Source organism: Enterobacter sp. UCD-UG_FMILLET, assembly GCF_000762975.1.
In the GTDB taxonomy this organism is placed as follows: Bacteria; Pseudomonadota; Gammaproteobacteria; order Enterobacterales; family Enterobacteriaceae; genus Enterobacter; species Enterobacter dykesii.
The window spans coordinates 110,784-157,404 of record NZ_JRJC01000027.1; the positions used below are offsets into that span (position 1 = coordinate 110,784).

46 protein-coding genes, 1 other RNA gene and 1 other annotated feature (1 of these 48 running past the window's edge) are annotated in these 46,621 nt (G+C 57.1%); of the genes, 24 read left to right on the forward strand and 23 right to left on the reverse strand.

The features are described 5' to 3' along the window. The 3 genes from chbR to chbG all read left to right on the forward strand — a co-directional run. Positions 1–403: the 3' end of a transcriptional regulator ChbR gene (chbR, locus tag LA04_RS13275; RefSeq protein ID WP_029740446.1), read on the forward strand. It extends 416 nt beyond the left edge of the window; only the last 403 of its 819 coding nucleotides appear in the window; its start codon lies off the left edge, out of view; it ends in the stop codon at positions 401–403. Between the two features lie 109 nt (positions 404–512). Then, complete coding sequence (locus LA04_RS13280) at positions 513–1,868, forward strand: 6-phospho-beta-glucosidase (RefSeq protein WP_047651947.1); 1,356 nt, start codon at positions 513–515, stop codon at positions 1,866–1,868. A gap of 11 nt (positions 1,869–1,879) precedes the next feature. Beyond that, complete coding sequence (gene chbG, locus LA04_RS13285; RefSeq protein ID WP_047651949.1) at positions 1,880–2,629, forward strand: chitin disaccharide deacetylase; 750 nt, start codon at positions 1,880–1,882, stop codon at positions 2,627–2,629. Between the two features lie 55 nt (positions 2,630–2,684). Here the strand turns inward: chbG and katE are convergent, their stop codons facing one another. Next, positions 2,685–4,934: a catalase HPII gene (gene katE / locus LA04_RS13290; protein ID WP_047651950.1), complete on the reverse strand. Its 2,250-nt coding sequence runs from the start codon at positions 4,932–4,934 to the stop codon at positions 2,685–2,687. 86 nt (positions 4,935–5,020) lie between these two features. On the opposite strand from katE, the gene cedA reads away from it, so the two are divergent. After that, entirely contained in the window at positions 5,021–5,377 is a 357-nt protein-coding gene (gene cedA / locus LA04_RS13295) for a cell division activator CedA (protein WP_081957704.1), read from the forward strand. 47 nt (positions 5,378–5,424) lie between these two features. Here the strand turns inward: cedA and LA04_RS13300 are convergent, their stop codons facing one another. The 3 genes from LA04_RS13300 to hxpB all read right to left on the reverse strand — a co-directional run bounded on the left by LA04_RS13300 (position 5,425) and on the right by hxpB (position 8,307). Continuing rightward, positions 5,425–6,816, reverse strand: a complete 1,392-nt coding sequence (locus LA04_RS13300) for an L-cystine transporter (protein ID WP_047651952.1) — start codon at positions 6,814–6,816, stop codon at positions 5,425–5,427. Between the two features lie 127 nt (positions 6,817–6,943). Then, positions 6,944–7,534, reverse strand: coding sequence for a metal-dependent hydrolase (locus LA04_RS13305; protein ID WP_014883483.1), 591 nt, complete (start codon positions 7,532–7,534; stop codon positions 6,944–6,946). Between the two features lie 101 nt (positions 7,535–7,635). Beyond that, positions 7,636–8,307 carry a hexitol phosphatase HxpB gene (gene hxpB / locus LA04_RS13310; RefSeq protein WP_047651953.1) on the reverse strand — a complete coding sequence of 224 codons (672 nt, stop codon included), beginning with the start codon at positions 8,305–8,307 and terminating at the stop codon, positions 7,636–7,638. 148 nt (positions 8,308–8,455) lie between these two features. Here hxpB and LA04_RS13315 point away from each other — a divergent pair, with 148 nt between their 5' ends. Beyond that, complete coding sequence (locus LA04_RS13315; protein WP_047651954.1) at positions 8,456–8,992, forward strand: YniB family protein; 537 nt, start codon at positions 8,456–8,458, stop codon at positions 8,990–8,992. A 36-nt stretch (positions 8,993–9,028) separates the two neighbouring features. On the opposite strand, the gene LA04_RS13320 is transcribed toward LA04_RS13315, so the two are convergent. From LA04_RS13320 to pfkB, 3 genes are all read right to left on the reverse strand, one after another. Next, on the reverse strand, positions 9,029–9,889 hold the full coding sequence (locus LA04_RS13320) for a fructosamine kinase family protein (protein WP_047651955.1): 861 nt from the start codon (positions 9,887–9,889) through the stop codon (positions 9,029–9,031). Positions 9,890–9,994: 105 nt separating this feature from the next. Then, on the reverse strand, positions 9,995–10,285 hold the full coding sequence (ghoS, locus tag LA04_RS13325; protein WP_047648044.1) for a type V toxin-antitoxin system endoribonuclease antitoxin GhoS: 291 nt from the start codon (positions 10,283–10,285) through the stop codon (positions 9,995–9,997). A gap of 105 nt (positions 10,286–10,390) precedes the next feature. Then, the gene (gene pfkB, locus LA04_RS13330) at positions 10,391–11,323 is read right to left on the reverse strand and encodes a 6-phosphofructokinase II (protein ID WP_047651956.1); all 933 of its coding nucleotides are present in this window, start codon (positions 11,321–11,323) and stop codon (positions 10,391–10,393) included. Positions 11,324–11,618: 295 nt separating this feature from the next. Here pfkB and LA04_RS13335 point away from each other — a divergent pair, with 295 nt between their 5' ends. Further along, entirely contained in the window at positions 11,619–12,377 is a 759-nt protein-coding gene (locus tag LA04_RS13335; protein WP_029740435.1) for a DUF481 domain-containing protein, read from the forward strand. Between the two features lie 80 nt (positions 12,378–12,457). On the opposite strand, the gene yniD is transcribed toward LA04_RS13335, so the two are convergent. Next, positions 12,458–12,565 carry a small membrane protein YniD gene (gene yniD / locus LA04_RS24445; protein WP_112009453.1) on the reverse strand — a complete coding sequence of 36 codons (108 nt, stop codon included), beginning with the start codon at positions 12,563–12,565 and terminating at the stop codon, positions 12,458–12,460. 99 nt (positions 12,566–12,664) lie between these two features. Beyond that, on the reverse strand, positions 12,665–12,937 hold the full coding sequence (gene yncL, locus LA04_RS25150; protein WP_081957703.1) for a stress response membrane protein YncL: 273 nt from the start codon (positions 12,935–12,937) through the stop codon (positions 12,665–12,667). Between the two features lie 142 nt (positions 12,938–13,079). Here yncL and thrS point away from each other — a divergent pair, with 142 nt between their 5' ends. From thrS to selO, 14 genes are all read left to right on the forward strand, one after another. After that, positions 13,080–15,008 carry a threonine--tRNA ligase gene (thrS, locus tag LA04_RS13345; protein WP_008500657.1) on the forward strand — a complete coding sequence of 643 codons (1,929 nt, stop codon included), beginning with the start codon at positions 13,080–13,082 and terminating at the stop codon, positions 15,006–15,008. Between the two features lie 3 nt (positions 15,009–15,011). Further along, complete coding sequence (infC, locus tag LA04_RS13350; RefSeq protein WP_014069901.1) at positions 15,012–15,554, forward strand: translation initiation factor IF-3; 543 nt, start codon at positions 15,012–15,014, stop codon at positions 15,552–15,554. Positions 15,555–15,651: 97 nt separating this feature from the next. Next, positions 15,652–15,849, forward strand: coding sequence for a 50S ribosomal protein L35 (gene rpmI / locus LA04_RS13355; protein ID WP_003030583.1), 198 nt, complete (start codon positions 15,652–15,654; stop codon positions 15,847–15,849). Positions 15,850–15,899: 50 nt separating this feature from the next. Next, a complete protein-coding gene (gene rplT / locus LA04_RS13360; protein WP_000124850.1) occupies positions 15,900–16,256 on the forward strand; it encodes a 50S ribosomal protein L20 in 357 nt (118 codons plus the stop codon). 117 nt (positions 16,257–16,373) lie between these two features. Continuing rightward, positions 16,374–16,498 (forward strand) — a sequence feature (Phe leader region). Beyond that, a complete protein-coding gene (gene pheM, locus LA04_RS24455; protein WP_001386830.1) occupies positions 16,379–16,423 on the forward strand; it encodes a pheST operon leader peptide PheM in 45 nt (14 codons plus the stop codon). Its footprint overlaps the feature before it by 45 nt. Positions 16,499–16,560: 62 nt before the next feature. Next, positions 16,561–17,544 (forward strand): phenylalanine--tRNA ligase subunit alpha, encoded by a 984-nt coding sequence (gene pheS / locus LA04_RS13365; protein ID WP_047651958.1) that lies wholly within the window; start codon positions 16,561–16,563, stop codon positions 17,542–17,544. A gap of 15 nt (positions 17,545–17,559) precedes the next feature. Beyond that, positions 17,560–19,947: a phenylalanine--tRNA ligase subunit beta gene (gene pheT / locus LA04_RS13370; protein WP_047651959.1), complete on the forward strand. Its 2,388-nt coding sequence runs from the start codon at positions 17,560–17,562 to the stop codon at positions 19,945–19,947. Positions 19,948–19,951: 4 nt separating this feature from the next. Then, entirely contained in the window at positions 19,952–20,251 is a 300-nt protein-coding gene (gene ihfA, locus LA04_RS13375; protein WP_003857805.1) for an integration host factor subunit alpha, read from the forward strand. A gap of 103 nt (positions 20,252–20,354) precedes the next feature. Next, complete coding sequence (gene btuC / locus LA04_RS13380) at positions 20,355–21,335, forward strand: vitamin B12 ABC transporter permease BtuC (protein ID WP_047651961.1); 981 nt, start codon at positions 20,355–20,357, stop codon at positions 21,333–21,335. A 34-nt stretch (positions 21,336–21,369) separates the two neighbouring features. Further along, positions 21,370–21,921 carry a glutathione peroxidase gene (locus LA04_RS13385; protein ID WP_047061627.1) on the forward strand — a complete coding sequence of 184 codons (552 nt, stop codon included), beginning with the start codon at positions 21,370–21,372 and terminating at the stop codon, positions 21,919–21,921. After that, on the forward strand, positions 21,921–22,676 hold the full coding sequence (btuD, locus tag LA04_RS13390; protein WP_047651962.1) for a vitamin B12 ABC transporter ATP-binding protein BtuD: 756 nt from the start codon (positions 21,921–21,923) through the stop codon (positions 22,674–22,676). The genes LA04_RS13385 and btuD overlap by 1 nt, the downstream gene beginning before the upstream one ends. A gap of 74 nt (positions 22,677–22,750) precedes the next feature. Further along, on the forward strand, positions 22,751–23,215 hold the full coding sequence (locus tag LA04_RS13395) for an NlpC/P60 family protein (protein ID WP_008500650.1): 465 nt from the start codon (positions 22,751–22,753) through the stop codon (positions 23,213–23,215). Between the two features lie 294 nt (positions 23,216–23,509). Continuing rightward, positions 23,510–24,226 (forward strand): EAL domain-containing protein, encoded by a 717-nt coding sequence (locus tag LA04_RS13400; protein ID WP_047651963.1) that lies wholly within the window; start codon positions 23,510–23,512, stop codon positions 24,224–24,226. Between the two features lie 61 nt (positions 24,227–24,287). Continuing rightward, positions 24,288–25,730, forward strand: coding sequence for a protein adenylyltransferase SelO (gene selO / locus LA04_RS13405; RefSeq protein ID WP_047651964.1), 1,443 nt, complete (start codon positions 24,288–24,290; stop codon positions 25,728–25,730). Between the two features lie 42 nt (positions 25,731–25,772). Here the strand turns inward: selO and LA04_RS13410 are convergent, their stop codons facing one another. From LA04_RS13410 to LA04_RS13430, 5 genes are read right to left on the reverse strand one after another with little or no spacing between them, the layout of a single operon-like run. Continuing rightward, positions 25,773–26,543, reverse strand: a complete 771-nt coding sequence (locus tag LA04_RS13410; RefSeq protein WP_047651966.1) for a 3-hydroxybutyrate dehydrogenase — start codon at positions 26,541–26,543, stop codon at positions 25,773–25,775. 10 nt (positions 26,544–26,553) lie between these two features. Then, positions 26,554–27,945, reverse strand: a complete 1,392-nt coding sequence (locus LA04_RS13415) for a GntP family permease (protein WP_039262085.1) — start codon at positions 27,943–27,945, stop codon at positions 26,554–26,556. 44 nt (positions 27,946–27,989) lie between these two features. Further along, positions 27,990–29,171 (reverse strand): acetyl-CoA C-acetyltransferase, encoded by a 1,182-nt coding sequence (locus LA04_RS13420; protein ID WP_047651969.1) that lies wholly within the window; start codon positions 29,169–29,171, stop codon positions 27,990–27,992. A 9-nt stretch (positions 29,172–29,180) separates the two neighbouring features. After that, complete coding sequence (locus tag LA04_RS13425) at positions 29,181–29,837, reverse strand: CoA transferase subunit B (RefSeq protein WP_029740425.1); 657 nt, start codon at positions 29,835–29,837, stop codon at positions 29,181–29,183. Between the two features lie 2 nt (positions 29,838–29,839). Next, complete coding sequence (locus LA04_RS13430; protein ID WP_047651970.1) at positions 29,840–30,547, reverse strand: CoA transferase subunit A; 708 nt, start codon at positions 30,545–30,547, stop codon at positions 29,840–29,842. A gap of 140 nt (positions 30,548–30,687) precedes the next feature. On the opposite strand from LA04_RS13430, the gene LA04_RS13435 reads away from it, so the two are divergent. Then, positions 30,688–31,611, forward strand: coding sequence for a LysR family transcriptional regulator (locus LA04_RS13435; protein ID WP_047651972.1), 924 nt, complete (start codon positions 30,688–30,690; stop codon positions 31,609–31,611). Here the strand turns inward: LA04_RS13435 and LA04_RS13440 are convergent. The 8 genes from LA04_RS13440 to ppsR form a co-directional block, all read right to left on the reverse strand. Further along, the gene (locus LA04_RS13440; protein ID WP_047651974.1) at positions 31,578–32,357 is read right to left on the reverse strand and encodes a heme ABC transporter ATP-binding protein; all 780 of its coding nucleotides are present in this window, start codon (positions 32,355–32,357) and stop codon (positions 31,578–31,580) included. The two genes, LA04_RS13435 and LA04_RS13440, sit on opposite strands and share 34 nt — an antisense overlap. Further along, on the reverse strand, positions 32,350–33,342 hold the full coding sequence (locus LA04_RS13445) for a FecCD family ABC transporter permease (RefSeq protein WP_047651976.1): 993 nt from the start codon (positions 33,340–33,342) through the stop codon (positions 32,350–32,352). The genes LA04_RS13440 and LA04_RS13445 overlap by 8 nt, the downstream gene beginning before the upstream one ends. Next, the gene (locus tag LA04_RS13450; RefSeq protein WP_047651977.1) at positions 33,342–34,163 is read right to left on the reverse strand and encodes a heme/hemin ABC transporter substrate-binding protein; all 822 of its coding nucleotides are present in this window, start codon (positions 34,161–34,163) and stop codon (positions 33,342–33,344) included. The genes LA04_RS13445 and LA04_RS13450 overlap by 1 nt, the downstream gene beginning before the upstream one ends. Next, positions 34,160–35,188 (reverse strand): hematinate-forming heme oxygenase ChuS, encoded by a 1,029-nt coding sequence (gene chuS / locus LA04_RS13455; RefSeq protein WP_047651979.1) that lies wholly within the window; start codon positions 35,186–35,188, stop codon positions 34,160–34,162. The genes LA04_RS13450 and chuS overlap by 4 nt, the downstream gene beginning before the upstream one ends. 48 nt (positions 35,189–35,236) lie before the next feature. Beyond that, positions 35,237–37,219 carry a TonB-dependent hemoglobin/transferrin/lactoferrin family receptor gene (locus LA04_RS13460; protein ID WP_047651980.1) on the reverse strand — a complete coding sequence of 661 codons (1,983 nt, stop codon included), beginning with the start codon at positions 37,217–37,219 and terminating at the stop codon, positions 35,237–35,239. A 76-nt stretch (positions 37,220–37,295) separates the two neighbouring features. Next, positions 37,296–37,478, reverse strand: a complete 183-nt coding sequence (gene hemP / locus LA04_RS13465; protein ID WP_047651981.1) for a hemin uptake protein HemP — start codon at positions 37,476–37,478, stop codon at positions 37,296–37,298. Between the two features lie 171 nt (positions 37,479–37,649). Beyond that, positions 37,650–38,696 (reverse strand): 3-deoxy-7-phosphoheptulonate synthase AroH, encoded by a 1,047-nt coding sequence (gene aroH, locus LA04_RS13470; protein ID WP_047651982.1) that lies wholly within the window; start codon positions 38,694–38,696, stop codon positions 37,650–37,652. Between the two features lie 152 nt (positions 38,697–38,848). Beyond that, positions 38,849–39,682, reverse strand: coding sequence for a posphoenolpyruvate synthetase regulatory kinase/phosphorylase PpsR (ppsR, locus tag LA04_RS13475; protein ID WP_023311315.1), 834 nt, complete (start codon positions 39,680–39,682; stop codon positions 38,849–38,851). A gap of 335 nt (positions 39,683–40,017) precedes the next feature. On the opposite strand from ppsR, the gene ppsA reads away from it, so the two are divergent. The 3 genes from ppsA to LA04_RS13490 all read left to right on the forward strand — a co-directional run bounded on the left by ppsA (position 40,018) and on the right by LA04_RS13490 (position 46,409). Then, the gene (ppsA, locus tag LA04_RS13480) at positions 40,018–42,396 is read left to right on the forward strand and encodes a phosphoenolpyruvate synthase (RefSeq protein WP_047651983.1); all 2,379 of its coding nucleotides are present in this window, start codon (positions 40,018–40,020) and stop codon (positions 42,394–42,396) included. A 233-nt stretch (positions 42,397–42,629) separates the two neighbouring features. Continuing rightward, the gene (locus tag LA04_RS13485; RefSeq protein WP_047651984.1) at positions 42,630–44,030 is read left to right on the forward strand and encodes an MFS transporter; all 1,401 of its coding nucleotides are present in this window, start codon (positions 42,630–42,632) and stop codon (positions 44,028–44,030) included. Between the two features lie 3 nt (positions 44,031–44,033). Then, positions 44,034–46,409, forward strand: coding sequence for a glycoside hydrolase family 3 N-terminal domain-containing protein (locus tag LA04_RS13490; RefSeq protein WP_047651985.1), 2,376 nt, complete (start codon positions 44,034–44,036; stop codon positions 46,407–46,409). 5 nt (positions 46,410–46,414) lie between these two features. Here the strand turns inward: LA04_RS13490 and rprA are convergent. After that, positions 46,415–46,522, reverse strand: an RNA gene (gene rprA, locus LA04_RS23640) — antisense sRNA RprA. Positions 46,523–46,621 lie beyond the last annotated feature (99 nt).

Here is a 46,621-nt window from a genome sequence, read left to right on the forward strand (position 1 = left end):
TGAAACGGTGACCTTCTACGTGATGAACCGGCTGCGCCATCATCGTGAGGAGCAGCAGGTGACGGATGATATTCCACAGTGGCTGCGCAGCACCGTTGAGCTGATGCACGATAAAGGCCAGTTCAGCGAAAATGCGCTGGAAAACATGGTGTCACTGTCGGGAAAATCCCAGGAATATCTGACTCGCGCGACGCAGCGCTATTATCGTAAAACACCCGTGCAAATTATTAATGAAATCCGCATTAACTTTGCCAAAAAACAGCTGGAAATTACCAACTACTCTGTCACCGATATTGCGTACGAGTCAGGATACAGCAGTCCCAGCCTGTTTATTAAGACCTTTAAAAAATTGACTTCATTTACACCGAACAGTTACCGGAAGAATTTGACGGTAATTAATTAACTTTCGGCGGATTACCCGCCACAAATATTGCTTTAATGGCTTGCCCAAATAGCGGGAAGAGTACGCTATACCTTGCAGGCGATTAACCTGATACGCTAAGGGAGATATTATGCAGAAGAAATTAAAAGTCGTAACCATTGGTGGCGGCAGCAGCTATACCCCGGAATTACTGGAAGGTTTCCTGAAACGTTATCATGAATTACCGGTCAGCGAATTATGGCTGGTGGACGTGGAGGAAGGTCAGGAAAAGCTGAATATTATTTTCGACCTGTGCAAGCGCATGGTGGAGAAAGCGGGCGTGCCTCTGACCGTGCATAAAACTCTCGATCGCCGTCTGGCGCTGAAAGATGCGGACTTCGTGACCACCCAGCTGCGTGTTGGCCAGCTGAAAGCGCGCGAGCTGGACGAGCGTATTCCGCTGAGCCATGGCTATCTCGGGCAGGAAACTAACGGCGCGGGGGGCCTGTTCAAAGGCCTGCGTACCATCCCGGTTATTTTCGACATCGTCAAAGACGTGCAGGAGATCTGCCCGAACGCGTGGGTGATTAACTTCACCAACCCGGCCGGGATGGTGACCGAGGCGGTCTATCGCCATACCGGCTTCAAACGCTTTATCGGCGTCTGTAATATTCCGATTGGTATGAAGATGTTTATCCGCGACGTGCTGGCGCTGAACGACAGCGACGATCTCTCCATCGACCTGTTCGGCCTGAACCACATGGTGTTCATTAAAGACGTTATCGTGAACGGTAAATCGCGCTTTGCCGAACTGCTGGACGGCGTGGCTTCCGGTCGCCTGACGGCGGCATCGGTGAAAAACATCTTTGACCTGCCGTTCAGCGAAGGGCTGATCCGCTCGCTGAATCTGCTGCCGTGCTCGTACCTGCTTTACTACTTCAAGCAGAAAGAGATGCTGGCCATCGAAATGGGCGAGTACTATAAGGGCGGCGCGCGCGCGCAGATCGTTCAGAAGGTTGAGAAGCAGCTGTTCGATTTGTATAAAGATCCGAACCTGAACGTCAAACCGAAAGAGCTGGAGCAGCGCGGCGGGGCCTACTACTCCGATGCGGCGTGTGAAGTGATTAATGCTATCTACAACGACAAGCAGGCGGAACACTATGTCAACGTGCCGCACCACGGCCATATCGACAATATCCCGGCGGACTGGGCGGTTGAGATGACCTGCATCCTGGGACGCGAAGGCGCTAAACCGCATCCACGCATCACCCACTTTGATGATAAGGTCATGGGCCTGATCCACACCATCAAAGGCTTTGAAGTGGCGGCAAGCAACGCGGCGCTGAGCGGCGAGCTCAATGACGTGCTGCTGGCCCTGAACCTCAGCCCGCTGGTGCATTCCGACCGGGACGCGGAGAAGCTGGCCAGCGAGATGATCCTGGCGCATGAAAAATGGTTGCCGAACTTTGCCGCCACCATCGAGAAGCTGAAGTTCAAACAGCAATAAGAGGAAGCACAATGGAAAACCTGCTGATCGTTAATGCTGATGATTTTGGCCTCTCGAAAGGTCAGAACTACGGCATTATTGAAGCCTGTCGCCGGGGTGTTGTGACCTCGACCACGGCACTGGTGAATGGTGAGGCGGTTGAACACGCGGCGCAGCTGAGCAGCGAGGTGCCGGAGCTGGGCGTCGGCATGCATTTTGTGCTGACGCTCGGGATGCCGCTTTCGCCAATGCCGGGCCTGACGCGCGACGGCCAGCTGGGCAAATGGATTTGGGAACTGGCGGAGCAGGGCGCTCTGCCGCTCGAAGAGATTGCCCGCGAGCTGGAGCGTCAGTTCAACCGCTTTGTTGACGCGTTTGGTAAGGCGCCGACGCACATCGACAGCCATCACCACGTGCATATGATCCCGGCTATTTTCCCCATTGTCGCTGAGTTTGCACAGCGTAAAGGGGTGGCGATGCGCGTGGATCGGGAGGCGCGCGGCGTGCCTGACTGCGCCGCGACCACCACTGAGGGGTTCAGCAGCGCATTTTACGGCGACGAGATCGACGAAGCGCTGTTCCTGAAGGTGCTGGATGATTCCGCCGCGCGGGGGGAACGGTCGCTGGAAGTCATGGCGCATCCTGCTTTTGTCGATAATACCGTGCGTAAGAGCGCCTACTGCTGGCCGCGCCTGGCGGAGCTGGACGTGCTGACGTCGGCATCGCTGAAGTATGCGATTGCCGAGCGTGGGTATCGGTTGGGGACGTTCGGGAATCTTTAAAGACAAAGCAAGTAGAAATGTAGGCCGGGTAAGCGCAAGCGCCACCCGGCTTTTTTTACGCCGGAATCTGATCGATCTTACTGCTGCGCGACCAGACGCGGTGCGCGGCGAGCAAATCAAACAGCTTCGTCATAAAGGCATCGTCAACGTTATCGCCCTCGACAATGCCGTCCTCACCCTGATCGGCCACCTTCAGCTGCGCCTTAAACCGTCGCGCGTCGCCGGACAGCGCGATCGGTTTCAGGTGCTTGTAGGCCTCAAGCAGATAATAGACGGCGTCACCGTTGGTCAGCAGGCTGTCTATATCCCCGCACGGCACAATCACCGCATCGACGGTCAGCGATGGCGCCCCGGCAAAGGTTGCCGCCACCGGCAGCACGGAGCCGTCATCGGCGGTCACTTCCCCCATGCGGGAATAAAGCAGTTTCGCATGCACGCCCTGGGTCTTCAGCGCCTGCATAATCCCCAGCACGTCGCTGGCGCGGGTTTTGTCGTTCAGCAGAATGGCGACCACGCGGCCTTTAATCGAGCCACCCGGCACGGCATACAGGCTCAGCGACGGATCTTTCTTGACGCCGTTAACCTCTTTCGGCGGGGCAAGGTTGCGCTGTTCGTCGGTCAGCGTAATGCCCAGGTTATCCGCAACGCTCTGGGCGAGCTGAATATCAATGCGCGCCAGCTGATCGACCACCCGCTCGCGGATGTAGGTGCGCACCACTTTGCTCAGCTCAAAGCTGAAGCCGCCGATAATGTGCTGTTGCTCAATCGGCGTCTGGCTGTTCCAGAACAGGCGAGGGTGGGCGTAATACTCGCCGAACGACGGGCTGCGCTCGCGAATTTTGTTGCCGTCGATACGCTCCTGGTACGATTCGAATCCACCGCGTTTCGGCGCCGGAGGCGTTTCGCGCGGCCAGTTATCGTTGATGGAGTTCGGCTCATAGTTCGCCGGGTTGGTATCAATATCCTGACGGTGCATCCCGTCGCGCTGGAAATTGTGGTACGGGCAGGTTGGGCGGTTAATCGGGATTTCGTGGAAGTTCGGCCCGCCAAGACGGCTGATCTGCGTATCGGTGTATGAGAACAAGCGACCCTGCAGGAGCGGATCGTTGGTGAAGTCCAGCCCCGGCACGATATGCCCTGGGTGGAACGCGGCCTGCTCGTTTTCGGCAAAGAAGTTATCCGGGTTACGGTTGAGCACCATTTTGCCCACCAGTTGAACCGGCACCAGCTCTTCCGGGATCAGCTTCGTCGGGTCAAGCAGGTCGAAATCGAACCTAAATTCGTCCTCTTCCGGAATGAGCTGCAGACCCAGTTCGTATTCCGGGAAGTCGCCCGCTTCAATGGACTCCCACAGCTCGCGGCGATGGAAGTCCGGATCGCGTCCGGTCAGCTTCTGCGCCTCGTCCCACACCAGCGAGGCTTTGCCCGCTACCGGCTTCCAGTGAAAGCGCACAAACGTGGCTTTCCCCTCGGCGTTGATCATCCGGAAGGTGTGGATGCCAAACCCTTCCATGGTGCGGTAGCTGCGTGGAATGCCGCGGTCTGACATCGCCCACATCACGTTGTGTAAGGTTTCAGGCTGCAGGGAGACATAGTCCCAGAAGGTGTCGTGCGCACTTTGTCCCTGCGGTATGGCCCAGTGGGGCTCCGGTTTTACCGCATGGACAAAGTCAGGAAATTTATGCGCATCCTGAATGAAGAACACCGGGGTGTTATTGCCCACCAGATCGAAAATACCCTCTTCGGTATAAAACTTGGTGGCAAAGCCGCGGATATCTCGAACCGTGTCCGCCGACCCTGCGCCGCCCTGCACGGTGGAGAAGCGCACAAATACCGGAGTGATTTTGTCCGGGTCGGAGAGGAAGTCCGCTTTGGTGATGTCTTTCAGGCTCTTGTAGGGCTGGAAGTAGCCGTGCGCAGCCGAGCCGCGCGCGTGGACGATGCGTTCCGGTATCCGCTCGTGGTCAAAATGGGTGATTTTTTCCCGCAGGATAAAGTCTTCCAGCAGGGTTGGCCCGCGCGCGCCTGCGCGAAGGGAGTTCTGATCGTCAGCAATGCGTACGCCCTGATTGGTGGTGAGCGCAAAACCTTCGCCGCCTTTACGGTGTGGCTCAAGCGATTTCAGCTTCTCGTTTCCCGTGTCCGGCGATTTCATGCTTCCCGGTGCGGTAGGCTGTTCGCCCGGTGCGGAAGGGCCAGGGGAGGGGCGGTGAGAGCCGTCAGCAGGGGCGAGAGAGTCCATACCCGGTTGAGATTCTTCAGTGCCATGAATCGGTGATTGATGTGTTTTATCTTTGTTCGACATTGCACGCTTCTCCTTTATCCATTGCTAAAAACCCTATTAAGGATAGAACAATGTCGCGGGATGGCTCGCGAACTAAGAGTTTTCACATGCCGTCATTGACGAAAGGAGCCTTCTCGTCCACTCGGGGCGCGACGGAAGGCAGCAGGATCGGCTATCATAGAATTTTCCTGCTTCAAGAATTTGCTTTAGTGAACCAGTCGCTTATGAAACCTCTTCGTCAACAAAACCGCCAGGTTATTAGCTATGTGCCCCGCGTTGAGCCCGCGCCGCCTGACCATGCCCTAAAAGTGGAGGGCTTTCGCGATGTCTGGCAGCTGCGGGGGAAATATGTGGCCTTCGTGCTGATCGGCGAACACTTCCGTCGTTCACCCACGTTTACGGTGCCGGAATCGGCGCAGCGGTGGGCGATGCAGATCCGCCAGGATGAAGAGGTTGAAGAATAACAGCCATAAAAAAACCGCCATCAGGCGGTTTTTTTATTTCAAAGTGGTTAACGGTGCGCCAGCTCGGCGTCGTCTTTACTTTCCAGAATCGCTTTGTCGGTCTGCTTAAGCCACTGGCTGGTCAGCGTACCGGCGGTCATGGAGCCGCTCACGTTCAGCGCGGTACGGCCCATGTCGATCAGCGGCTCAACGGAGATCAGCAGGGCGACCAGCGTCACCGGCAGACCCAGCGCAGGCAGAACAATCAGCGCAGCAAAGGTTGCGCCGCCGCCAACGCCCGCAACGCCTGCGGAGCTTATGGTAACAATTCCGACCAGCGTGGCGATCCAGACCGGATCCAGCGGGTTGATCCCAACCGTTGGGGCAACCATCACCGCCAGCATCGCCGGGTAGAGTCCCGCACAGCCGTTCTGACCAATGGTGGCACCAAAGGAGGCAGAGAAGCTGGCGATGGATTCAGGCACGCCCAGACGACGGGTCTGCGCTTCAACGTTCAGCGGAATAGACGCGGCGCTGGAACGGCTGGTGAAGGCAAAGGTCAGTACCGGCCAGACTTTACGGAAGTATTTCAGCGGGCTGACGCCGTTCACGCCCAGCAGGATGCCGTGCACCACGAACATGATGCCCAGGCCCAGATAAGAGGCGACAACGAAGCTGCCCAGCTTAATGATGTCCTGCAGGTTAGAGCCGGCAACCACTTTGGTCATCAGCGCCAGCACGCCGTAAGGGGTGAGCTGCATGACCAGACGAACCAGCTTCATTACCCAGCTTTGCAGGGTGTCAATTGCGGTCAGCACGCGCTCGCCTTTTGGCGCGTCGTCTTTCAGCAGCTTCAGCGCCGCTACGCCCAGGAACGCGGCGAAGATAACCACGCTGATGATCGAGGTTGGGCTCGCACCGGTCAGGTCAGCAAAAGGGTTCTTCGGAATGAAGGAGAGCACCATCTGCGGCACGGTCAGGTCAGCCACTTTACCAACGTAGTTGGTTTGAATCGCGGTAAGACGCGCCGTTTCAGCGGTACCCTGAACCAGACCTTCTGCGGTCAGGCCAAACAGGTTGGTGACCAGCACCCCGACCAGCGCGGCAATCAGCGTGGTGAACAGCAGCGTACCGATGGTCAGGAAACTGATTTTTCCCAGCTGCGTGGCGTTATGCAGGCGGGCCACGGCGCTCAGAATAGAGGCGAACACCAGCGGCATAACGATCATCTGCAGCAGCTGGACATAGCCGTTACCGACGATGTTGAACCACTGAATAGAGTCTTTCAGAACTGGATTATCGGAGCCATAAATTGCCTGTAATGCCAGACCAAATACGACACCCATGGCCAGACCAACCAGCACTTTTTTCGCCAGGCTCCACTGTTTGTGGCGCGCCTGCGCGAGAAGCAATAGCAATACAACGAACACAACGACGTTCGCGATGAGTGGAAAATTCATCCCCGTTCTCCTGATTTATTATTGGGTCGGTTTTTACCGATCCTGTTGGCGGAAGGTTAGCAGAAGTGTGATGTAGCGCTTATATCCAAATGGAATGGGTTATGACAAATGGGATAATTTTGTCGGTTTACTGTTCAATCTGGTGATGAATAAAGCGATTAAACTGAAATTGCAGCGAATTAATCATCTGGGATGACCAGCGAACTGCACTGTTTTCGGGCAATGTTTGCGGCATCCAGACGGCGTAAGCAAACAGCGCCATGCACAATACGCGCTCAAGCTGGTTGCCTTTCTGCGGTGCGAGGATGGGAAAACGGAAACGCCAGCGGCAGGGCCAAAGCAGCGGCACGCCCGCAGGCGTCAGCATATCGGCGAGAATATGGCTTAAATAGCCCAGCACCATCCCCTGGATGGCATCAGCGGGGACTATCCAGCTTTCGGGCACTTTTAAATAGAAAAGCGTCAGCAGGCCAAACACGGCCAGCAGGCTGTGCGTAAACCCCCGGTGGCCGAACGCGCGGGCGATGGGTTTAGACACCCACTTCAGGCGTTGTCCGAGAAAGGATTTAGGATGGTCAATGTCGGGCAGCAGACAGGTCAATACGGCGGAAGGGACAATATGCCACCAGTCCCCCTGTGCCAGCACGGGGGTGAGTTCAGCGTTTTTGGCAAATACCGCGCACGCAATAGAAAAAAGCAGGTGGCCTTCCGCCGTCATGATAAAACCCACAAAACTGTCAATTCATACAGTATAGGGTTTTTATACAGTAGGCGGAAGAGGTGACGGTGTAACTGTTTGTCACAAACCAGAGGAGGGCGTTAACCGCCCTGCAGATGATACGCCGTGAGTTCTGTCAGTGAATTAAGCTTCACGTCGGCAAGAGCAAACCGGGGATCGTGACGGCCTTCTTCAGCGGGCACCACAATGGAGCGCATCCGCGCAGCCTTCGACGCCACCATACCGTTAACGGAATCTTCCAGCGCAACGCAGTTGAGGGGATCCAGGCCAAGCTTTGCGGCACAGTCCAGATAGACCTGCGGGTGCGGCTTGCTGTAAGGCAATTTTTCGGCGGACGCCAGCGCGTCGAAACTGTCGCGCAGTTCAAACATCGTGAGCACTTTTTCAAGCATATGCAGCGGTGAAGCCGAGGCCAGGCCAACCTTCAGCCCCTGGGCTTTACACAGCGCGACTGCCTCGCGTACGCCGGGCAGCAGCGGCCTGTTCTCTTCCACCAGAGAAATGGCGCGGCTGATAATGCGTGCGGTCACCTCCTCGCGATTGGGGCCTACCCACGGCTGTTGGGCAAACCACAGGTCAACCACCATATCGATGCGCAGACCCAGGGTATCGGGAAGTTCATTACGGCGGCTGATATCCACGCCCAGGCTGGCCATTACATCCAGTTCGGCGCGATCCCACAGCGGTTCGGAATCGATCAGCAATCCATCCATGTCAAAAATTGCGGCAAGAATTTTGCGCGGTGTCGACATCACAACGTCTCCTTATCCAGGGTGTTCGACAGACGATACGTGCTAAGCACAATCTGCAATTTAGCATATTGCTTTTAAAGAGCGGGCGAAATTGATGACCAGCAGGTAGACTTAGGCACAAATAACGCGTCTTTATGAAGAGGAACTGATGACGTATCAACAAGCTGGACGCATTGCGGTCTTAAAACGTATTGCTGGCTGGGTGATTTTTATTCCTGCCGTCATTTCTACGCTGATTTCTGTACTCAAATTTATGTACGACCACAGCGAAAAACAGCCGGGTATCAATGCGGTAATGCTTGATTTCGCTCATGTCATGATTGAGATGATGCGTTTTAATACGCCATTTTTGAATGTCTTCTGGTTTAACTCACCGACCCCGAATTTTCATCAACAGCTGAATATCGGTTTTTGGGTGATATATGCCTTGATCTTTGTCGCGCTGGCACTGCAGGCCTCTGGCGCGAGAATGAGTCGCCAGACGCGCTTTTTACGCGAAGGCGTTGAGGATCAGTTGATTCTGGAGCAGGCCAAGGGCCCGGAAGGCATGAGCCGGGAGCAGATTGAATCCCGCATTGTTGTGCCGCGTCACACCATTTTCCTGCAAATTTTCCCGCTCTATATCCTTCCCGTGATTATCATTGTGGCGGGATACTTCTTCTTCTCACTGCTCGGTTTTCTGTAAGCGATAGGGGTGGCGGCAAGGCCACCCTTTCTCTTCTCAGGCGGCAAGCATACGCTCGAGTGCCCGCTGCGCGTTAACAATGTGTTCTCCGCCAAAAAGAATGGCACGGTTCATCAGCGTATAAAGCTGATACACCGGCTGGCGGTCGAGAAAGCCGGGCGGCAGGGGGGAAACAGACTGGTATCCGTCGTATATTTGCGGCGGCTGCTCCGGATGAAGCGGCAGCATGGCAAGATCGCACTCTCTGTCACCCCAGTAGCAGGCCGGGTCAAAGATGTACGGGCCGTTGGGACCCAGCGCGCAGTTATTGGACCACAAATCGCCGTGAAGCAGCGACGCCTGAGGCTGGTGGGATGCCAGACGCTGCTGGACGTGCTCGACGATGGCGTCGATATTGCCAAACTCCAGCCCTTTCTCGGCGGCCAGCTCAAGCTGCCAGCCAATGCGCTGCTCGGCAAAAAACGTCGACCAGCGACGCTGCCAGGCATTGGGCTGTGGCGTGGTGGAGAGATCGTTGTCAAAGTCGAGACCAAACTGCGGCTGGTCGCTCCATTGATGCAGGCGCGCTAGCTGTTGGCCGAGAATGAACGCATTATGGGCATCCAGCGGGCGGGCGGGGAGATATTCCATCACCAGGAAGCTGTAGTCACGATCGCTCCCCACGGCCAGAACCTGCGGGGCAGTGACCGTTTTACTGCGCGACAACAGCTCCAGCTGGTCGGCTTCGGCGGTAAATATTGGAAGCAGCTCTCGCTCATCGCACTTAACGAAAAGATCGCGCCCTGCGTAGCGTAAATGCCACGCGGCGTGGATCTCACCGCCTGGCAGTTCGTTACGCAGTTCAATTTCACCTTCACCCAGCTGCTCACGTAAAAGATGACTGATAGCCTGCCACATGCTGTCTCTCCCATGTTGTCTGCCAGATCATAAAGTTAGCGCATAACTGCGGTTAAAAAATACGAACTAACGCACACCTGAGCGGTTTAAATTCATACAGCGCACTTATTGTTCTTTTTTCCGCCAGCTCTCCCAGGTATCCACGTCAATTTCGGCAGGCTTGTCGGTCACGCTCTCCACCAGACTGGCGGCCAGCGCATGAACCTCTTCCTGGCTCAGGGCGCCAATCAGTCCAAATGCCAGGGTGCCTAAATCATGAATATTGCCCTCGTCATCCGTCAGCGTGAGGAGAAAATTAGCTCGGGTGAAGGCATTGTTGAGCTCATTTAGCTCGGTCAGCGATGCTTCATGAAGGTTGATGGTCACGACGTAGCGTGTGATGTCACCACTGCTCATAATTCACCTCATTGTTATCATGGAAGTTTTCTTAGCATAGTCGATAGTTTGCGTTTGGCGACTCAGAGACGACCTTCCCCTCCGTAAAGACGAAGGGGAAAGGCGTTAATTTCGGGACAGGTAATCGACGATTTTTTGCGTATCGGCAAGCGAACAGAGACGCGTGCCCTGGTTGATGGTAGCGGCACTACCCGCCGCCACGCCGTAGCGGGTCATTTCGAGCAGAGACGCGCCCTGCGCCAGTTTTAGCGTCATCGCACCCACCATGCTATCGCCCGCGCCAACCGTGCTCTGACTCTTCATCGGTGGAGGGACAACCTGAACGGACGACGATTCATCGACTGCCAGCGCCCCCTGAGGGCCGAGGGAGACGACTACGCGCCGCGCTTTGCCGCTGCGCACCAGTTCCTGCGCGGCGGTGCGCACATCATCAGGCTGCGTCAGTTCGCGGTTGACCAGCGCGCTTAACTCTTTCTGGTTGGGTTTGACCAGCTCCAGATTGCCCGGCACCAGAGCCGCCTGCAGGGCCTCGCCGCTGCTGTCGACAATGCAGCGGATACCGCGCTGCTGTACCGCCTGAATCAGCGCCGTCAATTTTTCCGTGCTGACGCCGGGCGGCAGGCTGCCGCTTACCACCAGCAGCGCGCCGCTTTCTATCGTCAACACTTTCTCTTCAAGCTGACGAAACTCGTCATCGCTGAGCTTCGCGCCCGGCATGACAAAACGGTACTGCTCGCCGCTCGATTCCACGTGAACATGCAGGTTTTGCCGCGTCCAGTCTTTGGCCTCAACGGTTTCAACGGCCACCTGTTCATCGGCCAGCAGAGAGACCAGGTGTTCACCGGTAGCACCGCCTGCAGGGAAAATTGCCGTGGCTTTGCCGCCGAGATGTGTAATGGCGCGCGCCACGTTGATCCCACCGCCGCCGGGCTCAAAGACCGGGGCGCTACAGCGCAATTTACCTTCCGGGTAAATCTGCGGCGTCAGGGTGGCGGAATCCAGGGAAGGGGAGAGCGTAAGAGTATAGATAGAAACCATCATTACCTCCTTTTAGCATGGGTTCTTATTAGCCTGGCACCATTTGTCAGGAAGGCAATGTAAATAACAGTATGATTTTAAATATGAATACTGACGAAAAGTGAAGCGGGGGATATATAAAATAAAACGCTTTTTGAGATCGTTCTTATTCAAAAAATGAAATAAGAAAACATTGCTATGTTATTTGCGGCTTTTTATAATTTGTTACCTTTCTCTGGACGCCTTGTCATTGATCCTCAAGAAAGATTCCGGGACCGTGTGGTCTCTTTTTTTGTTGTACGGACTCCTTAATAAAATGAAGCTTTTAAAGACAGTGCCCGCTGCACTGATGCTGGCGGGTGGCGTGTTTGCGGCTATGAACGCGACCGCTGATGATACCGTTTTTACTGTCATGGACGATCCTTCCACCGCGAAAAAACCGTTCGAAGGTAACCTGAACGCCGGGTACCTGGCACAATCCGGTAACACGAAAAGCTCTTCTCTGACGGCGGACAGTACGCTCACCTGGTACGGTAATACCACCGCCTGGTCTCTGTGGGGTAATGCCAGCAACACTTCCGCTAACGACGAACGTTCTTCCGAGAAGTATGCGGTAGGCGGACGTAGCCGTTACAACATGACCGACTATGACTACCTGTTTGGTCAGGCTAGCTGGTTAACCGACCGTTACAACGGTTATCGCCAGCGCGACGTGTTCACCGCCGGTTATGGTCGCCAGTTCCTGAACGGTCCGGTACACAGCCTCCGTTTTGAATTCGGTCCGGGTGTGCGTTATGACGAGTACACCAATGGCGATACCAAAACCCAACCGCTCGGTTACGCTTCCGGTACCTATGCCTGGCAGATGACTGACAACACCAAATTTACCCAGGGAGTTTCTGTATTTGGTGCCGACGATACGACGCTGAACTCTGAGACGGCGCTGAACGTGGCTATCAACGAACACTTTGGCCTGAAAGTCGCCTACAACGTGACCTGGAACTCTTCACCACCAGAATCTGCGCCGGATCATACCGACCGCAGAACCACGGTTTCACTGGGTTATAGAATGTAATAAAAGCGGGCCGATGATAATGTCGGCCCGTTTATTGTCTGCGGTCTTTTGACGTCCCTTCTGATGACTTGTCTTCGCCCCTAGCCCCAAATCATTGCCGCCCAACGGAGTAGCAGCATTGCGCCGCAGATGGCAATCAGCACCAGCACCATTTTCCAGTGTTTTGCGGCAAATCGTTTAGTTGGCATAAACCTAATCCTTGTTGGTTGATATTCCCAGTCTACCAAACAGGGCCGAAAAATGCCCCTTCTCAGGTTCGATTGGGTTATGCCAGCGTAGGGTTCGGCTCAGAACCAGTGGAATCGCTCGGCGAGAATCAACAATAAACCTGTGGCGGAAAGGATGTTCAATATCACAACCGTTCTACTGGATACGTTCATGGTATGCACCTTTGGGTTTAAAGACCTGTTCAAGAGTAGCCCAGCATCTTCGAAATGCGAGCGCAGGGGAGAAGCAACCTGCAAATTCGTGCGAAAGTGCCAGCCCATCAATCTGGCCGCAGAGGGTGCAATCTCCTTTCCGTTAGTGTTAACATTACGTCGCTTGCCGTAAATCCACATTAATCTGAATTCGGCTGGTGAATGATGACGAACCAATTTGACGATTGTTGGTCAGATGGTGTCGTAATCTATTGTCAAATCACGATTATTTTCTTTGTATATGCTCTTATGTGTGGGGCATCACTGCAAATAAGGATATAAAATGCCTGTAATTACTCTTCCTGATGGCAGCCAACGCCATTTCGACCGTGCTGTTAGCCCAATGGATGTAGCCCTGGACATTGGTCCTGGTCTCGCGAAAGCGACTATCGCTGGCCGCGTTAACGGTGAGCTGGTGGATGCCTCCGATCTGATCGAAAACGATGCGACGCTTGCAATCATCACCGCGAAAGACGAAGAAGGTCTGGAGATCATTCGTCACTCCTGCGCGCACCTGTTAGGCCATGCCATCAAACAGCTGTGGCCAAACACCAAAATGGCGATCGGTCCGGTTATCGACAATGGTTTCTACTACGACGTTGACCTTGACCACACCCTGACTCAGGAAGATATCGACGCGCTCGAAAAACGTATGCACGAGCTCGCCGAAACGAACTATGACGTCATCAAGAAGAAAGTCAGCTGGCACGAAGCGCGTGAAACCTTCGTGAAGCGCGGCGAGAGCTATAAAGTCTCTATTCTTGACGAAAACATTTCGCATGATGACAAGCCTGGCTTGTACCATCACGAAGAATACGTCGACATGTGCCGTGGACCGCACGTGCCGAACATGCGCTTCTGTCATCACTTTAAGCTGATGAAGATCGCGGGCGCCTACTGGCGTGGCGACAGCAACAACAAGATGTTGCAGCGTATTTATGGTACCGCGTGGGCTGATAAAAAAGCCCTGAACGCATACCTGCTGCGTCTGGAAGAGGCGGCGAAGCGTGACCACCGTAAAATCGGTAAGCAGCTTGACCTGTACCACATGCAGGAAGAAGCGCCGGGCATGGTGTTCTGGCATAACGACGGCTGGACCATCTTCCGTGAACTGGAAACTTTCGTACGCTCCAAGCTGAAAGAGTACCAGTATCAGGAAGTGAAAGGCCCGTTCATGATGGACCGTGTGCTGTGGGAAAAAACCGGCCACTGGGACAACTACAAAGATGCGATGTTCACCACCTCGTCTGAGAACCGTGAATACTGCATCAAGCCAATGAACTGCCCGGGCCACGTTCAGATCTTCAACCAGGGTCTGAAATCCTACCGTGACCTGCCGCTGCGTATGGCGGAGTTCGGTAGCTGCCACCGTAACGAACCATCAGGTGCGCTGCACGGTCTGATGCGTGTTCGTGGCTTTACGCAGGATGATGCGCATATTTTCTGTACTGAAGATCAGGTCCGTGACGAAGTTAACGCCTGTATTCGTATGGTCTACGATATGTACAGCACCTTTGGCTTCGAGAAGATCGTCGTCAAACTCTCAACGCGTCCGGAAAAACGTATCGGTAGCGATGAGACATGGGATCGCGCAGAAGCGGATCTCGCCGTGGCGCTGGAAGAGAACGGCATTCCGTTCGAATACCAGCTGGGCGAGGGCGCATTCTACGGTCCGAAAATTGAATTTACCCTGTATGACTGCCTCGATCGCGCATGGCAGTGCGGTACTGTACAGCTGGACTTCTCCCTGCCGCAGCGTTTAAGCGCCTCTTATGTTGGCGAAGACAACGAGCGTCAGGTACCGGTAATGATTCACCGTGCAATTCTCGGTTCTCTGGAGCGCTTCATCGGCATCCTGACCGAAGAGTTCGCCGGCTTCTTCCCAACCTGGCTTGCGCCAGTGCAGGTCGTGGTGATGAACATTACCGATTCTCAGGCGGATTACGTTAAAGAATTGACGCAGAAACTACAAAATGCGGGCATTCGCGTAAAAGCAGACTTGAGAAATGAGAAGATTGGCTTTAAAATCCGCGAGCACACTTTACGTCGTGTCCCGTATATGTTGGTCTGTGGTGATAAAGAGGTGGAAGCAGGCAAAGTTGCCGTTCGCACCCGCCGTGGTAAAGACCTGGGCAGCCTGGACGTAAGTGAAGTGATTGAGAAGCTGCAACAAGAGATTCGCAGCCGCAGTCTTCAACAACTGGAGGAATAAGGTATTAAAGGCGGAAAACGAGTTCAAACGGCACGTCCGAATCGTATCAATGGCGAGATTCGCGCCCAGGAAGTTCGCTTAACAGATCTTGAAGGTGAACCACTGGGGATTGTGAGTCTGAGAGAAGCGATCGAAAAAGCTGAAGAAGCTGGAGTAGATTTAGTTGAAATCAGCCCTAACGCCGAACCGCCAGTTTGTCGTATCATGGACTACGGCAAGTTCCTTTATGAAAAGAGTAAGTCTTCTAAGGAACAGAAGAAGAAGCAAAAAGTTATCCAGGTTAAGGAAATCAAATTCCGTCCTGGTACCGACGATGGCGATTATCAGGTAAAACTCCGCAGCCTGATTCGCTTTCTGGAAGATGGCGATAAGGCCAAGATCACACTGCGTTTCCGCGGTCGTGAGATGGCCCACCAACAGATTGGTATGGAAGTGCTTAACCGCGTCCGTGACGATTTGAGTGAACTGGCAGTAGTCGAATCCTTCCCTACGAAGATCGAAGGCCGCCAGATGATCATGGTGCTCGCTCCTAAGAAGAAACAGTAAGGCCTTCAAGCAGCAAAATCTGTGGAGCCTTCGGGTTTCATAGGTTTTGTTCGCCTATGTTTCGTTTATTTAACAATGCGAAGTGGAAGTTATTAAGATGCCAAAAATTAAGACCGTACGCGGTGCTGCTAAGCGCTTCAAAAAAACCGGTGGTGGTGGATTTAAGCGTAAGCACGCAAACCTGCGTCATATTCTGACCAAAAAATCTACTAAGCGTAAACGTCACCTGCGTCCAAAAGGCCTCGTTTCTAAAGGCGATCTGGGTCTGGTTATCGCGTGCCTGCCGTACGCATAAGCCGTTAACGTTTAATTTTTTACTAAGAATATAGATACAGGAGAGCACATATGGCTCGCGTAAAACGTGGTGTAATTGCACGTGCACGTCACAAGAAAATTTTGAAACAAGCTAAAGGCTACTACGGTGCGCGTTCACGCGTATACCGCGTTGCTTTCCAGGCTGTTATCAAAGCAGGTCAGTACGCTTACCGTGACCGTCGTCAGCGTAAGCGTCAGTTCCGTCAACTGTGGATTGCGCGTATCAACGCAGCAGCACGTCAGAACGGTATTTCTTACAGCAAATTCATCAACGGCCTGAAAAAAGCCTCTGTTGAAATCGACCGTAAGATCCTGGCTGACATCGCAGTATTCGACAAAGTAGCGTTCACCGCTCTGGTCGAAAAAGCGAAAGCAGCACTGGCATAAGCCAGTTGAGAGAGGGGGCTTTGCTCCCTCTTTTCATTTAACACCATCAGAAGATTGACATTTATCCGTCCAGGCTTTTCAATAAGGTCTTAACGGTTTTTACCAGACAAGGTAACGCAAGCATGAATGCTGCTATTTTCCGCTTCTTCTTTTACTTTAGCACCTGATTTCAGGAGGCTAGCGCGTGAAAGATGAAACGAAAAACAGCGCCAGATAAGCCTCCCGATGGAGGCTTTTTTTGTGCCTGAATTTGAGAGAATAACTCCACCAAATCGGTGTCTGCACCGACATAATGAGGAAAATCATGTCACATCTCGCAGAGCTGGTTGCCAGTGCAACAGCCGCCATTAATCAGGCCTCAGATGTTGCCGCGTTAGACAATGTCCGCGTCGAATATCTTGGGAAGAAAGGGCACCTGACCCTTCAGATGACAACCCTGCGTGAGCTGCCGCCAGAAGAACGTCCGGCAGCGGGTGCGGTGATTAACGAAGCCAAAGAGCAGGTACAGCAGGCGCTGAACGCGCGCAAAGCCGAGCTGGAAAGCGCGGTGCTGAATGCGCGTCTGGCCGCAGAGACGATCGACGTTTCTCTGCCGGGTCGCCGTATCGAAAACGGCGGTCTGCACCCGGTTACCCGCACCATCGATCGTATTGAAAGTTTCTTCGGTGAGCTCGGCTTTACCGTGGCGACTGGCCCGGAAATCGAAGATGATTACCATAACTTCGACGCCCTCAACATTCCTGGCCATCATCCGGCACGCGCTGACCACGACACTTTCTGGTTCGACGCTACGCGTCTGCTGCGTACTCAGACCTCCGGCGTTCAGATCCGTACCATGAAGGAGCAGGCGCCGCCAATCCGTATTATCGCGCCGGGCCGCGTCTATCGCAACGACTACGATCAGACCCACACCCCAATGTTCCACCAGATGGAAGGTCTGATTGTTGATAAAAACATCAGCTTCACCAACCTGAAGGGCACGCTGCACGATTTCCTGAACAACTTCTTTGAGGAAGATCTGCAGGTTCGTTTCCGCCCGTCCTACTTCCCGTTCACCGAACCGTCTGCGGAAGTTGACGTGATGGGTAAAAACGGCAAATGGCTGGAAGTGCTGGGCTGCGGCATGGTGCATCCAAACGTGCTGCGCAACGTGGGTATCGATCCGGAAGTTTACTCCGGCTTTGCTTTCGGCATGGGCATGGAGCGTCTGACCATGCTGCGCTACGGCGTGACCGACTTACGTGCATTCTTCGAAAACGATCTGCGTTTCCTCAAACAGTTTAAATAAGGGCAGGACAGAACAATGAAATTCAGTGAACTGTGGTTACGCGAGTGGGTGAACACCACGCTGGACAGCGACGCGCTTTCTAACCAGATCACCATGGCGGGTCTGGAAGTCGACGGCGTTGAGCCGGTTTCCGGTACCTTCAACGGCGTGGTCGTTGGCGAAGTAGTCGAATGCGGTCAGCACCCTAATGCTGACAAACTGCGCGTAACAAAAGTAAACGTGGGCGGTGACCGTCTGCTGGATATCGTCTGCGGTGCGCCAAACTGCCGTCAGGGCCTGAAGGTGGCCGTGGCGACCGTCGGTGCAGTGCTGCCGGGCGATTTCAAAATTAAAGCGGCTAAGCTGCGCGGCGAGCCGTCTGAAGGCATGCTGTGCTCCTTCTCCGAGCTGGGTATTTCCGACGATCACAACGGCATCATTGAGCTGCCGCTGGATGCGCCAGTCGGCACCGATATCCGTGAATACCTGAAGCTTGATGACAACACCATTGAAATCAGCGTCACGCCAAACCGTGCCGACTGCTTAGGGATCATCGGCGTGGCGCGCGACGTTGCCGTGCTGAACCAGACCGAACTGAACGCGCCGGAAATCGCACCGGTTGAAGCGACCATCAGTGACGTGCTGCCTATTCAGGTTGACGCTGCGGATGCTTGCCCGCGCTACCTCGGTCGCGTGGTGAAAGGCATCAACGTGAAAGCGCCAACCCCGCTGTGGATGAAAGAGAAGCTGCGCCGCTGCGGTATTCGCTCTATCGACGCAGTGGTCGACGTGACCAACTACGTTCTGCTGGAGCTGGGCCAGCCAATGCACGCGTTCGATAAAGACCGTATCGACGGCGGCATCGTTGTGCGCATGGCGAAAGAGGGCGAAACCCTGGTTCTGCTGGACGGCAGCGAAGCGAAACTGAACGCCGACACCCTGGTGATTGCTGACCACAGCAAAGCGCTGGCAATGGGCGGTATCTTCGGTGGCGAGCACTCAGGCGTCAACGCCGAGACGCAAAACGTCCTGCTGGAATGCGCGTTCTTCAGCCCGCTCTCCATCACCGGTCGCGCACGCCGTCACGGCCTGCATACTGATGCCTCTCACCGCTACGAGCGCGGCGTTGACCCGGCGCTGCAGTACAAGGCGATGGAACGTGCGACCCGCCTGCTGATCGACATCTGCGGCGGTGAAGCGGGCCCGGTTATCGACGTCACCAACGAAGAAACGCTGCCGAAGCGTGCGACCATCACCCTGCGCCGCAGCAAGCTGGATCGCCTGATTGGTCACCACGTTGCCGATGCGCAGGTGACCGACATCCTGAAACGTCTGGGCTGTGAAGTTACCGAAGGCCAGGACGAGTGGAAAGCCGTTGCGCCATCATGGCGTTTCGACATGGAAATTGAAGAAGATCTGGTGGAAGAAGTGGCCCGCGTTTACGGCTACAACAACATCCCTGACGAGCCTGTCCAGGCAGGTCTGGTGATGGGCGCCCACCGTGAAGCCGACCTGTCCCTGAAGCGTGTGAAAACCATGCTGAACGACAAAGGCTACCAGGAAGTGATCACCTACAGCTTCGTTGATCCAAAGCTGCAGCAGCTGATCCACCCGGGCCAGGAGGCGCTGATCCTGCCAAGCCCAATCTCCAGCGAAATGTCCGCGATGCGTCTGTCTCTGTGGACGGGCCTGCTGGGCACTGTCGTTTATAACCAGAATCGCCAGCAAAACCGCGTGCGAATTTTCGAAAGCGGTTTGCGCTTTGTACCGGATAATCAGGCAAATTTAGGCATCCGTCAGGATCTCATGCTGGCTGGCGCCATCAGCGGCAACCGCTATGAAGAGCACTGGGACCTGGCAAAAGGCACGGTTGATTTCTACGATATGAAGGGCGATCTGGAAGCGATTCTGGATCTGACCGGTAAATTATCTGAAATTGAATTCCGCGCAGAAGCTATCCCGGCTCTGCATCCGGGCCAGAGCGCAGCGATCTATTTAGACGGCAAACGCGTTGGTTTTATTGGGGTTGTTCACCCTGAGCTGGAGCGTAAGCTGGACCTGAACGGCCGTACCATCGTGTTCGAGCTGGAATGGAACCCGGTGGCTGACCGCGTTATTCCTCAGGCTCAGGACGTCTCCCGCTTCCCGGCAAACCGCCGTGATATCGCGGTTGTGGTCGCGGAAAATGTGCCTGCAGCAGATATTTTGGCCGAATGTAAGAAAGTTGGCGTAAATCAGGTAGTTGGCGTAAACTTATTTGACGTGTACCGCGGCAAGGGCGTAGCAGAAGGTTTCAAGAGCCTCGCTATTAGCCTTATCCTTCAGGATACCAGCCGTACACTCGAAGAAGAGGAGATTGCCGCTACCGTCGCCAAATGTGTAGAGGCATTAAAAGAGCGATTCCAGGCATCATTGAGGGATTGAACCTATGGCGCTTACAAAAGCTGAAATGTCAGAATATCTGTTTGATAAGCTTGGGCTTAGCAAACGGGATGCCAAAGAGCTGGTAGAGCTGTTTTTCGAAGAGATCCGTCGTGCTCTGGAAAATGGTGAGCAGGTAAAACTCTCCGGTTTTGGCAATTTTGATTTGCGAGACAAAAACCAACGTCCGGGCCGCAACCCGAAGACGGGGGAAGATATTCCCATTACAGCCCGCCGCGTGGTGACCTTCAGACCCGGCCAGAAGTTGAAAAGCCGTGTCGAAAACGCAACGCCCAAAGCAGAGTAATATGAACTAACTAAAAAGGCCGCCCACGCGGCCTTTTTTCTTTGCGCTCTCCGGCAAACCCGCCGTAAAATCAATTACATCTCACGCTACTAAAACCGTACCCATGCTTGATTATGCCCATCGCCAGCACCGTTCCGATAAGCGTCGCCTGTTTTTGCTGGTGCTGTTGCTCATTGTCGCCGCAGGCGTGAGCCTCTGCGCGGGCGACAGATGGATCGGGCCTGAAAGCTGGTGGGGGCCGGACGGGCAGCTCTTCGTCTGGCAAATTCGCATGCCGCGCACCGTCGCGGTGGTTCTGGTCGGCGCCGCGCTGGCGCTGTGCGGTACCATAATGCAGGCGTTGTTTGATAACCCTCTGGCGGAGCCCGGGCTGCTCGGCGTGTCAAACGGCGCAGGCGTAGGCCTGATTGCGGTGGTAATGCTCGGCGGAGGAGAACTCTCCGGATGGAGTATTAGCCTGAGCGCTATCCTCGGCGCGCTGCTGATCACCGCGATCCTTCTTCGATTTGCCAGACGGCACTTATCGACCAGCCGTCTGCTGCTTGCCGGCGTGGCGCTGGGGATCATCTGCAGCGCGCTGATGACCTGGGCGGTCTACTTCTCAACATCCTTTGACCTGCGTCAGCTGATGTACTGGATGATGGGCGGCTTCGGAGGCGTTAACTGGCACCAGGGCTGGCTGATGGCGCTGCTGGTACCGGTCATCGTGTGGGCTGCCCTGCAGGCGCAGCCGCTGAATATGCTCGCGCTGGGGGAAACTTCTGCCCGCCAACTCGGCATGCCGATTGGGTTTTGGCGTAATGTGCTGGTCATAGCCATTGGCTGGCTGGTCGGCGTCAGCGTGGCTCTGGCGGGCGCGATCGGCTTTATCGGGCTGGTGATTCCGCACATGCTGCGCCTGTGTGGCCTCACGGACCATCGAACCCTGCTTCCGGCCTCGGCGGTTGCCGGGGCCGTCACGCTGCTGGTGGCCGACATCATCGCCCGGCTTGCCCTGACGGCCGCAGAGCTGCCCATCGGCGTGGTGACCGCCACGCTGGGCGCGCCGGTCTTTATCTGGCTACTATTAAAAGCTGGACGTTAAAACAACTAGCCGTAAGACAACCTGAGGGAATGCTATGCAGTCAGATATCCTGAATACTGAAGTGACCACCATTGATGGCGTTAACACCACGCTGGAAGGCTACAAAGGCAACGTGCTGCTTATCGTCAACGTGGCATCCAAGTGTGGCCTGACGCCGCAGTACGAGCAGCTGGAGAACATTCAGAAGGCCTGGGAGAAAGACGGTTTCACCGTGCTGGGCTTCCCGTGCAACCAGTTCCTGGGCCAGGAGCCGGGCAGCGAAGAGGAGATTAAAACCTTCTGCAGCACCACCTATGGCGTGACGTTCCCGATGTTCAGCAAAATCGATGTCAACGGTGAAGACCGCCATCCGCTGTATGCGAAGCTGATCGCTGCCGCGCCGAAAGCCGTTGCGCCGGAAGGAAGCGGTTTTTATGAACGCATGGCCAGCAAAGGCCGCGCGCCGCTTTACCCGGACGATATCCTGTGGAATTTTGAAAAATTCCTGATTGGCCGCGACGGCCAGGTCGTTCAGCGTTTTTCGCCGGATATGACCCCTGAAGATCCGATCGTTATGGAATCTATCAAGCTGGCGCTGGCGAAATAATGTCGTTGCTGATGCAGCTCACGGACGTTGCTGAGAAGGGGCGTCTGGAGCCGATAACCGGATCCATCAATGCGGGAGAAATTCTGCATCTTGTCGGGCCAAACGGTGCAGGGAAGAGCACTCTGCTGGCACGGATGGCAGGCATGACCGACGGAGAAGGGCAGATAACGCTGCTGGAGCATACGCTTGCCGACTGGTCACCGGTCTCGCTGGCGCATCGGCGCAGTTACCTCGTGCAGCAGCAGGTGCCGCCTTTTGCGATGCCGGTCTGGCACTATCTGATGCTGCATTTGCACGACAAACAACAGACGGCACTGCTGACGGACGTGGCCGCGGCCCTGGGGCTGGAAGATAAACTGTCACGGCATGCCAGCCAGCTTTCCGGCGGAGAGTGGCAGCGGGTGCGCCTGGCGGCTGTCATTCTTCAGATCCACCCGGCAGGTAATCCTCACGGGCGAATGCTGCTTCTCGATGAACCCATGAGCGGTCTGGACGTGGCGCAGCAGGCGGCACTGGATACGCTGTTAAGCGCCCTGAGCCGAAAAGGTATCGCCGTGGTGATGAGCAGTCATGACCTCAACCACACCCTGCGTCATGCCCACCGGGTATGGCTGCTGTCACAGGGAAAGATGATCGCCAGCGGTGCCCGGGATCGGGTGCTTACGCCGCCCCATCTTGCCCGCGCGTACAACATGTCGTTCCGCAGGCTGGATATTGAGGGACATAAGATGCTGATTTCTACCGGGCAGACGTAACCGTTTCTTGCCTCTTAGCACAATTGCACGCTAAATTACGAAAAGAACAAAAAAAGCAGAGGATTCGTCTGAAAATGCGATTCTGGTTTCTCCTGATGGCCGCACTTTTTCTTGCGGGATGCAGTAGCCATCGTGCGCCGCCGCCTAACCCACGGCTTTCAGATTCGATCACCGTCATTGCCAGCCTTAACGATCAGCTGAGCAACTGGCGCGGTACGCCTTATCGCTACGGCGGCATGAGCCGCGGCGGCGTAGATTGTTCCGGCTTCGTTCTGATGACGTTCCGCGACAAGTTTGATTTACAGCTTCCGCGCGAAACGCGCAAACAGGCAGAAATTGGCACTGAAATTGATAAAGACGATCTTCTGCCCGGGGACCTGGTTTTCTTCAAAACCGGCTCGGGTGAAAGCGGTCTTCATGTGGGCATATATGATACAGACAATCAGTTCATTCACGCCTCGACAAGCCGCGGCGTGATGCGCTCTTCTCTTGATAATGTTTACTGGCGTAAAAATTTCTGGCAGGCACGACGTATATAGTCTTTGTCAGACACTTCTCTTATGACGGCATGGTCTCTAATAAATCATGCCGTTTTTTCTCAAATAAGATGCTTAAAGTTAAATTTATCCAAAATTAGCGAATCCTGCATGTGTCTGTTTTATCTAAAACTGGCTATTATTCAGCAACCAGGATAAAATTATTTTAGATTCAGGGATAAATCTGAAAATAAATACGGAACTAATGAAATTAATCTTATTAAAATCAAGACAGTGGAATTGTGTCGGCAATTGCTCCAGGATGTCCTCTCTCATCTTTAATGCGGAGCGAGTGCAATGATTATTACGCTAGATAATGCTTACCAGTCTGAACTGCTGCTTCTGCCCGCCCGTAATAGCGCCGGGGAGCTTAAAGGTTTAGAGGTTCTGGTTAACTTTACTGGCGTCGGTAGCGATGTGCGGATCCCCACTGAGCTCGTTATCCCTCGGCTTTCAGCAGCTGAAGAGTTAGTGCTGTTTAACGAAAAACTGCAATTGCTTGATACCTGTAAACTGTTTTTTATTCAGCATCAGTTAATTGCATGGATCAATATTACACCTGCAATAGTTGAATTTTTATTAAGTGATGGAAACGCTGTTTCAATCCTTGAGCGTTATCCGTTTCTTGAGTTTACTGTTAATGAGAATTATCCAGGTTTAAATAACGGAAAAGACGATCTGCAGCTGGCGAGAATGGCAATCCATTTCCCGTTGGTCCTGGCAAACTTTGGCGCAGGCGCCGCATCGCTCAAAGCGGTCTATGATGGATTATTTAAACGGGTTATTCTCGACAAAGGCTTCATTCAGCAGCGTGCCCCGGAGCTCTCTTTTGAGCCCTTTATGCGCGCCATCCTCTGGCAAATCACACCGCACTGCCAGTCAGTGATTGTCTCGGGCATTGACGACCACGGCCTGTTGCAACGCGTGTTGTCCTTCAATTTTGGCGCCATGCAGGGTGCACTCTGGCCAGCCGTCTCTGCGGAGCACGTTACATCGCTGGTTCAGCAGCGATAACCCTTGCTTTCGCCCGTGTTTAAGTCCGGGTAAACCCTCTACACTAAAAGCAGGAGGACTTATGACCCTGTCTTTTACTGCTCACTGGCATGACGAGTTGCCTGGCTTTTACACCGCACTCAAACCAACACCGTTACAAAATTCACGCCTTATCTGGCATAACGATTTGCTGGCAGAAGAGCTGGCCATTCCGCCTGAGCTGTTTCAGCATTCAGAAGGCGCTGGCGTCTGGGGCGGTGAAACGCTTCTCGCCGGTATGCAGCCTCTGGCTCAGGTCTATAGTGGACATCAGTTTGGCGTCTGGGCGGGGCAGCTGGGCGACGGCAGGGGGATCCTGCTCGGCGAACAACAGCTTCCCAACGGGGAGACGGTTGACTGGCACCTGAAAGGCGCGGGTCTTACTCCCTATTCGCGAATGGGCGACGGGCGTGCAGTTCTGCGTTCAACGATTCGCGAATGCCTGGGCTCCGAAGCGATGCATGCCCTGGGGATCCCCACTACCCGAGCGCTGTCGATCGTGACCAGCGATACGCCGGTTGTGCGCGAAACGGTGGAAAAGGGCGCAATGCTGATGCGTATCGCGCAAAGCCATCTGCGCTTCGGCCATTTTGAGCACTTTTACTACCGTCGCGAGCCGGAAAAGGTGCGCCAGCTGGCTGACTTTGCCATTCGTCATCACTGGGCGCATTTGCAGGACGAGGCGGATAAATACGTTCTCTGGTTCAGGGATGTGGTTGCCCGAACCGCAGCCCTGATTGCCCGCTGGCAAACGGTGGGCTTTGCCCATGGCGTCATGAATACGGACAACATGTCGATCCTCGGGTTGACCTTTGATTACGGCCCGTTTGGTTTCCTGGACGATTATCAGCCTGGGTATATCTGCAACCACTCCGACTATCAGGGACGTTACAGCTTTGACAATCAGCCAGCGGTTGGCCTGTGGAACCTGCAGCGGCTTGCGCAAACCCTGTCGCCGTTCATCGACGTAGATGCCCTGAATGATGCACTCGACAGCTATCAGGACATATTGCTGCGAGAATACGGCACGCTGATGCGCAACAAGCTGGGACTGATGACGCAGGAGAGGGGCGATAACGACATTCTCAACGGCCTGTTTGCCCTCATGGCGCGCGAGGGCAGCGATTATACCCGTACCTTCCGGATGCTGAGCCAGACGGAGCAGCATAGTGCGGCCTCGCCGCTGCGCGACGAGTTTATTGACAGACAGGCGTTTGACGACTGGTTTGCAACTTACCGCGCACGTCTGCAGCAGGAGCAGGTGGACGACGCCACTCGCCAGACGCAGATGAACGCGACGAACCCGGCGATGGTGTTGCGCAACTGGCTGGCGCAGCGGGCGATTGAGCAGGCAGAGCAGGGCGAGTACGACGAGCTACACCGTCTGCATGTGGCGTTGCGCACGCCGTTTGCAGACCGGGATGATGACTACGTCAGCCGCCCGCCTGACTGGGGCAAGCGGCTGGAGGTCAGCTGCTCAAGCTAGTCTTTTGGCCGGGAGGCGGCTTCGCCTTACCCGGCCAACCAGTCACTGCGCGACCCAGCCGCCATCCATATTCCACGCGGCGCCGCGAACGTTCACGGCGCCCTCGCTGCACAAAAACAGCGCCAGTTCACCCAGCTGCTCCGGGGTGACAAACTCGCCCGAAGGCTGTTTCTCCGCCAGAAGCTGTTCCCGAGCCTGCTCCGGCGGTACGCCGTCAGCGATGCGCTTATCAATTTGCTGCTGCACCAGCGGGGTCAGCACCCAGCCGGGACAGATGGTATTGGCGGTAATGCCGGTGCGGGCGGTTTCCAGCGCCAGCGATTTCGTAAAGCCCACCACGCCATGCTTGGCGGCCACGTAGGCCGACTTCTCTTTTGACGCGACCAGCCCGTGAACCGAGGCGATATTGATGATGCGCCCCCAGTTTTTCTCTCGCATGGCGGGCAGCGCCAGCCGGCTGGTGTGAAATACCGAAGAGAGATTAATGGCGATAATGTCGTTCCATTTCTCCACCGGAAACGCGTCAACCGGGGCGACATGCTGTATCCCGGCGTTGTTGACAAGAATGTCCACGCCGCCAAACTGCGATTCGGCGTAGCGCATCATGGCTTCAATTTGCAGCACGTCACGCAGGTCCGCATCGTGATAGCCCGGCTTTTTGCCCAGCTGCGCAATCTCTTCTCTTGCTGATTCGCTGTCGCCGAAACCGTTGAGGATCAGCTGCGCCCCGGCCTTCGCCAGCACGCGGGCGATCCCAAGTCCAATGCCGCTGGTCGAGCCCGTCACCAGCGCGGTCTTACCGTTCAGATTCATCTTTCTCTCCTTACACAATGCCGGTCAGATAGAACACGGCAATGACAAAAAGCACTGCCAGACTTTTAATGAGGGTGATAGCAAAAATGCCGCCGTAGGCCTGGCGATGGCTCAGGCCGGTAATCGCCAGCAGGGTAATCACCGCGCCGTTATGGGGCAGCGTATCCATCCCGCCGCTCGCCATCGAGGCCACACGGTGCAGCACCTCAAGCGGGATGTTGGCGGCGTGGGCGGCGGCGACAAACGAGTCGGACATGGCGGCGAGGGCAATACTCATCCCGCCGGACGCCGAGCCGGTGATCCCCGCAAGCACCGTCACGCTGATGGCCTCATTCAGCAGCGGATTCGGGATGGCCGCCAGCGCTTTGGATAACACCAGGAACCCGGGCAGGGCGGCGATCACCGCGCCGAAACCGTATTCCGAGGCGGTATTCATCGCCGCCAGAATGGCACCGCTCACCGCGGTCCGGCTGCCTTCAGCCAGACGCCCACGGATATTGCGAAAGCCAAAAATCAGCACCAGCACGATACCGGAGATCAGCGCCGCCTCGACGGCCCAGATGGCGGTGATCTTGCCCACCTCGGTCACAATGGGTTTCGCCAGGCCTGGCAGAGTCAGCTCGTGCGTCGTGCCGTACCAGCCGGGGATCCAGCGGGTAAACAGCAGGTTCAGTATGCCCACCACAAGCAGCGGGGAGATAGCAATCAGCGGATGCGGAAGGTTAATGTTATCCGGCGTTTCGGGTTCATTTTTCAGATCCGTGCCGTAGCCTTCGTTGTTATTGAACGCCTTACGACGCTGGCGCTCCAGCCAGAGCAGGCCAAAGACGATAATAAACAGAGAGCCGATAAGCCCCAGCCACGGCGCGGCCCAGGCGTTCGTGCCAAAGAAGCTGGTGGGGATGATATTCTGGATCTGCGGCGTGCCGGGCAGGGCGTCCATGGTAAACGAAAATGCCCCCAGCGCCACGGTGGCCGGGATCAGCCGCTTAGGGATGCCGCTCTGGCGGAACAGCTCCGCGGCGAAAGGGTAAACCGCAAACGCCACCACGAACAGTGACACGCCGCCGTAGGTTAGCAGCGCGCACACCAGGACGATCACCGGAATAGCGTGGCGACGGCCGAGGATCTGAATCGCGGCGGCGACGATGGAGCGTGAGAAACCGGAAAGCTCAATCAGCTTGCCAAACACCGCGCCCAGCAGGAACACCGGGAAGTAGAGCTTGACGAAGCCCACCATCTTTTCCATAAACAGGCCGGTAAACGTCGGGCCGACGGCACCCGGATCGGTCAGCAGCACGGCGCCGAGCGCCGCAATCGGCGCAAACAAAATAACGCTGTATCCGCGATAGGCCGCCAGCATCAGCAGCGCCAGCGCCGCCAGGGCAATTAACACACTCATTACGACTCCTCACTTTAATTATTATTCGGGTATCAACGAGATGCTTAACGCTCGACGGTCAGAGCAATGCCTTGCCCGCCGCCCACGCACAGGGTGACGACCCCTTTTTTGACGTCACGGCGCTGCATTTCGTACAGCAGCGTCACGAGGATGCGGCAGCCGGAGGCGCCAATCGGATGACCCAGGGCGATAGCGCCGCCGTTAACGTTCACCCTGCGCTCATCCCAGCCGAGCTGCTTGCCCACCGCCAGCGCCTGGGCGGCAAAGGCCTCATTGGCTTCAATGAGGTCCACGTCATCCAGCGTCCAGCCCGCCCGCGACAGCGCCGTCCGGCAGGCGCTGACCGGACCGATGCCCATCACCGACGGGTCAACGCCCGTCACGGCGTAACTCACGATGCGACCGAGAACTGGCAAACCGCTCTCCCGCGCCTTTTCGCCGCTCATCAGCAGCACCGCGGCGGCACCGTCGTTGAGCGTCGACGCATTTCCGGCCGTCACCGTGCCTTCCGCCTGCAAAAAGGCGGGGCGCAGCTGCGCCAGCTGCTCGGCGGTGGTGCCTGGCCGGGGCTGTTCGTCACGGCTGACGATAAGCGGCGGTTTTTTGCCCTGTTTTACCGTCACCGGCGCTATCTCGGCGTCAAAGCGACCCGCTTCGATGGCGGAGGCCGCTTTGTGCTGCGACCGGGCGGCAAAGGCGTCCTGCTGCTCGCGGGAAATGGCATTCTCCCGGGCGACGTTTTCAGCGGTGATCCCCATGTGATAATCGTTGAACGCGTCCCACAGCCCGTCGGTAATCATGCTGTCCTGCAGGCCCGTATGGCCAAAACGCAGCCCCGAACGCGCGCCGTCCAGCAGATAGGGGGCGTTGCTCATGCTCTCCTGACCGCCAGCGATAATCGCGTCAGCGTCGCCGCAGCGGATCGCCTGCGCGGCGATCTGCACCGCTTTTAATCCCGCGCCGCAGACCAGGTTGACCGTTGTCGCCGGCGTGCTGACGGGCAATCCGGCGGCGATGGCCGTCTGACGCGCCGGGTTTTGCCCGCATCCCGCCGTCAGCACCTGTCCGAAAATCAGTTCATCTACCTGTTCTTCGCGAAGATCGCTGTTCTCCAGCAGGTGCCGCACCGCGACGGCCCCCAGCTCAACCGCCGAAAGGGACGATAGCGAGCCGCGAAAACTGCCTATGGGGGTTCGCGTGGCCCCGACAATCATGACTTCTTTCATCGTGAGTCCTCAGTTGAAGCGCATCTCGCGAACGTCGTCCGCCACAATCATTTTCCCGGCCGTTTTAGCCGCAATTTCGTCGATGCTGACGCCGGGGGCGTATTCCCGCAGGATGAACGCGCCGTCCTCGATCTCCAGCAATGCGAGATCGGTTAATACCCGACGGATGCAGCCTGCGCCCGTGAGCGGCAGCGTGCAGCGCGGCAGCAGCTTTGATTCACCGCTTTTAGACGCGTGGGTCATCACCACAATGATGTTCTGCGCCCCGGCGACGAGATCCATCGCGCCGCCCATGCCCTTCACCATCTTTCCGGGGATCATCCACGAGGCGATATTGCCCTCGACGTCCACTTCAAACGCGCCCAGCACGGTCAGGTCGACATGACCGCCGCGGATCATGGCAAACGACTGGGCTGAGTCGAAAATGGCCGCGCCGGTGCGCGCGGTCACGGTCTGTTTACCGGCGTTGATCATGTCGGCGTCAAGGCTCTGCTCGTCAGGAAAAGCCCCCATCCCCAGCAGCCCGTTTTCCGACTGAAGCATCACGTCCATCCCGTCCGGAATGTAGTTCGCCACCAGGGTAGGAATGCCGATCCCCAGGTTGACGTAATACCCGTCGCGCAGCTCGCGGGCGACGCGCATGGCCATCTGTTCACGGGTTAACATCGTCACACTCCTTCCGCGCGCAGGGTGCGCTGTTCAATGCGTTTTTCAAACTGGCCGACAATCAGCCTGTCGACGTAAATGCCCGGGGTATGAATGGCCGACGGGGGCAGCTCACCCGGGGGAACAATCTCTTCCACCTCGACGACCGTTATCCGGCCCGCCGTTGCCATCAGCGGATTAAAATTTTGCGCGGTATGCCGGTAGACAACGTTGCCGTACCAGTCCGCTTTCCAGCCCTTAATCAGCGCGAAATCTCCCACGATCGCCTCCTCAAGGATGTAGTGCTCACCGGCAAACAGGCGTACGTCTTTGCCGGTAGCCACGGGCGTGCCGTAGCCAGTGGCCGTGTAAAATGCCGGAATGCCCGCGCCGCCCGCGCGCACTTTTTCCGCCAGCGTGCCCTGAGGCGTGAGTTCAATCTCCAGCTCGCCGCTCAGCACCTGCTGCTCGAACAGGGCGTTCTCGCCGACGTAAGAGGCCACCACTCTGCGAACCTGACGCGTTTCGAGCAGTATCCCGAGACCGAAACCGTCCACGCCACAGTTGTTTGATACCACCGTCAGGTCTTTCACCTGACGGCGTCTGACCTCCGCAATCAGGTTCTCCGGAATACCGCACAGGCCAAAGCCGCCCGCCAGCAAGGTCATTCCGTCCGTCAGCCCTTCCAGCGCCTGCGCATAGCTGCCGACGCGCTTATCCAGTCCCGCCATAGTCATCCCTCCCGTTATCCGTGCCGGTATCATTAGGGGCGGCGACTCATTTGTTAATTTTGAATTTGTGACCCACTCATTTGGTTTTTTTATTAATTTCCTGTTAACTAAATTTTTTCAATTAGTTAACAGGATGAAAAATGAGAATGAGTGTCAAACAGTTACGCGCGTTTTTAGCGGTAGCTCACACTCTCAATTTCGCCCACGCCAGCGAACGGCTGAATCTTTCCCAGCCGGCCCTGAGCCTGACGATTAAAGCGCTGGAGGATGCGCTCGGCGGACCGCTGCTGCAGCGGAGCACGCGCAAGGTCGCGCTGACGCAGGAGGGCGAGACGTTTTTGCCGATGGCGCGCCAGCTGCTTGCCGACTGGGATAACGTCGAAGAGGCGATGCACCAGTGCTTTACCCTGCAGCGCGGTAAAATTTCGGTTGCGGCCATGCCGTCGTTTGCCGCGAATGTCCTGCCCGGGGTGCTAAAAGCGTTTCGCGATCGTCATGCCGGGATCAACGTCACCGTGCATGACGTTATCAACGAGCAGGTGATAGAGATGGTGCGGGAGGGGCGAGTCGAGATGGGCATCGCCTTTGAACCGGCACCGACGCACAACCTGCTGTTTACCCCGCTGGGCCTCGACAGGTTTGTTGCCATCGTGCCGAAAGATTCCTCGCTGGCAGGCAAGAAGCGCCTTACATGGGAAGAGCTGCTGACGCTGGATTTCATCACCCTGCAGCGCCCGTCGGCGGTACGTCTGATGATGGAGGAGGAGCTGGCGCGAAGCGGCAGAAAGCTGGACGTGGCGCTGGAGAGTCATCAGCTGGTGACGGTCGGGCGAATGGTCGCGAGCGGGCTGGGCGGCAGTGCCGTCCCGGCGCTCTGCGAGGCGCAGATGACGGCGCTGGGCGCGGTCTGTATCCCGCTGGATAACCCGCCGATAGAAAAGTGCATTGGAGCAATCCATCCCGGGCACACGCAGCTCTCTAAAGCGGCGCTTGCCCTGCTGGAGACGCTGAAGGATTTTTATCAGCCCGATCAGGGGGCGAGAAACACCTGCGGCGCGGCGTGAGCCGGATGCCTGCCGACGTGGACCTGTGCGCCGTACCAGCGCGCCAGCGCATCGGCCTGCAAAACGGTTTCCGGTTCTCCCTGGGAGACGATCCTGCCGCTGTGCAGCAGCAGGATGCGGTCCGCCCACAGCGCCGCCAGATTCAGATCGTGCAGCACCACGCAAACGTGCAGATGTCCCCGGCCGGTCAGGGATTTCAGCAGGCGCAGCAGATGCTGCTGGTGATAGAGATCCAGCGCGGACGTCGGTTCATCAAGAAACAGCCAGCCGCGCGGCGCACCGTCGCACCAGAGCTGGGCCAGCGCGCGGGCGAGCTGGATGCGCTGCTGCTCGCCGCCGGATAGGGCGGCAAACCGCCTGCCCGCCAGCGGTAAACAGCCGGTGATAGCCATGACTTCTTCAATCACCGACGCTTCTGGCGCGCGGGTCCAGGGCGCACGCCCCATACCGACGACCGCCTCAACCGGCCAGTCAAATCCGAGCTGCGTGCTCTGGCGCATCACCGCCCGGTAGCGGGAGAGCGTTTCTGGCTGCCAGGCCGCAAGCGGTGTGCCCGCCAGGCTGCACAGTCCGCCCGCAGGTTTAAGATAGCCGGTAAGCAGCCGCAACAGCGTTGATTTCCCTGCGCCGTTGGGGCCAATCAGCGCCACCAGCTCGCCCTGAGATAAGGTCAGCGACACGTCGTTAATCAGCGTGCGTTGTCCGGCGCGAAAAACAAGGTTTTCTGCACAGTAGCGTTCAGCCATGCGCACCTCCGCGACGAAAGATAAGCCACAGAAACCACGGCGCGCCGAGAAGGCTGGTCAGTAAGCCGACCGGCATTTCCGCCGGAGCGACGAGGCTGCGCGCCAGCGTATCGGCCACCAGCAGGAGCATCGCGCCGGCCAGCACCGAGCCGGGGAGCACCGCCCGGTGGTCGGCTCCCAGCCACATGCGCACCAGGTGCGGCACCACCAGGCCGACGAAGCCGATCACGCCGCTGACCGCAACGGCAGCTGCCACCAGCAGGGCACTGCACAGCAGCAGGATCCGCTGCACGGCGGCAACCTCCACGCCGAGGTAGTGCGCCTCTTCGTCCCCCAGTTGGAGAAGGTTGAGGGCGCCTGCCAGACGCCAGATAATCAGCGCGGTGGGCACCATCAGCGACGCAACGGCCAGCAGTGTTGACCACTGCGCCTGGCCGAGGCTGCCCATTCCCCAGAGCGAAAGCTGGCGAAGCTGGGCATCATTGCTGAGCCATGACAGCACCCCGACTGCGGCGCCGCACAGGGCGTTGATGGCAATGCCCACCAGCAGCAGGCGCGACAGGGACGCGTCACGCTGTCGGCTGAGCAGGAAAATCACGAAGGTGGCGGCCAGCGCGCCGAGAAACGCCGCCAGCATCGGGGCATACAGCATCACCAGGGCAGGCAGCGAGAGCGGAATCACCACCCACAGCGCGACGGCGAGCGCCGCGCCGCTGCTGATGCCGAGCAGCCCCGGGTCCGCCAGCGGATTTCGAAACAGCCCCTGCATCACGCAGCCCGCCAGCGCCAGCGAACCGCCGATCGTCAGCGCCAGCAGCACGCGGGGCAGGCGGATCGTCAGCCAGATCTGACGCAGCGCCTCGTCGGTGCCGTTCCACAGCAGGCTGACCGGCAGGCGTAATGCCCCAACCCCGGTCGCTGCGAGCGTCATGATTGTCAGGATCGCGGCCAGCATCCATAACGATAAGGCTATCCGCCGGGACATCAGGGCAGTTGCTCCGCTTTGGCACGCAGCTGCCGGATGGCTTCCGGCGTTCGCACGCTGAAGCCCAGCAGCGCCATATCATCAATCGCCAGCACCTGCTTATTACGTCCTGCCGGGGTTTGCGCCAGGCCGGGCAGCTTCCACAGATTCGCTTCCCCACCCAGGGCGTTGATCCCGTCCTGCGAAATCACCACCAGATCGGGCCGGCTGGCAATTGTCCCTTCCTGAGACAGCGGCTGATAGCGGGTGAACCCCTGCATCGCGTTCTGCAGCCCCGCCGCACGAATGGCCGCGTCCGCGCCGGTCTGTTGTCCGGCGGCCATGGCGGTCATCCCGCCGTGGTTGAGAATAAACAGTACCCGCTTATCGATCGGTGACGCGGGAAGCGCCGACAGCGCATGACGCAGCGTATTGCGCAGGACTTCCCCCTCGGCCTCGCGGTGCGTCGCTTCAGCGACGATCCGCACCTTTTCGTCAATGACTTTCAGGTCGTTACCGGCGGGAACAACGATTACCCTGACGTGGCTTTGCTCAACCTGCTTTAGCGCCAGAGAGGGCTGCGCCTGGGCGCTGGCCAGCACCAGCGTGGGGCGCATGGATAAGATCCCTTCCGCGTTGAGCTGACGCAGATAGCCCACGTCCGGCAGCGCGTTCGCCGCCTGCGGCCACTGGCTTGTGCTGTCGCGGGCCACCAGAGAAGACGACGCGCCGAGGGCGTAGACAATCTCGGTGACGTCACCACCGAGCGTGACGATTTTCTCCTGCGGCGCAGCAAACACCAGCAGGGGCAGGGCGCTGAGGAGGACTAGCCACCGTTTCATGCGGCCAGCCCTTTCGCCGTCAGGGCGTCTATCTGGCTGCGCCACTGGCTTTGCTCCGGCTCGCCTTCGGTGCGCTGGCCGTACAGCTGGGCGATTTGCGTCCCGTCGGCGGCAAACAGCTCCAGACTGGTGACATGCCCATCAGCGGTTGGTTTGCGCGTGACCCACGTCTCCGCAATGGCGTCTTCAAGCAGATGCAGGGTAAAGGTTGGGTTAAAGACGTTCAGCCAGCCTTTCATCGGCGCCAGCTTTTCCACCGCGCCGGTGAAAATCTGCACGCAGCCGCGGTTGCCGACGAAGACCATGATTTCATTGCCGTCCCGACGCGCCGTCTCCAGCAGCTGCGCCAGCGCGCTGTTCTCTACCCGACAGGCCAGATCGTCCCCCACCAGGCGAAACGCCTGTTGGCGGCTAAGATTGTGGCGCTTCAGCAGGCTGAAGAACTGGTGCACGTCGGTCATGGCGCGCCACTCTTTATCCACGAGAGCCGCGTTTGCGTTTTCTGCGTGAGCCGGGGCTTCGGCAACCTTCAGTTCAAGCGGCGGGTTGTCAGCAAAGATAAAGCGGGTCAGCACGTCGCCCCAGGCGGAAACATTGGTGTTATCCGTGGCGTAGACCTTCAGCAGGGCATCCCCCTGGTGGTCGAAGAACTGAATGCTCTGCCGCTCGCCGCGGGCGGTGGCTTCGCTGATGTGAAACGCGCTTGCCCACTGGTTGAGGAACAGGCGCAGATCCAGCGCGCGCGGGTTCAGCACCAGCCCGGCGTGGCCGTTCAGGTGCTGGTTGGTGAAATTCCCTACCTGTTCGTGAACGGCGTATTCGTTGCGGCAGATACATTTGGTTTCGCCCACCGTCTCCAGCGCGCCCAGGATCTCGCGGATTTCACCGTGCAGTCGCCAGGCATCGTGTCCCACGCGGGCAAAGGTGAGCTCTGCTTCGCTGATGTTCATTAACCCTGCGACGTCGCGCGCGTACTTACCCGGATTTTCTTTTTTTAGCTCAAGCCAGCGTGTGTAGTGATTCATTGTCTCTTCCTTTCAAAGCAATGCCCCGGTCAGCCCGGGGCGAAGGGATTACCATTGATAACTGACGAAAATCTTCCCGTTACGACCATCCTGAGGAATGCCCTGAGGTGACCAGTATTCTTTGTCAAAGGCGTTGCCGAGTACCAGCGTCGTGGTCACGCCTTTGAGTCGCTCCTGGCCCTTATAGCTGACATAGAAGTCGTTAACCGCATAGCCCGGCTGTTTGCTGTAGCTGCTGCTGATATGCGTTGAGCGATCGACAAAGGTGCCAATCCAGCCGACGGAAAATCCGCTTTGCGCCACCGGAATGTCCAGCTTGCTGGTGACGGTGTCCGGGTTGATGCTGGAGATGTACTCGCCCGTATCGCTGTCTTTCCCGCGCGTGCGGTTATAGGCCAGGTCCAGGTTGAAGAGGTCGGCAGAGTATTTTGCCATCATGTCCCAGCCCCAGATTTTGGCGTTCGGGACGTTATAGGACATGGTGGTTGCCGCCGCAAAATCGACGGTGGTAGAGATATAGTCTTTGGCTTTGGTATCGAAGTAGCTGGCTTTGAACTCCAGCGCATCGTTGGCAAGCATGAGATCGTCAAAGCGCAGGCCAAATCCAAACTCCTGCGTTTCGTTGGTTTCCGGGCGCAGGTTCGGGTTTGGCACCCAGTAGTTGGTATAGAAGCGGCCAATGGAGAAGTGTTTGGCGTCGTTATACATCTCGCCCATAGTCGGCGCGCGGAACGCCTGCGCGTACGAGCCAAACAGCATCAGCCAGTCGGTTGGGCTGACGGTCAATCCGGCGCGGGAGGACCATTTATCGGCATCGACATCGTCGTAGCCATTGCTGCTGCCGCGGTAGTTGTCATAGCGGGTGCCGCCAAGAAGAGTGACGGGAAGGTCGCGCAGGGTAATTTCGTCCTGCAGCCAGCCAGAGCTGAAATCAATTTTCGCCTCCGGGAACCCGGTGGTGGCCCCGCCCGGATGCTGCTCCTGACGGTAGTATTCTCCGCCGTAGGTCAGAAGGTGTGCTGCAAAGGTGTCGCTGAACAGACGGGTGCGGTTTTCCACCTTGCCGCCTTTGGTGGTTTGCTTGCGAAACTCGCCGCTGCCGTCGATGTTCTGGGCATTGATGCGCGCTTCGGACCAGTAAACCTTCGCATCGGCATTCAGCCAGTCGTTATCTTCCGGGGCGATGCTGTAGCCCAGCTGCGCGTCGCGCTGAATGGTGGAGCGATCGGTCATCGGGTTACTGCTGTCCGCCCCGGTGGTTTGCGGATTTTTTGGCTCCTGGGCATCGTTGTTGTAGTAGCGCAGCGAGCCGCTCAGGGTCTGGGCCGGGTCGATTTTCCAGCTGCCTTTCGCCAGCATGTTATTGATGGACTCGTCATTAGGTGCGCTTGCGCCGTCGCTCTGGCGGATGTCACCGCGATCCCGGCTGGACCATGAGACCAGACCGTCCAGCGTATCGGTGCGGCCATAGGCGCTGGCGCCCATCCCGAGGCTACGATCGCCCGTCGCGCCAGTACCAAACACGCGGTAACCACTGTTTTTACCCGGCTCCAGCAAATCTTTTGCATCAACGGTGTCATACGAAATCACGCCGCCCAGCGCGCCGCTGCCGTACAGCAGGGCCGACGGGCCGCGGACCACTTCGATACGTTTGATGAGCGCGGGATCGAGGAAGGTGCTGTTCAGGTGGCCGGTATCGGTGCCCTGGCGCACGCCGTCAACCAGCACCAGCACGCCGCGACGGTCATATCCGCGCAGGTTCACGTCCTGCCCGTTGGTGCGCCCGGTGCCGTCCAGCGTCAGGCCGGGGACGTTACGCAGCAGGTCGGCAGCAGAGCTGGCGGTTTGTTTCTCCGGCGCGCTGGCGTCAATCACGTTCACCATCATCGGGGCTTCAAAGGCGCTGCGGGCGTTGCCCGTGGCGGTGACGGTAATGTCATCTGTGGCGGCAAACGCCGCGGTCGGCAGGGCGCTGACAATCGCCAGCGCCAGAAGTGACGGGCGTAAAGATGCGGAAGGCAGGTGTGGCATAGCAACTCTCCATAAGAAGTGAAAAGCGCTGGCTGCCTGGGTGTCACCTGGGTGGCTGGCGTATTGTTTATGTTGTTTATTTTGTGAGGATCAGTTTTCCGGCATGGGTCTGACGCAGCAGATAGCGCTGGCCGTCATGCTCGATAATGACCCGGCCCTCATCGCCGAGGAGGGTTTTGCTGTCAATCCGACGCTCGGAAAGGGCTGGTGCTGTGTCTGTTTTTGCTGGCGTTGCCGCGCTGTTATCCGTACGTGACATAATGTTTATAAATAACAATCAATGTAACAATGATAATCATTATCAATAAACTGCAAATTCACGGCAAGCGTTTTTATGAAAAAAGGGTGAGAGGATCAAATTTGGGGTGAGGTGCGGTCTGATGCCCTCACCCCGACCCTCTCCCACAGGGAGAGGGAGAAGGGTGGGATTTCAGAAGCGCGTATCTACCGCCGACGCCAGCTTCTCCAGCAGCAGTTCGCTGTCTTCCCAGCTCAGGCACGGGTCGGTGATCGACTGACCGTAAACCATCTGCTGCCCGGCAACGATTTTCTGCGTGCCTTCTTTGATAAAGCTCTCAGCCATAATCCCTGCAACGGCGGTCGATCCGCTGCGGATCTGCTGGCATATCTCATCGCAGACGTCCAGCTGGCGACGATGCTGCTTCTGGCAGTTGCCGTGGCTGAAGTCCACCACCAGGTGTTCCGGCAGGTCGAACTCGGCCAGCGTTTCGCAGGCCGCTGCGATATCTTGCGCATGATAGTTCGGTTTTTTGCCGCCACGCATAATGATATGCCCGTACGGGTTACCGCTGGTCTGGTAGATGGTCATGTGACCGCTCTTGTCCGGCGACAGGAACATGTGGCTGGCACGGGCTGCGCGGATGGCATCAACCGCGATACGGGTGTTGCCATCGGTCCCGTTTTTAAAGCCGACCGGACAGGAGAGGGCGGAGGCCATCTCGCGGTGGATCTGGCTTTCGGTGGTGCGCGCGCCAATCGCGCCCCAGCTGATCAGATCGGCGATAAACTGCCCGGTCACCATATCGAGAAACTCGGTCGCCGTCGGCACGCCCAGCTCGTTGACCTGTAAAAGCAGCTTCCGCGCCAGCTCGATACCGTGGTTAACGCGATAGCTGCCGTTGAGGTCAGGATCGGAAATCAGGCCTTTCCAGCCCACCACGGTCCGCGGTTTTTCAAAGTAGGTGCGCATCACGATCTCAAGGCGATGCTGGTACTTATCCCGCAGACCCTGGAGTCGTTTTGCATAATCTATCGCGGCGTCCAGATCGTGGATGGAGCAAGGCCCAATCACCACCAGAAGACGTTTGTCTTCACCGTTAAGGATTTTTTCAATGCGGCGGCGGGAGGCCGTCACATGTTCCGCGACGGCGGCGGAAACGGGATGCCGCTGGGCCAGTTCAGCCGGCGTGACCAGGCTGTCAATGCGCGCAGTGCGAAGTTCATCGGTTTTATTCATGGAATGTCTCAGAAAATTTTTGCTTCATCGGCAGACTACCGGGAAGTGATGGGCATCACCTTAAACCAATCCCTGCTGATTTCAAGTTCGGGGCGACACCGCCCCGTGGTTGCAGATGATGATACCTGAATCTGAGCTAATGTACTAGCGTATTAGTACATGCGGCGATTAAGCCCCATGATGTCGAGAATTTTGGTGGCAATTTCTTCAACCGAATAGTTGGTGCTGTTCAGCCAAGGGATCTGGTTTTTGCGGTACAGGGCTTCCACTTCGGAGACCTCCATCCGGCACTGGCGCATGGAGGCGTAGCGGCTGTTCTCGCGGCGCTCTTCGCGGATGGCGGCAAGGCGTTCCGGATTAATGGTCAGGCCGAACAGCTTGTGCTGCAGCGGCTTAAGGGCGGCGGGCAGCACCAGGTTATCCATGTCGTCGGCGATAAACGGGTAGTTTGCGGCGCGAATGCCAAACTGCATCGCCAGATAGAGGCTGGTCGGCGTTTTGCCGCAGCGCGACACGCCGAGCAGGATCACCTGCGCCTGGTCGAGATTTCGCAGCGAGATACCGTCGTCGTGGGCAAGGGTGTAGTCGATAGCGGCGATACGCGCGTCATACTTGGTCAGGTTGCCGGGGTTCAGCCCGTGGGTACGGTGGGCAATCGGGGTCGGGTCGAGCTTCAGCTCACTCTGCAGCGGCGCCACCAGCGCCTGCACGATATCCTGGCAGAAGCCTTCACTTTGCAAAATGATGGAGCGAATCTCCGGGATCACGATGGAGTAGAACACCAGCGGGCGGACGCCGGTCTGCTGGTAGATGGCGTCGATCTGGTCCTTAACCGCTTTGGCGCGGCTCTCGTTTTCGACAAACGGCAGCGTGATGCTGTTAATCGAGACGGGAAACTGCGACATCACCGCGTGGCCCAGCACCTCGGCGGTGATCGCCGTACCATCAGAAATATAAAAAACATGGCGATCGACAGCACTATCCATTTTACTCACCCTGAATATCAGACCTAATTGTCTGAAAGCATAAATTAAAAAAGTAATTTACACAGCAAAGAACTTATCCTAATTATGAATGAAACGCTGTTTTTGATTTTCCTGAAAAGTGGATTTCATTTTTCAAATAGCGACTTTATTTTTGGGGTTTCTGGCTGAATATAGAGGAATCATCGGGTTAATCGTTGATGGGAAAGTATCCGAAAAGTTGAAATTTTAAATTGCTTACACGATTCACCGTTTTTTTAGCCGAAATAAATATGCCAGTATAAATACGTAGTCAGGTGTTACTTACTCCGATCAAATATCACAAAAGGATTGTTTCGATGTCCAACAATGGCTCGTCACCGCTGGTGCTTTGGTATAACCAACTCGGCATGAATGATGTAGACAGAGTTGGGGGCAAAAATGCCTCCCTGGGTGAAATGATTACAAATCTGTCGAGTATGGGTGTCTCCGTACCGAACGGGTTTGCCACCACCGCCGATGCCTTTAACCTGTTTTTAGACCAGAGCGGTGTAAACCAGCGCATTTACGACCTGCTGGATAAAACGGATATTGATGACGTCACCGAGCTTGCCAAAGCCGGGGCGCAGATCCGCCAGTGGATCATCGACACACCTTTCCAGCCGGAACTGGAAAAAGCCATTCACGACGCGTACAACCAGCTTTCCGCTGACGATGCGCAGGCCTCCTTTGCCGTACGTTCCTCGGCGACCGCAGAAGATATGCCGGACGCCTCGTTTGCCGGGCAGCAGGAAACCTTCCTGAACGTCCAGGGTTACGATGCGGTGCTGGTGGCGGTGAAGCACGTGTTTGCTTCCCTGTTCAACGACCGTGCGATCTCCTATCGCGTTCACCAGGGCTACGACCATCGCGGCGTGGCGCTCTCCGCTGGCGTGCAGCGCATGGTGCGCTCGGACGTGGGCTCCTCCGGCGTGATGTTCTCCATTGATACCGAATCCGGCTTCGACCAGGTGGTGTTTATCACCTCCGCGTGGGGTCTGGGTGAGATGGTTGTGCAGGGCGCGGTTAACCCTGACGAATTCTACGTCCACAAGCCAACGCTGGCCGCTGGCCGTCCGGCGGTGGTGCGCCGCACCATGGGCTCGAAAAAAATCCGCATGATCTATGCCCCGACCCAGGAGCATGGCAAGCAGGTTAAAATTGAAGATGTGCCGCAGGAGCAGCGCGACCGCTTCTCCCTGACCGACGCCGAAGTGCAGGAGCTGGCGAAGCAGGCGGTGCAGATTGAAAAACACTACGGCCGTCCGATGGACATCGAATGGGCAAAAGACGGGAACACCGGCAAGCTGTTTATCGTGCAGGCGCGTCCGGAAACCGTCCGCTCGCGCGGTCAGGTGATGGAACGTTATACGCTGCACGCACAGGGTAAAATCGTGGCGGAAGGCCGCGCCATCGGTCACCGCATCGGTGCCGGTCCGGTCAAAGTGATCCACGATATCAGCGAGATGAACCGTATTGAGCCAGGCGACGTGCTGGTAACCGACATGACCGACCCGGACTGGGAACCGATCATGAAGAAAGCGGCGGCTATCGTCACCAACCGCGGCGGTCGTACCTGTCACGCGGCGATCATAGCCCGCGAGCTGGGCATTCCCGCGGTTGTCGGCTGCGGCGACGCCACCGAGCGCATGAAGGACGGGCAGAACGTGACCGTCTCCTGTGCCGAAGGCGATACCGGCTACGTCTACGCCGATATCCTCGACTTCAGCGTGAAGAGCTCAAGCGTGGATACCATGCCGGACCTGCCGCTGAAGATCATGATGAACGTCGGCAACCCGGACCGCGCGTTTGACTTCGCCTGCCTGCCGAACGAAGGCGTTGGCCTGGCACGTCTGGAATTTATCATCAACCGTATGATTGGCGTTCACCCGCGCGCGCTGCTGGAGTTTGACGACCAGGATCCGAAGCTGCAGAACGAAATCCACGAGATGATGAAAGGCTACGACTCACCAAGAGAGTTCTACGTCGGCCGTCTGACCGAAGGGATCGCGACGCTGGGCGCTGCCTTCTATCCGAAACGCGTGATCGTGCGTTTGTCTGACTTTAAGTCTAACGAGTACGCCAACCTGGTCGGCGGCGAGCGCTACGAGCCGGAAGAAGAGAACCCTATGCTGGGCTTCCGCGGGGCCGGACGCTACGTGTCCGGCAGCTTCCGCGACTGCTTCGCGCTGGAGTGTGAGGCGGTGAAACGCGTGCGCAACGACATGGGGCTGACCAACGTCGAAATCATGATCCCGTTCGTGCGTACCGTGGATCAGGCGAAAGCGGTGGTGGACGAGCTGGCGCGTCAGGGTCTGAAGCGCGGCGAGAACGGGCTGAAGATCATCATGATGTGCGAAATCCCGTCCAACGCCCTGCTGGCCGAGCAGTTCCTTGAGCACTTCGACGGCTTCTCTATCGGCTCGAACGACATGACGCAGCTGACGCTGGGTCTGGACCGCGACTCCGGCGTGGTCTCCGAACTGTTCGACGAGCGCAACGAGGCGGTGAAAGCGCTGCTCTCTATGTCCATCCGCGCGGCGAAGAAGCAGGGTAAATACGTTGGGATCTGCGGTCAGGGTCCATCCGACCATGAAGACTTTGCCGCATGGCTGATGGAAGAGGGGATCGATAGCCTGTCCCTGAACCCGGACACCGTGGTGCAAACCTGGCTGAGCCTGGCGGAACTGAACAAGTAACGCCACGCTGACCCGAAAAGGCGAGGATATTATTCCTCGCCTTTTTTATTTCATTTCTTATTTGCTCCCCATCACAAATAAAGTAAAAAACCAAATATCATAATTTGTCTGTCAATTTAGACAATTGTTAGCGCGCAAAGCGTTGCTAATACTTGAGCCTTACTGCGCATTTCCCTTAAGAAGATGCGCAACTGGTTGAAATACGTTTTAACCTGATAAAAAGGCAAATAACAATGACACTCTCCTCTGTATTGCGTACCAAAGATAAAATAGGTTATGGCTTAGGCGATATGGCCAGCGCGCTGGTCTGGCAAACGGCAACGTTATTTCTCGCTTATTTCTATACCGACGTTTTTGGATTGCCCGCCGCGATTATGGGCACCATGTTTTTAGTGGTGCGCGTGGTCGATGCGTTTGTCGATCCGTGCATTGGCGCACTGGTTGACCGCACCCGGACGCGCCACGGTCGTTTCCGTCCCTGGCTGCTGTGGTTTGCCATTCCGTTCGGGGTGAGCTGCCTCATTACCTTCTATGTGCCGGACGTTGGGCCGACGGGAAAAATCGTTTATGCCTGCGTGACCTATGCGATTTTAAGCCTGATTTACTCCGCGATTAACGTGCCTTACTGCGCCATGCCCGGCGCGCTGACGCTGGATCCGCGCGAGCGTCATTCTCTGCAGTCGTGGCGCTTTGGCCTGTCGTTTATCGGCGGGCTGATCGTGACGGTTATTGCCCTGCCGCTGGTCTCACTGTTAGGCCAGGGCAACGTGCAGAAAGGTTATTTCTATGCCATGAGCCTGATGGGGCTGCTGGGCATTGTGCTGTTCTTCTGCTGTTTCCTGATGACCCGCGAGCGTTATTCTCCGCGCAATGATACCTCCGGCTCTATGCTCACCGATTTAAAACTGCTGGCCGGCAACAGCCAGTGGCGTATTGTGTTCCTGTTTAATATTTTGCTGTTAACGGCGGTGGTGACGCGCGGTTCCGCCACCATGTATTACGTGAACTATGTGCTGCTGCGCCCGGATCTGGTTTTTGCCTTTATTGTTTCCGGCATGGTGGCCTCCTTAAGCGGCGCATTATTATCTGAACGGCTGCTGGGGAAATTTGACCGCGTGCGCGCCTACCAGTGGACCATTATCTCCTTCGTTATCTTCGGCGCGCTGATTTTCTTCCTGCCGCCTTCACAGGTGTGGCTAATCTTTGGCCTTAACATCGTCTTTAGCTTTATTCAAAACCTCACCACGCCGCTGCAGTGGACCATGTTCTCCGATGTGGTCGACTACGAAGAGCACCGCAGCGGCCGTCGTCTGGACGGGCTGGTTTTCTCCACCGCGCTGTTTGCCATCAAGTTTGGTCTGGCGCTGGGCGGGGCAGTCGTCGGCTGGGTACTTGGCATGGTGGATTACGCCCCGGGCCAGGCAACCCAGGCGCCAGGCGTTCTCTCGACCATCAACGCGCTGTTCACCCTTATCCCGTGCGCGCTGTTCCTCTGCATGGTCGCGCTGCTTGCCATCTACAAGCTAAACAGCCGGCTGGTGGATTCTATCGCCCAGGAGCTGGCCAGCAAGCGTGAAGTTAGACCCGAAGCGGGGCAGCTCAGCCCGGCAACCCCTTCCGCACTACAGGAGTAAAACATGACAGCTATCTATAAGGACGCGGGACGTCCCGTGCACGAGCGCGTCGCCGATTTACTGGCGCGCATGACCCCGGAAGAGAAGTTCGCCCAGATGCACGCGTACTGGCTGATCCTCGATGAAAACGGTAACCACCGCGAGCGCAGCGACCTGAGTGACGAATTCGCCGGCTTGAGCGAGCAGGCTGCGCTCAGCGAACGGCTTAAGCTGGGCGTCGGACAGATCACCCGTCCGCTGGGCACCCACATCGTTGATGCCAAAACCGGTGTGCGCGCGGCGAATCGCCTGCAGCGCATGATGATGGAAGAGACGCGTCTTGGCATTCCGGCGCTGTTCCACGAGGAGTGTCTGGTGGGGCTGCTGTGCAAAGACGCAACCCTGTTCCCGTCGTCATTGAACTACGGTTCGACCTGGGATCCGGAGCTGGTGCTGCGGGCGGCAGAGCAGATTGGCAAAGAGGCGCGCTCCGTCGGCTGCCAGCAGGGGCTGGCGCCGGTGCTGGACGTGTCCCGCGACGTGCGCTGGGGGCGAACCGAAGAGACCTTCGGGGAAGATCCCTGGCTGGTGGGCGTAATGGCGACCGCCTACGTGAAGGGCTTACAGGGCGAAAAGCGCGACCTGCTGGCAACCCTGAAACATTACGTGGGTCATTCGTTCAGCGAGGGGGCGCGCAACCATGCGCCGGTGCACCTCGGGTTCAGCGAGCTGAACGACACCTTCCTGCTGCCGTTCGAAATGGCGGTCAAGCTGGCAAACGCCGGTTCGGTTATGCCCGCGTACCACGATATTGATAACCAGCCGGGGCACAGCGACAGCTTCCTGCTGACCACCGTCCTGCGCGAGCAGTGGGGATTCGACGGGATTATTGTCGCGGACTACGGCGGCGTCAGCCTGCTGCACCAGCACCACGGGATTTCTCACGACGCTGCCGAATCTGCCGCGCTGGCGTTCAACGCCGGGCTGGACGTTGAGCTGCCGAAAGACGACTGCGCGCGGCATCTGGCGGAAGCGGTAGAGCGCGGGCTGATCTCTATGGCGAAGGTCGATGAGATCGTGGCGCGTACGCTGACCGAAAAATTCCGCCTTGGCCTGTTTGAAAAGCCGTACGCGGATGAAAACGGTATCGATCTGCAAAATGAGATCACCCGGCAGGCCGCGCGGGAGGTGGCGACAAAATCGATCACGCTGCTGGAAAACAACGGGATTTTACCGCTCGGCGGCAAACCCCGTGTGGCGGTAGTGGGGCCGACGGCAGACGATCCGCTGGCGTTACTGAGCGGCTACAGCTTCCCGGTGCATTTGATCATCAGCGATATGGTGGAAGAGACCTCGCAGGTCACGACCCCGCGCGCGGCGCTGGAGCAGTATCTCGGTGCCTCGAACGTGCGCTATGCCAAAGGATGCCACATCATCGAGAAACGGATGGCGGGCGCGCCGGTCTTCCCGGGCGACAGCGGCGGCAAACCGATGCAGCAGTCGCCCGTATCGCAAAGTACCGCCCCGATCCCCGAGGCCGTGAACGCCGCGCAGGAGAGTGACGTGGTGGTGGCCTGCGTGGGCGATCTCGCCGGGCTGTTCCAGAGCGGTACCGTGGGGGAAGGTTCCGATACCGACTCCCTGAACCTGCCGGGCGTGCAGCAACAGCTGCTGGAAGCGCTGGTCGCCACCGGTAAACCGGTGATTGTCGTGATGACCGGGGGGCGTCCATACAACCTGCAGGGGCTGGAGGATAAGGTCGCGGCGCTGATGATGGCGTGGGCACCGGGGCAGGAAGGGGGCTGGGCGATTGCGGACGTGTTAACCGGGCGGGCGGAGCCGCAGGGCCGTCTGGTGGTGAGCGTACCGAAAAACGTCGGGGCAATGCCGTATTACTACAATCACAAGCTCAAAAGCGGCGGTACGCCGTTTGCCTTCCATTTCGGTTCACGTTACCCGTTTGGCTTCGGCCTCGGCTGGACGACGTTTAGCTGGGGCGCTGTCCGCGTCGCCGAAAGCAGCGTGCCGGTCGACGGCGAGGTGGTACTCAGTGTGGATATCACCAATACCGGAGAGCGCAGCGGCAGCGAGGTGGTGCAGGTTTACGTCAGGGATAAGGTCGCCACGCAGGTGCGGCCGCTTCAGGAGCTGAAGGCCTTCCAGCGCGTCACGCTCTCGCCGGGAGAAACCGCCACGCTCACCTTTACGCTGCCGGTTGAGATGTTCAACTTCACCCGTCGCGACGGAAAACGCATCGTCGAGCCGGGCGAGTTTGAGCTGCAGGTTGGCGCATCGTCGGCGGATATCCGCGAGGCGGTAACGGTCAATGCGACAGGGGAAACGCGGGTGCTGCCTGCCGAATGGCGGATGCTCAGTACCTGTGAGGTTCAACGCGCGTAGTCAGGATAAAAAAAAGCCCATCGTGGGAGATGGGCAAAGACTACACACAGCAATTCGTTGTTTCACTCAGGGGATTTCCATGCTTATAAATCAAGGTGTTGATTTATAACCGTGTGCTAATAGTAGGCATGTCCGCTTTTAGCGTCGATCGGATTCGTCTCAATAGTTAAAGAGGCGTAAAGAATTCTTGAGGTTATGAGCAGACTTACTGC

Excerpts from the sequence above, each read along its gene's own strand:
- LA04_RS13460 (WP_047651980.1), bottom strand. The coding sequence starts at position 37,219 with ATGCCACACCTGCCTTCCGCATCTTTACGCCCGTCACTTCTGGCGCTG.
- pheS (WP_047651958.1), top strand. The coding sequence starts at position 16,561 with ATGTCACATCTCGCAGAGCTGGTTGCCAGTGCAACAGCCGCCATTAAT.
- LA04_RS13300 (WP_047651952.1), bottom strand. The coding sequence starts at position 6,816 with ATGAATTTTCCACTCATCGCGAACGTCGTTGTGTTCGTTGTATTGCTA.
- LA04_RS13315 (WP_047651954.1), top strand. The coding sequence starts at position 8,456 with ATGACGTATCAACAAGCTGGACGCATTGCGGTCTTAAAACGTATTGCT.
- rplT (WP_000124850.1), top strand. The coding sequence starts at position 15,900 with ATGGCTCGCGTAAAACGTGGTGTAATTGCACGTGCACGTCACAAGAAA.
- katE (WP_047651950.1), bottom strand. The coding sequence starts at position 4,934 with ATGTCGAACAAAGATAAAACACATCAATCACCGATTCATGGCACTGAA.
- LA04_RS13450 (WP_047651977.1), bottom strand. The coding sequence starts at position 34,163 with ATGAAACGGTGGCTAGTCCTCCTCAGCGCCCTGCCCCTGCTGGTGTTT.
- LA04_RS13280 (WP_047651947.1), top strand. The coding sequence starts at position 513 with ATGCAGAAGAAATTAAAAGTCGTAACCATTGGTGGCGGCAGCAGCTAT.
- ppsA (WP_047651983.1), top strand. The coding sequence starts at position 40,018 with ATGTCCAACAATGGCTCGTCACCGCTGGTGCTTTGGTATAACCAACTC.
- LA04_RS13415 (WP_039262085.1), bottom strand. The coding sequence starts at position 27,945 with ATGAGTGTGTTAATTGCCCTGGCGGCGCTGGCGCTGCTGATGCTGGCG.
- pheT (WP_047651959.1), top strand. The coding sequence starts at position 17,560 with ATGAAATTCAGTGAACTGTGGTTACGCGAGTGGGTGAACACCACGCTG.
- thrS (WP_008500657.1), top strand. The coding sequence starts at position 13,080 with ATGCCTGTAATTACTCTTCCTGATGGCAGCCAACGCCATTTCGACCGT.
- LA04_RS13335 (WP_029740435.1), top strand. The coding sequence starts at position 11,619 with ATGAAGCTTTTAAAGACAGTGCCCGCTGCACTGATGCTGGCGGGTGGC.
- rpmI (WP_003030583.1), top strand. The coding sequence starts at position 15,652 with ATGCCAAAAATTAAGACCGTACGCGGTGCTGCTAAGCGCTTCAAAAAA.
- LA04_RS13305 (WP_014883483.1), bottom strand. The coding sequence starts at position 7,534 with ATGACGGCGGAAGGCCACCTGCTTTTTTCTATTGCGTGCGCGGTATTT.
- LA04_RS13445 (WP_047651976.1), bottom strand. The coding sequence starts at position 33,342 with ATGTCCCGGCGGATAGCCTTATCGTTATGGATGCTGGCCGCGATCCTG.
- selO (WP_047651964.1), top strand. The coding sequence starts at position 24,288 with ATGACCCTGTCTTTTACTGCTCACTGGCATGACGAGTTGCCTGGCTTT.
- LA04_RS13485 (WP_047651984.1), top strand. The coding sequence starts at position 42,630 with ATGACACTCTCCTCTGTATTGCGTACCAAAGATAAAATAGGTTATGGC.
- btuC (WP_047651961.1), top strand. The coding sequence starts at position 20,355 with ATGCTTGATTATGCCCATCGCCAGCACCGTTCCGATAAGCGTCGCCTG.
- ghoS (WP_047648044.1), bottom strand. The coding sequence starts at position 10,285 with ATGAGCAGTGGTGACATCACACGCTACGTCGTGACCATCAACCTTCAT.
- chuS (WP_047651979.1), bottom strand. The coding sequence starts at position 35,188 with ATGAATCACTACACACGCTGGCTTGAGCTAAAAAAAGAAAATCCGGGT.
- btuD (WP_047651962.1), top strand. The coding sequence starts at position 21,921 with ATGTCGTTGCTGATGCAGCTCACGGACGTTGCTGAGAAGGGGCGTCTG.
- chbG (WP_047651949.1), top strand. The coding sequence starts at position 1,880 with ATGGAAAACCTGCTGATCGTTAATGCTGATGATTTTGGCCTCTCGAAA.
- ppsR (WP_023311315.1), bottom strand. The coding sequence starts at position 39,682 with ATGGATAGTGCTGTCGATCGCCATGTTTTTTATATTTCTGATGGTACG.
- LA04_RS13410 (WP_047651966.1), bottom strand. The coding sequence starts at position 26,543 with ATGAATCTGAACGGTAAGACCGCGCTGGTGACGGGCTCGACCAGCGGC.
- yncL (WP_081957703.1), bottom strand. The coding sequence starts at position 12,937 with ATGTGGATTTACGGCAAGCGACGTAATGTTAACACTAACGGAAAGGAG.
- LA04_RS13420 (WP_047651969.1), bottom strand. The coding sequence starts at position 29,171 with ATGAAAGAAGTCATGATTGTCGGGGCCACGCGAACCCCCATAGGCAGT.
- hemP (WP_047651981.1), bottom strand. The coding sequence starts at position 37,478 with ATGTCACGTACGGATAACAGCGCGGCAACGCCAGCAAAAACAGACACA.
- LA04_RS13395 (WP_008500650.1), top strand. The coding sequence starts at position 22,751 with ATGCGATTCTGGTTTCTCCTGATGGCCGCACTTTTTCTTGCGGGATGC.
- hxpB (WP_047651953.1), bottom strand. The coding sequence starts at position 8,307 with ATGTCGACACCGCGCAAAATTCTTGCCGCAATTTTTGACATGGATGGA.
- ihfA (WP_003857805.1), top strand. The coding sequence starts at position 19,952 with ATGGCGCTTACAAAAGCTGAAATGTCAGAATATCTGTTTGATAAGCTT.
- aroH (WP_047651982.1), bottom strand. The coding sequence starts at position 38,696 with ATGAATAAAACCGATGAACTTCGCACTGCGCGCATTGACAGCCTGGTC.
- cedA (WP_081957704.1), top strand. The coding sequence starts at position 5,021 with ATGCCGTCATTGACGAAAGGAGCCTTCTCGTCCACTCGGGGCGCGACG.
- yniD (WP_112009453.1), bottom strand. The coding sequence starts at position 12,565 with ATGCCAACTAAACGATTTGCCGCAAAACACTGGAAAATGGTGCTGGTG.
- LA04_RS13435 (WP_047651972.1), top strand. The coding sequence starts at position 30,688 with ATGAGAATGAGTGTCAAACAGTTACGCGCGTTTTTAGCGGTAGCTCAC.
- LA04_RS13385 (WP_047061627.1), top strand. The coding sequence starts at position 21,370 with ATGCAGTCAGATATCCTGAATACTGAAGTGACCACCATTGATGGCGTT.
- LA04_RS13400 (WP_047651963.1), top strand. The coding sequence starts at position 23,510 with ATGATTATTACGCTAGATAATGCTTACCAGTCTGAACTGCTGCTTCTG.
- LA04_RS13320 (WP_047651955.1), bottom strand. The coding sequence starts at position 9,889 with ATGTGGCAGGCTATCAGTCATCTTTTACGTGAGCAGCTGGGTGAAGGT.
- LA04_RS13490 (WP_047651985.1), top strand. The coding sequence starts at position 44,034 with ATGACAGCTATCTATAAGGACGCGGGACGTCCCGTGCACGAGCGCGTC.
- LA04_RS13430 (WP_047651970.1), bottom strand. The coding sequence starts at position 30,547 with ATGGCGGGACTGGATAAGCGCGTCGGCAGCTATGCGCAGGCGCTGGAA.
- LA04_RS13425 (WP_029740425.1), bottom strand. The coding sequence starts at position 29,837 with ATGTTAACCCGTGAACAGATGGCCATGCGCGTCGCCCGCGAGCTGCGC.
- pfkB (WP_047651956.1), bottom strand. The coding sequence starts at position 11,323 with ATGGTTTCTATCTATACTCTTACGCTCTCCCCTTCCCTGGATTCCGCC.
- LA04_RS13440 (WP_047651974.1), bottom strand. The coding sequence starts at position 32,357 with ATGGCTGAACGCTACTGTGCAGAAAACCTTGTTTTTCGCGCCGGACAA.